Origin of the sequence: Mycolicibacillus koreensis (assembly GCF_002104795.1) — a bacterium.
GTDB lineage: Bacteria > Actinomycetota > Actinomycetes > Mycobacteriales > Mycobacteriaceae > Mycobacterium > Mycobacterium koreense.
Map to the genome: position 1 here is coordinate 1 of NZ_NCXO01000022.1, position 55,730 is coordinate 55,730.

Annotated in this window: 56 protein-coding genes (1 of these 56 running past the window's edge); 26 read left to right on the forward strand and 30 right to left on the reverse strand. The window is 69.7% G+C overall.

The features are described from left to right. Positions 1-269: 269 nt before the first annotated feature. Genes B8W67_RS10905 through B8W67_RS10915 form a run of 3 tightly spaced genes read right to left on the reverse strand, consistent with a single transcriptional unit; the run spans position 270 to position 2,508 of the window. Entirely contained in the window at positions 270-1,517 is a 1,248-nt protein-coding gene (locus tag B8W67_RS10905) for an MFS transporter (RefSeq protein WP_085303975.1), read from the reverse strand. A 51-nt stretch (positions 1,518-1,568) separates the two neighbouring features. Next, positions 1,569-1,868, reverse strand: a complete 300-nt coding sequence (locus B8W67_RS10910; RefSeq protein WP_069393619.1) for a metal-sensitive transcriptional regulator — start codon at positions 1,866-1,868, stop codon at positions 1,569-1,571. Between the two features lies 1 nt (position 1,869). Further along, complete coding sequence (locus tag B8W67_RS10915) at positions 1,870-2,508, reverse strand: DUF305 domain-containing protein (RefSeq protein WP_085304037.1); 639 nt, start codon at positions 2,506-2,508, stop codon at positions 1,870-1,872. 79 nt (positions 2,509-2,587) lie between these two features. Between B8W67_RS10915 and ilvD the strand changes: the two genes are divergently transcribed. Continuing rightward, positions 2,588-4,294 (forward strand): dihydroxy-acid dehydratase, encoded by a 1,707-nt coding sequence (gene ilvD, locus B8W67_RS10920; protein WP_085303977.1) that lies wholly within the window; start codon positions 2,588-2,590, stop codon positions 4,292-4,294. 30 nt (positions 4,295-4,324) lie between these two features. Next, complete coding sequence (locus B8W67_RS10925) at positions 4,325-5,329, forward strand: NAD(P)H-dependent flavin oxidoreductase (protein ID WP_085303979.1); 1,005 nt, start codon at positions 4,325-4,327, stop codon at positions 5,327-5,329. Here B8W67_RS10925 and B8W67_RS10930 read toward each other — a convergent pair. After that, on the reverse strand, positions 5,316-6,008 hold the full coding sequence (locus B8W67_RS10930) for an O-methyltransferase (protein ID WP_069393616.1): 693 nt from the start codon (positions 6,006-6,008) through the stop codon (positions 5,316-5,318). The two genes, B8W67_RS10925 and B8W67_RS10930, sit on opposite strands and share 14 nt — an antisense overlap. Positions 6,009-6,131: 123 nt before the next feature. On the opposite strand from B8W67_RS10930, the gene mymT reads away from it, so the two are divergent. Beyond that, positions 6,132-6,281: a copper-binding metallothionein MymT gene (gene mymT / locus B8W67_RS10935; protein WP_069393642.1), complete on the forward strand. Its 150-nt coding sequence runs from the start codon at positions 6,132-6,134 to the stop codon at positions 6,279-6,281. Positions 6,282-6,318: 37 nt separating this feature from the next. On the opposite strand, the gene B8W67_RS10940 is transcribed toward mymT, so the two are convergent. From B8W67_RS10940 to B8W67_RS10950, 3 genes are read right to left on the reverse strand one after another with little or no spacing between them, the layout of a single operon-like run. Continuing rightward, on the reverse strand, positions 6,319-6,846 hold the full coding sequence (locus B8W67_RS10940; protein WP_069393615.1) for a TIGR04338 family metallohydrolase: 528 nt from the start codon (positions 6,844-6,846) through the stop codon (positions 6,319-6,321). Next, positions 6,843-7,604, reverse strand: a complete 762-nt coding sequence (locus tag B8W67_RS10945) for a DUF2786 domain-containing protein (RefSeq protein WP_069393614.1) — start codon at positions 7,602-7,604, stop codon at positions 6,843-6,845. Before B8W67_RS10945 ends, B8W67_RS10940 begins: the two co-directional genes overlap by 4 nt. 32 nt (positions 7,605-7,636) lie before the next feature. After that, a complete protein-coding gene (locus tag B8W67_RS10950) occupies positions 7,637-8,476 on the reverse strand; it encodes an alpha/beta hydrolase (protein WP_085303981.1) in 840 nt (279 codons plus the stop codon). An 82-nt stretch (positions 8,477-8,558) separates the two neighbouring features. On the opposite strand from B8W67_RS10950, the gene B8W67_RS10955 reads away from it, so the two are divergent. From B8W67_RS10955 to B8W67_RS10980, 6 genes are all read left to right on the forward strand, one after another. Further along, on the forward strand, positions 8,559-9,344 hold the full coding sequence (locus B8W67_RS10955; RefSeq protein WP_069393612.1) for a glucose 1-dehydrogenase: 786 nt from the start codon (positions 8,559-8,561) through the stop codon (positions 9,342-9,344). Between the two features lie 80 nt (positions 9,345-9,424). Then, complete coding sequence (locus B8W67_RS10960; RefSeq protein WP_085303983.1) at positions 9,425-10,549, forward strand: NDMA-dependent alcohol dehydrogenase; 1,125 nt, start codon at positions 9,425-9,427, stop codon at positions 10,547-10,549. Positions 10,550-10,587: 38 nt separating this feature from the next. After that, positions 10,588-11,313, forward strand: coding sequence for a pirin family protein (locus tag B8W67_RS10965; protein ID WP_085303984.1), 726 nt, complete (start codon positions 10,588-10,590; stop codon positions 11,311-11,313). Between the two features lie 14 nt (positions 11,314-11,327). Further along, positions 11,328-12,062, forward strand: coding sequence for an ATP-binding cassette domain-containing protein (locus tag B8W67_RS10970; protein ID WP_085303986.1), 735 nt, complete (start codon positions 11,328-11,330; stop codon positions 12,060-12,062). A gap of 4 nt (positions 12,063-12,066) precedes the next feature. After that, a complete protein-coding gene (locus tag B8W67_RS10975; protein WP_085303988.1) occupies positions 12,067-14,073 on the forward strand; it encodes a YhgE/Pip domain-containing protein in 2,007 nt (668 codons plus the stop codon). Between the two features lie 108 nt (positions 14,074-14,181). Then, positions 14,182-15,315, forward strand: a complete 1,134-nt coding sequence (locus B8W67_RS10980) for a phosphodiester glycosidase family protein (protein ID WP_085303990.1) — start codon at positions 14,182-14,184, stop codon at positions 15,313-15,315. Here the strand turns inward: B8W67_RS10980 and B8W67_RS10985 are convergent. The 3 genes from B8W67_RS10985 to B8W67_RS10995 all read right to left on the reverse strand — a co-directional run bounded on the left by B8W67_RS10985 (position 15,308) and on the right by B8W67_RS10995 (position 17,438). Further along, positions 15,308-16,003: a YoaK family protein gene (locus B8W67_RS10985; protein ID WP_085303992.1), complete on the reverse strand. Its 696-nt coding sequence runs from the start codon at positions 16,001-16,003 to the stop codon at positions 15,308-15,310. The two genes, B8W67_RS10980 and B8W67_RS10985, sit on opposite strands and share 8 nt — an antisense overlap. A 26-nt stretch (positions 16,004-16,029) precedes the next feature. Then, positions 16,030-16,698: an Rv1363c family protein gene (locus B8W67_RS10990; RefSeq protein WP_109561769.1), complete on the reverse strand. Its 669-nt coding sequence runs from the start codon at positions 16,696-16,698 to the stop codon at positions 16,030-16,032. 125 nt (positions 16,699-16,823) lie between these two features. Further along, on the reverse strand, positions 16,824-17,438 hold the full coding sequence (locus tag B8W67_RS10995) for a hypothetical protein (RefSeq protein WP_234806723.1): 615 nt from the start codon (positions 17,436-17,438) through the stop codon (positions 16,824-16,826). 358 nt (positions 17,439-17,796) lie between these two features. Here B8W67_RS10995 and B8W67_RS11000 point away from each other — a divergent pair, with 358 nt between their 5' ends. The 10 genes from B8W67_RS11000 to B8W67_RS11045 all read left to right on the forward strand — a co-directional run bounded on the left by B8W67_RS11000 (position 17,797) and on the right by B8W67_RS11045 (position 28,526). After that, positions 17,797-18,654 (forward strand): MlaE family ABC transporter permease, encoded by an 858-nt coding sequence (locus B8W67_RS11000; protein WP_085303994.1) that lies wholly within the window; start codon positions 17,797-17,799, stop codon positions 18,652-18,654. A gap of 100 nt (positions 18,655-18,754) precedes the next feature. Further along, positions 18,755-19,522 (forward strand): ABC transporter permease, encoded by a 768-nt coding sequence (locus B8W67_RS11005; protein WP_372507467.1) that lies wholly within the window; start codon positions 18,755-18,757, stop codon positions 19,520-19,522. 1 nt (position 19,523) lies between these two features. Continuing rightward, complete coding sequence (locus tag B8W67_RS11010; RefSeq protein WP_109561770.1) at positions 19,524-21,173, forward strand: MlaD family protein; 1,650 nt, start codon at positions 19,524-19,526, stop codon at positions 21,171-21,173. Continuing rightward, positions 21,170-22,249, forward strand: a complete 1,080-nt coding sequence (locus B8W67_RS11015; RefSeq protein ID WP_069393238.1) for an MlaD family protein — start codon at positions 21,170-21,172, stop codon at positions 22,247-22,249. The genes B8W67_RS11010 and B8W67_RS11015 overlap by 4 nt, the downstream gene beginning before the upstream one ends. Positions 22,250-22,367: 118 nt before the next feature. Next, positions 22,368-23,351, forward strand: a complete 984-nt coding sequence (locus B8W67_RS11020; RefSeq protein ID WP_234806724.1) for an MCE family protein — start codon at positions 22,368-22,370, stop codon at positions 23,349-23,351. After that, positions 23,348-24,463 (forward strand): MCE family protein, encoded by a 1,116-nt coding sequence (locus tag B8W67_RS11025; protein ID WP_085304000.1) that lies wholly within the window; start codon positions 23,348-23,350, stop codon positions 24,461-24,463. The genes B8W67_RS11020 and B8W67_RS11025 overlap by 4 nt, the downstream gene beginning before the upstream one ends. 73 nt (positions 24,464-24,536) lie before the next feature. Beyond that, positions 24,537-25,730 (forward strand): MlaD family protein, encoded by a 1,194-nt coding sequence (locus tag B8W67_RS11030; RefSeq protein ID WP_234806725.1) that lies wholly within the window; start codon positions 24,537-24,539, stop codon positions 25,728-25,730. Next, entirely contained in the window at positions 25,727-26,977 is a 1,251-nt protein-coding gene (locus B8W67_RS11035; RefSeq protein WP_085304002.1) for an MlaD family protein, read from the forward strand. Before B8W67_RS11030 ends, B8W67_RS11035 begins: the two co-directional genes overlap by 4 nt. A 33-nt stretch (positions 26,978-27,010) precedes the next feature. Next, positions 27,011-27,700 (forward strand): Rv1363c family protein, encoded by a 690-nt coding sequence (locus tag B8W67_RS11040; protein ID WP_084228989.1) that lies wholly within the window; start codon positions 27,011-27,013, stop codon positions 27,698-27,700. 40 nt (positions 27,701-27,740) lie between these two features. Next, a complete protein-coding gene (locus B8W67_RS11045) occupies positions 27,741-28,526 on the forward strand; it encodes a mannan-binding protein (RefSeq protein ID WP_069393241.1) in 786 nt (261 codons plus the stop codon). 43 nt (positions 28,527-28,569) lie between these two features. Here B8W67_RS11045 and B8W67_RS11050 read toward each other — a convergent pair whose 3' ends face one another. The 15 genes from B8W67_RS11050 to B8W67_RS11120 form a co-directional block, all read right to left on the reverse strand. Next, positions 28,570-29,250: a mammalian cell entry protein gene (locus B8W67_RS11050; protein WP_234793975.1), complete on the reverse strand. Its 681-nt coding sequence runs from the start codon at positions 29,248-29,250 to the stop codon at positions 28,570-28,572. After that, positions 29,247-29,837 (reverse strand): hypothetical protein, encoded by a 591-nt coding sequence (locus B8W67_RS11055; RefSeq protein WP_085304003.1) that lies wholly within the window; start codon positions 29,835-29,837, stop codon positions 29,247-29,249. Before B8W67_RS11055 ends, B8W67_RS11050 begins: the two co-directional genes overlap by 4 nt. After that, positions 29,834-30,847, reverse strand: a complete 1,014-nt coding sequence (locus B8W67_RS11060) for an RDD family protein (RefSeq protein ID WP_085304005.1) — start codon at positions 30,845-30,847, stop codon at positions 29,834-29,836. The genes B8W67_RS11055 and B8W67_RS11060 overlap by 4 nt, the downstream gene beginning before the upstream one ends. Continuing rightward, positions 30,844-31,518 carry a hypothetical protein gene (locus B8W67_RS11065; protein WP_085304006.1) on the reverse strand — a complete coding sequence of 225 codons (675 nt, stop codon included), beginning with the start codon at positions 31,516-31,518 and terminating at the stop codon, positions 30,844-30,846. The genes B8W67_RS11060 and B8W67_RS11065 overlap by 4 nt, the downstream gene beginning before the upstream one ends. Next, entirely contained in the window at positions 31,488-33,065 is a 1,578-nt protein-coding gene (locus B8W67_RS11070; RefSeq protein WP_085304047.1) for an MCE family protein, read from the reverse strand. The genes B8W67_RS11065 and B8W67_RS11070 overlap by 31 nt, the downstream gene beginning before the upstream one ends. A gap of 7 nt (positions 33,066-33,072) precedes the next feature. Beyond that, entirely contained in the window at positions 33,073-34,239 is a 1,167-nt protein-coding gene (locus tag B8W67_RS11075) for an MCE family protein (protein ID WP_085304007.1), read from the reverse strand. Beyond that, entirely contained in the window at positions 34,236-35,843 is a 1,608-nt protein-coding gene (locus tag B8W67_RS11080) for a virulence factor Mce family protein (protein WP_085304008.1), read from the reverse strand. Before B8W67_RS11080 ends, B8W67_RS11075 begins: the two co-directional genes overlap by 4 nt. Then, a complete protein-coding gene (locus B8W67_RS11085) occupies positions 35,840-37,384 on the reverse strand; it encodes a virulence factor Mce family protein (RefSeq protein ID WP_085304009.1) in 1,545 nt (514 codons plus the stop codon). The genes B8W67_RS11080 and B8W67_RS11085 overlap by 4 nt, the downstream gene beginning before the upstream one ends. Beyond that, a complete protein-coding gene (locus B8W67_RS11090; RefSeq protein WP_085304010.1) occupies positions 37,381-38,421 on the reverse strand; it encodes a virulence factor Mce family protein in 1,041 nt (346 codons plus the stop codon). The genes B8W67_RS11085 and B8W67_RS11090 overlap by 4 nt, the downstream gene beginning before the upstream one ends. After that, the gene (locus B8W67_RS11095; protein WP_085304011.1) at positions 38,418-39,662 is read right to left on the reverse strand and encodes an MCE family protein; all 1,245 of its coding nucleotides are present in this window, start codon (positions 39,660-39,662) and stop codon (positions 38,418-38,420) included. The genes B8W67_RS11090 and B8W67_RS11095 overlap by 4 nt, the downstream gene beginning before the upstream one ends. A 4-nt stretch (positions 39,663-39,666) precedes the next feature. Beyond that, a complete protein-coding gene (locus tag B8W67_RS11100) occupies positions 39,667-40,536 on the reverse strand; it encodes an ABC transporter permease (RefSeq protein ID WP_085304012.1) in 870 nt (289 codons plus the stop codon). Between the two features lie 3 nt (positions 40,537-40,539). After that, complete coding sequence (locus tag B8W67_RS11105) at positions 40,540-41,349, reverse strand: MlaE family ABC transporter permease (protein ID WP_085304013.1); 810 nt, start codon at positions 41,347-41,349, stop codon at positions 40,540-40,542. 165 nt (positions 41,350-41,514) lie between these two features. Then, positions 41,515-43,143, reverse strand: a complete 1,629-nt coding sequence (fadD5, locus tag B8W67_RS11110) for a fatty-acid--CoA ligase FadD5 (protein WP_275080465.1) — start codon at positions 43,141-43,143, stop codon at positions 41,515-41,517. A 75-nt stretch (positions 43,144-43,218) separates the two neighbouring features. Continuing rightward, complete coding sequence (locus B8W67_RS11115) at positions 43,219-43,656, reverse strand: SRPBCC family protein (protein WP_085304014.1); 438 nt, start codon at positions 43,654-43,656, stop codon at positions 43,219-43,221. A 55-nt stretch (positions 43,657-43,711) separates the two neighbouring features. After that, positions 43,712-44,185: an acyl-CoA thioesterase gene (locus B8W67_RS11120; RefSeq protein ID WP_069393253.1), complete on the reverse strand. Its 474-nt coding sequence runs from the start codon at positions 44,183-44,185 to the stop codon at positions 43,712-43,714. A 14-nt stretch (positions 44,186-44,199) separates the two neighbouring features. Here B8W67_RS11120 and B8W67_RS11125 point away from each other — a divergent pair, with 14 nt between their 5' ends. Together B8W67_RS11125 and B8W67_RS11130 are read left to right on the forward strand one after the other, a co-directional pair. After that, positions 44,200-45,306, forward strand: a complete 1,107-nt coding sequence (locus tag B8W67_RS11125) for an alcohol dehydrogenase catalytic domain-containing protein (RefSeq protein WP_085304050.1) — start codon at positions 44,200-44,202, stop codon at positions 45,304-45,306. Between the two features lie 68 nt (positions 45,307-45,374). After that, complete coding sequence (locus B8W67_RS11130; RefSeq protein WP_085304015.1) at positions 45,375-46,319, forward strand: alpha/beta hydrolase; 945 nt, start codon at positions 45,375-45,377, stop codon at positions 46,317-46,319. Positions 46,320-46,349: 30 nt separating this feature from the next. On the opposite strand, the gene B8W67_RS11135 is transcribed toward B8W67_RS11130, so the two are convergent. Both B8W67_RS11135 and B8W67_RS11140 read right to left on the reverse strand, forming a co-directional pair. Next, entirely contained in the window at positions 46,350-47,132 is a 783-nt protein-coding gene (locus B8W67_RS11135) for an SDR family oxidoreductase (protein ID WP_085304016.1), read from the reverse strand. Between the two features lie 4 nt (positions 47,133-47,136). Further along, on the reverse strand, positions 47,137-47,787 hold the full coding sequence (locus B8W67_RS11140) for a TetR/AcrR family transcriptional regulator (RefSeq protein WP_085304017.1): 651 nt from the start codon (positions 47,785-47,787) through the stop codon (positions 47,137-47,139). A gap of 182 nt (positions 47,788-47,969) precedes the next feature. Here B8W67_RS11140 and B8W67_RS21295 point away from each other — a divergent pair, with 182 nt between their 5' ends. Next, on the forward strand, positions 47,970-48,092 hold the full coding sequence (locus tag B8W67_RS21295) for a hypothetical protein (protein WP_109470183.1): 123 nt from the start codon (positions 47,970-47,972) through the stop codon (positions 48,090-48,092). 108 nt (positions 48,093-48,200) lie between these two features. Here the strand turns inward: B8W67_RS21295 and B8W67_RS11145 are convergent, their stop codons facing one another. Genes B8W67_RS11145 through B8W67_RS11155 form a run of 3 tightly spaced genes read right to left on the reverse strand, consistent with a single transcriptional unit; the run spans position 48,201 to position 51,049 of the window. After that, a complete protein-coding gene (locus B8W67_RS11145) occupies positions 48,201-49,613 on the reverse strand; it encodes an NAD(P)(+) transhydrogenase (Re/Si-specific) subunit beta (protein ID WP_069393257.1) in 1,413 nt (470 codons plus the stop codon). Continuing rightward, positions 49,610-49,936, reverse strand: a complete 327-nt coding sequence (locus tag B8W67_RS11150; RefSeq protein ID WP_069393258.1) for an NAD(P) transhydrogenase subunit alpha part 2 — start codon at positions 49,934-49,936, stop codon at positions 49,610-49,612. The genes B8W67_RS11145 and B8W67_RS11150 overlap by 4 nt, the downstream gene beginning before the upstream one ends. Continuing rightward, complete coding sequence (locus tag B8W67_RS11155; RefSeq protein ID WP_085304018.1) at positions 49,937-51,049, reverse strand: Re/Si-specific NAD(P)(+) transhydrogenase subunit alpha; 1,113 nt, start codon at positions 51,047-51,049, stop codon at positions 49,937-49,939. Between the two features lie 147 nt (positions 51,050-51,196). Between B8W67_RS11155 and B8W67_RS11160 the strand changes: the two genes are divergently transcribed. The 4 genes from B8W67_RS11160 to B8W67_RS11175 form a co-directional block, all read left to right on the forward strand. Then, a complete protein-coding gene (locus tag B8W67_RS11160) occupies positions 51,197-52,339 on the forward strand; it encodes an acyl-CoA dehydrogenase family protein (RefSeq protein ID WP_085304020.1) in 1,143 nt (380 codons plus the stop codon). Positions 52,340-52,376: 37 nt separating this feature from the next. After that, positions 52,377-53,600 (forward strand): acyl-CoA dehydrogenase family protein, encoded by a 1,224-nt coding sequence (locus tag B8W67_RS11165; RefSeq protein ID WP_085304022.1) that lies wholly within the window; start codon positions 52,377-52,379, stop codon positions 53,598-53,600. Beyond that, positions 53,601-54,428, forward strand: a complete 828-nt coding sequence (locus tag B8W67_RS11170; RefSeq protein ID WP_085304024.1) for a tyrosine-protein phosphatase — start codon at positions 53,601-53,603, stop codon at positions 54,426-54,428. 248 nt (positions 54,429-54,676) lie between these two features. Continuing rightward, positions 54,677-55,730: the 5' portion of a PE-PPE domain-containing protein gene (locus tag B8W67_RS11175; protein ID WP_085304026.1), read on the forward strand. The gene runs 473 nt beyond the window's last position; the window shows 1,054 of its 1,527 coding nt (coding positions 1-1,054); its start codon is at positions 54,677-54,679; the stop codon falls past the right edge of the window.

Consider the following 55,730-nt stretch of genomic DNA (forward strand, 5'->3'; position numbering starts at 1 on the left):
GAGGGATACGCATGCCGCGATGGACGACAGGCCGCCCCGGCACCCAGGGTCAGTGTCGCGACCATCCCGGCAGCGCTGACCATCGCGGTCAGGCGGCCTGTCGTCCATCGCGGCATGCGTATCCCTCCATTGCACAGGTTGTCACCAGTCTCGCACAGCGAGCGGACCAGCTAACTGGGCAAACGGTGGCACACATCCGCCCGTTCGCCAACTCCACAGCGCTGACCTGCAGGGCTTATCGGAAAAACGTGGCCGGCGTTACAGCCGGGCTAGACCGAACTGACCACCGAGGAAACATCGAAGACCCGGCGGGCGACGACGATGCCGACCAGCACCGCCGCGAACAGCCCCGTCGAGGTCGCCATCATGACCCCCAGCCCGGCATGGCTGGACAGCACCCCGCCGGCCAGCGATCCGGCCGCGATGCCGATCTGAAAGGCCGCCACATACAGCCCCGAGGCCCCGTCGGGATCGGTGGGTGCGGTACGCATCGCCGCCGACTGCAGCATCGGCGAGACGGTCGCCGCCGTCGCGCCCCACAGCAGGATCATCGCGATCCCCACCGGGATCGTCACCCGGGTGGGCAGGTCGGTGAACGCCAGCGCGGTCAACACCACGAATGCCACGCACAGCACGCTCATGCACAGCGTGGCCACCGCGGCGGGCCGGCGGTCCAGCGGACGGGCCACCGCGCTCATCGCCGCCACCCCGATGATTCCGTAGCCCACCAGCAGCCAGGACACCGCGTGGGCGCGGTCGACGACGTCGATGCCGAGCACCTCGCGGATGATCGCCAGGATGAACGTGTAGGAGATGAAGTGCCCGATCACCACCACCAGGGTCAGCACGGCCACGGTGATCAGCCGGCCGTTGCGGTGGTGGCGGGCGGCGGCCCCGACGACGGCGTGCTGGTCGGCGGCCAGGTCCATCGGCGGGAGCACCGCCCGGGCTGCCAGCAGCACCCCGATCCCGGCGGCGGCGACCAGTGCCACCGCCGGGCGCCATCCCAGCGCGAGGCTGATCCAGGTGATGGTCGGGATACCGACGACCAGGCCCAGGCTCGAGCCGACGTAGATCGCCGTGGTTGCCCGCCCGAAGTGGGTGGCCGGCACCAGCCGGGTCGCGATCGGCGCGATCACCGCCCACAGCAACCCGTGGGTGACCGCGCACAGCGTGCGCCCGATCACCAGCACCGCGAACGTCGGCGCCAACGCGGAGACGATCTGGGAGACCGCCAGGCACGCCAGCGCCAGCAGCAGGGTGCGCCGGCGCGGCCAGTGCGCGGTCCAGCGCACCAGCGGCACCGTCGAGACCGCCGCCACCACCGCGTACCAGGCCAGCAGGCTGCCGACCACGGCCTCGCTGATGTCGAGGTCGGTGGCGATCGCCGAGAGCGCCCCCACCGGCAGGATCTCGGCGGTGACGTAGGTCAGTGCGGCCGCGGCGAGTACCGCCAATTGAACGACGACCCGCGGTGTCCACGGGCCGGCCGAGTTGCTGACGCGCTGAATTGTCATGGTGGTCGCGACGTCAGGGTCGACCCCGACGCTGGCGCCACCGTATCGGGTTCAGGAGCGAACCAGTCGGGCAATCGCCGCAGACGCCTCCGCCAATTTGGCGTCGGCCTCGGGACCGCCGTGGGCGGCCGCCCCGCTGACGCAGTGCCGCATGTGCTCGTCGAGCAGACCCAGCGCCACCGACCGCAGGGCGCTGTTGACCGCACTGATCTGGGTGAGGATGTCGATGCAGTACTTGTCCTCGTCGATCATCCGCGCGATGCCGCGCACCTGGCCTTCGATGCGGCGCAAACGCTTGGCATAGGCGTCTTTGACCTCATCATCGGCGGAATAGCCATGTGTGCCAGGCATCTTAGCCGCCCATCATCTCGTTCATCTTATCGATCTCGGCCTGCTGGTCGGCAATGATGTTGGTGGCCAACTCTTTCGCGGCCGAGTTCTCCCCGTCGGCGATCTCGGTCTCGGCCATCTGCACCGCGCCTTCGTGGTGGCCGATCATGGACTGCAACCACAACGTGTCGAATTCGCCGCCACGCAACGTTTCCAGCCGATCCAGGGTGGCCTGGTCGACCATTCCGGCCATATCCGCATGGTGGTCGGAGTGCCCGTCGGGCAGCGGTGCGCCCCACTGATTCAGCATCGCCTCGAGTTGGTCGATCTCGGGTTGCTGAGCGGCGGTGATCTCCTCGGCGAGCGCGATCACGTCGGGGTTGTCGGTACGGTCGGGCACCAGTTCGGCCAGCGTCAACGCCTGACGGTGATGCGGGATCATGTCGGTGGCGAAGGTCACGTCCGCCGCATTGTGGTTGTCCGGCACCGCCGTGCCGGGGACGGAGGTGACCGACGTGGTCGTCTCGGCGGCCGGCGAGGTGGCATCGGTGGAGTCGTCACCCGAACCGGAACACCCGGCGAGCACGACGGCGGATGCGGTCAAGACCGCGGCGAACGACCTGGGACCAAGGGATGCGGGGCCAACGGCGACAACCTTCATGAACGCCATGCTACCTCATACCCCAGCGGGGTATATAAACGATTTTGGCGCACCTCCCCGCGCGGGCATACTGGACGTCATGGCCGCAGACCGCAAGTCCGTCGACATCAAACCGCGCAGCCGCGACGTCACCGACGGCCTGGAGCGCACCGCCGCCCGCGGGATGCTGCGGGCGGTCGGCATGGGCGACGACGATTTCGCCAAATCCCAGATCGGGGTGGCGTCGTCGTGGAACGAGATCACCCCGTGCAACCTGTCGCTGGACCGGCTGGCCACAGCGGTCAAGGAGGGCGTGTTCGCCGCCGGCGGCTATCCCCTGGAGTTCGGCACGATCTCGGTCTCCGACGGCATCTCCATGGGCCACGAGGGCATGCACTTCTCGCTGGTGAGCCGGGAAGTGATCGCCGACAGCGTCGAGACCGTGATGTCCGCCGAGCGGCTCGACGGCTCGGTGCTGCTCGCCGGCTGCGACAAGAGCCTGCCCGGCATGCTGATGGCCGCCGCCCGCCTGGACCTCGCGGCGGTGTTCCTCTACGCCGGATCCACCATGCCCGGCTACGCCCAACTCTCCGACGGCACCGAACGCGAGGTGACGATCATCGACGCCTTCGAGGCCGTCGGGGCGTGCTCACGGGGGCTGATGTCCCGCGAGGACGTCGACATCATCGAACGGTCGATCTGCCCCGGGGAGGGCGCGTGTGGCGGCATGTACACCGCCAACACCATGGCCAGCGCCGCAGAGGCGCTCGGGATGTCGCTGCCGGGCAGCGCGTCGCCCCCGTCGGCCGACCGTCGCCGTGACGGATTCGCCCGGCGCAGCGGTCAAGCCGTGGTGGAGTTGCTGCGGCGCGGGATCACCGCTCGCGACATCTTGACCAAGGAGGCCTTCGAGAACGCGATCGCTGTGGTCATGGCCTTCGGCGGTTCGACCAACGCGGTGCTGCACCTCCTGGCGATCGCCCACGAGGCCGAGGTGGACCTGACCCTGGCCGACTTCTCCCGCATCGGCGCCAAGGTGCCGCACCTGGCCGACGTGAAACCGTTTGGCGCGCATGTCATGTTCGACATCGACAAGATCGGCGGCGTGCCGGTGATGATGAAGACCCTGCTGGAGGCCGGCCTGTTGCACGGCGACGCGCTGACCGTCACCGGCAAGACGATGGCGCAGAACATCGCCGAACTCGACCCCCCGGTGGTCGACGGCAAGGTTCTGCACGCGCTGACCAATCCGATCCACCCCACCGGAGGCATCACCATTTTGCACGGCTCGCTGGCCCCCGAAGGCGCGGTGGTCAAGTCGGCCGGCTTCGACGCCGACGTGTTCGACGGCACTGCAAGGGTTTTCGACGGCGAGCGCGCCGCTCTCGATGCTTTGGAGAACGGCACGATCCAGGCCGGCGACGCCGTCGTGATCCGCTACGAGGGCCCCAAGGGCGGGCCGGGGATGCGCGAGATGCTGGCGATCACCGGAGCCATCAAGGGCGCCGGGCTCGGCAAGGATGTGCTGCTGCTCACCGACGGCCGGTTCTCCGGCGGCACCACCGGGCTGTGTGTCGGCCACATCGCGCCGGAAGCCGTCGACGCCGGGCCGATCGCGTTTTTGCGCGACGGCGACACGATTCGCCTCGACGTCGCGCGCGGCACCCTCGACGTGCTCGTCGACGCCGACGAATTCGCGGCTCGCGCCGACGGCTTCACCCCGCCGGCCTCACCGTACTCAACCGGGGTGCTCGCCAAGTACCGCAAACTGGTGCACTCGGCGGCAACCGGCGCGATCTGCGGCTGAGCCACACCCGCGCGGCCTACCCTGGGGACCATGCCCACAGGTGGTTTCGGCGATCTGGCCGATCGACTGCGTATCGATGTCCCCGTACTGCAGGCCGGGATGGGCGGCGGCATCGCCGGTCCGCGCCTGGCGGCGGCGGTGGCCTCGGCCGGGGCACTGGGAACGCTGGGGTTGGCCCCGCCGGCGGCCCTGCGTGAGGCGATCGGCGGGGTGCGCGACGCGGCCCCCGGGCGTGCGGTGGCGGTGAACCTGCTGATGCCGTTCGTCACGCGCGATCAGGTGCGCACCTGCATCGACGCCGGCATCGACATCGCGGTGCTGGCATTCGGCGCCCCGACGCCGGCGTTGGTCGCCGAGTTGCGCGACGCCGGGATCGTCGTGATGCGGATGGTCGGCACCATCGCGCAGACCCGCGCGGCGGTCGGCGCCGGGGTCGACGCGGTGATCGCGCAGGGCCGGGAAGCCGGTGGGCACCTGGTGGGCACCCGCGCCGCACTGCAGTTCCTGCCCGACGCGCTGGCCGCCGCGCAGGGACGCCCGGTGTTCCTCGCCGGGGGGATCGCCACCGCCGCCGACACCGCGGCGGCACTCGACGGCGGTGCCGCCGGCGTGGTCGCCGGCACCCGGTTCGTCCTCACCGACGAGTCCGGGGCGCACCCGGGCTATCGCAGCCGGATCCTGGCGGCGTCGGCCACGGTGGAGACCACGCTGTTCGGGCTTTCTTGGCCGGAGCGCCACCGGGTCATCCCCAACGCCGCCACCCGCCGGTGGTGCCGGGCCGACGGCGCGACGCGGGCCCTGCCGGCGGCGCTGAACGCCTGGAGCGCACCGCTGGCCCGCCTCGCCGACCGGATCAGCGGGGTCGCACCGCGGCTGCAGCACCCGGCGCTGCCGCTGTTCAGCCCGGTTCCCCCGCTGGCCGGGATGGCCGAGTCCGCCCTGGACCGCACCGCGCTCTACGCCGGGCAGAGTGCGCTGCGCATCGACCGTGTCGTGCCCGCGGCGCAGGCGGTCCGCGAGCTCACTCCTCGGTGACCAGCGCCATCGCGAAGCCGTCCCAGCCCTTGGCCCCGACCGTCTGCAGGGCGGTGACCTGCAGACGCGGCTCGGCCCCCATCTGCTCGAGCACCGCGCGCGCACCCCGGCTGGCGTCGTCGGCCTCGGCATCGACGACCCGGCCGTCGCGGATGACGTTGTCGACGATGATCACCGTGCCCGGACGGCTCAGCTGGAGCGCCCAGCGCAGGTAGGCGGCGTTGTTCTCCTTGTCGGCGTCGATGAACACCAGATCGAACGGCGCCTCGTCGGCCAGGCTCGGCAACGTCTCCAGCGCGGGCCCGACCAGCACGCTCACCCGCTCGCCGACCCCGGCGCGCTCCAGGTTGGCCCGGGCGACCTCCGCATGGTGCGCGGCGTACTCCAGGCTGACCACCGCACCGTCGGCGCCGACCGCGCGGGCCATCCAGATGGTGCTGTAGCCGCCCAGTGTGCCGAACTCCAGGATGCGCCGGGCGCCGATGGCGCGGGCGATCAGCTGCAGAAAGGCGCCCTGCTGGGCGGAGACCGCGATCGCGGGCAGCCCCGCCGCGGCGCTGTCCTCCAGGGCCGCGGTGAGCACCGGGTCCTCGGGGAGCAACAGCTCATCGAGCAGGCCGTCGACCTCGGAAGGATCGGCCTCGGTAACGGTTTCGGTCTCGGCGGAGTGCTGTCCCATGCGCACCAGCGTAGCGAAACACCCCCGCGCATCCGCACGACGAACCCCCTTTACCCAATACCCCTATGGGGTATATGGTGGGGCCCAGGTGTTCATCCCGAACACCGGCAAAAGGAGGAGATCATGACCAACGACGCGACGGGAACACTGTTGACCTGCAGCCACGCCGGATGCGGGTGCCGCATGCGGATCGAGGTGCCGTGCCACTGCCCCGGCGCCGGACAGTCCTACCGGTGCACCTGCGGCGCCGACATGGTCGAGGTGCAGGGCTGAGCCCCGGCAGACGCGCCAGAAGGCGCCCCTGCCGGATCTAGCCGCCGAGGCGGACGCCCTCCTTGGCGTAGACGACCCGCAGCACGTGCCCGGCCTCCGGCCCCATCACCACCTCGGCCAGCCGGCACATCGTCGCGGCGAAGCGGGGGCCGTGCGGCGGCGGGTCCGGGCACAGGTGGTGGGCGATCTCGTGGAGCACCACCAGTTCCCGCAACGCCCACCCCTGCTCGCCGGGCGCCTCATCGGCCCCGGCGTGCTCGGGAACCGCGATGACCCCGGTGCCGGCGCGGTGCTCGTAGTGCGCGGCACTCAGGCCGCGACGGGCCCGCACCGTCACCGGGGTCGTCTGCGGCCAGGCGGTTCGCACCGCCGGAAGCGTCAACACCTGATCGACGTAGCGCTGCACCGCGCCCACGGAGGCGAACCGCGCCTCCGGCGGCAGGGTCAGCGAGGTCCCGAAGAAATCCAGCACCCCGCCACCGCGGTCCCCCGCCCGGGCGAACAGTGTGCGCACGAAGTCCTCGGCGGCATACACCTTGGCGCGCTGGGTGTCACGGGTGGTCACCGGCCCAGCGCGGTCCGCGCCGAGGAGAGTTCGGGCTCGCCGCCGAGGCGGGCCCGCCGCCCGGCCCGGTCCCCGGCGCGCCGGGCCGCCGAGGAGTAGCCCGCCGAGGCCCGGGTCGCCCGCCAGGTACCGCGGGCCTGCGACGCGCTGCGGTAGTGGTCCCGCAATTCGAGGTCCTTGTCGCGCAGCGCCAGCGCGGTCCCCGGCGCGGCGTCGGGCCGCTCGGAGGCCTCTCGGCGCGCCTCGTCGCGCGCCTCGGCGAGACGCTGGCCGATGCGCGCACCGAACGCCAACTGGAAGTTGAGCCGGGCGGTGATGGTCGGGGTGGGCCGGTGCGCCCCGCTGGCGATGTAGGCATCGGAGGCCCGCACCATCTGCACCACCAGGCTGGCGTAGAGGGCGTGGCTGGCGTCGATGTCCTCGCCGAACCCGTAGGCGTAGACGAAGGTGGAGTTGGCCGCCACATCGCAGCGCACGTCGTTGGCCGCGGCGATCACCACGAACAGCTGCACATAGGTGCGCAGCCCCTTGGTGCCGGCGGCGCCGATGGTGATGGTGCGCTGGGTCGGGGCCTGCGCGGGCGAGCGGGTGCTCGCGTGGGCGCGGGCCACCGCGAGATCGATCGAGGTGGTGGTGGCCAACCGCTGCGCCGCCGCCATGAAGGCCTCGGCTTCGTGCGGGTTGTCGGTGCCCTCGGCCTGGCGCAGCAGCGCCGCGATCCGCGCCAGCATCTTGTCGTCGTTTCGGTCGCCGTTCATGCGATCAACCTAGGCGCGCACTCCGACACCGTTCACAGCCGCGCGGAGATCCAGGCCACCACGTCGTCGAGGACGCGGTCACGTTCGGGTTCGTTGAACACCTCGTGGTAGAGCCCGGGGTAGACCTCCAGGCGGACGTCGGTGCAGCCCACCCGGGCCACCAGTTCGTGACTGCCCGAGACCGGCACCAGACGGTCCTCACCGCCGTGGACCACCAGCAGCGGGGTGTGCAGCGCCGAGGCCCAGCGCGGCATGTTCTCCCCCACCACCAACAGGGCACGGGCCACCCCGGCGGGCACCTTGCCGTGGTGTACCAGCGGATCGGCCAGATAGGCGGCGACCACGTCGGGATCCCGCGAGACCGCGGTGGCGTCGAGGGCCTGCACCGGCAGCCCCGGCGCGATCGACCCGAGGACCTTGCCGACGGCGGCCAGCACCGGCCCGCCCATCTCCTGGGCGGCGATCGCCGGACCGGAGAGCACCATGAGCTGATAGTCGTCGGGGTGGTCGGCGCCGTAGCTGAACACGATCGCCCCACCCATGCTGTGGCCGAGCACCACCCGCGGCAGCCCGGGATGCTCGGCGGCCGCGATGCCGACCAGGGTGGCGAAGTCCCCGGTGTACTCGCTGCGATCCTTGACGTAGACCCGCCGGCCCCCGGAGCGGCCGTGGCCGCGGTGGTCGAGCGCATAGGTCGCCAGCCCGGCCTCGCCGAACCGCTGCGCCACGTGGTCGTAGCGGCGGGCGTGCTCGCCGAACCCGTGGGAAAGGATCACCACCGCGCGGGGCGTGCCGGACGGGGTCCAGGTGTCGTAGACGATCCGCACGCCGCCGACACCGGTGAAGGTCCGCTCGGTGTGGCTGATACTCATCACGCAGGAGCGTAGCCGCTCGCCGCGCCCTTCCCGCCGCCCCACCCGCGATCGGCCACGTCGCCGACGTACCCTGGCCGCCATGGGGCGCGTGGCGGGCCGAGTGGCAGGCAAAGTGGCATTGATCAGCGGCGGCGGTCGCGGCATGGGCGCGGCCCATGCGCGGGCACTGATCGCCGAGGGCGCCAAGGTGGTCATCGGCGACGTCGTCGACGACGAAGGCGCCAAACTCATCGACCTCCTCGGCGAGCAGTTCGGCGAACAGTTCGGCGAGGTCGCCGACTTCGCCCGCTTCACCCACCTCGACGTCACCGACCCCGACGGGTGGCAGGCGGCGGTCGCGCTGGCCGTGGAGGCGTTCGGCAAACTCGACGTGCTGGTCAACAACGCCGGGATCGCCAACATCAACGCGCTGGCGCAGTTCGAGTTGGCTGCGTGGCGGGCGATCATCGACGTCAACCTCACCGGGACGTTTCTGGGCATGCAGGCCGCGGTGGAGCCGATGATCGCCGCCGGCGGCGGGTCGATCATCAACATCTCCTCGGTCGAGGGCATGCGCGGCAGCCCCGGGCTCTACGGCTACGTGGCGTCGAAGTTCGGGGTGCGCGGGCTGGCCAAGGCCGCAGCGGTCGAGTTGGCGCCGCACAACATCCGGGTCAACACCGTGCTGCCCGGCCTGGTGCGCACCCGGATGGCCATGGCGATCCCGGACGACTCGCTGCAGATCCCGCTGGGCCGGGCGGCGAAATCCCCGGAGGTCGCGGCCTGCGTGCTCTATCTGGCCTCCGACGAGTCGTCGTACTCCACCGGGGCGGACTTCGTCGTCGACGGAGGATTGACCGCGGGCATCCCCCACAACAACCCGTAGCGCACCATCGTCGCAGGTCACAATTGTGATCGGGGCCACGATTGAAACACGTTCAGTATCCCTGGTTATGATCGCCAGTCATGAAGACCAAGGGCGCACTGCTATGGGAACTCAACCAGGGCTTCCGAGTCGACGAGATCGAGCTGGGCGACCCGGTCGCCGATGAGGTCCAGATCCGGGTGCATGCCGCCGGCATGTGCCACTCCGACTACCACCTGACCACCGGGGCCACCCCGATCGGGCTGCCCGCCCTCGGCGGGCACGAGGGCGCCGGGGTCATCACCAAGGTCGGCAAGGGCGTGACCGGACTCGAGGAGGGCGACCACGTCATCCTGGCGTTCATCCCGGCCTGCGGTGCCTGCCCGCCGTGTCTGAAGGGTTTCCGTTCGCTGTGCGACCGGGGCGCGGTGCTGCTGGGCGGCAAGGCGATCGCCGATGACACCAACCGCATCCACGCCGGCTCCCACGCGGTCTCGCCGATGAACCTGTTGGGAACGTTCGCGCCGTACATGACCGTGCACAAGGATTCGGTCGTCAAGATCGACCCGGACATCCCGTTCGAATCGGCGGCGATCATGGGCTGCGCGGTGCCCACCGGGTTCGGCTCGGCCACCAACGTCGCCCAGGTCGAGCCCGGCGAGACCGTGATCATCGTCGGTGTCGGCGGGATCGGGATGAGCGCGCTGCAGGGGGCGGTGCTCTCCGGGGCCCGCCACGTCATCGCCATCGACCCGGTCGCCTCCAAACGCGACGCGGCGGTGAAGTTCGGCGCCACCCACGTCTACCCGACGATGGCCGAGGCGATCGCCCCGGTGATGGAGTTGACCTGGGGCATCATGGCGCAGAAGACGATCATCGCCGTCGGCGAGATGCGCGGGGAGATGCTGGAGGAGGCGATGATCCTGACCGCCAAGACCGGCACCTGCGTGGTCACCGGGATGGGGTCGATGGTCGACGCCGACGTCAAGCTCAACCTGTTCCTGTTCACGATGCTGCAGAAGACCCTCAAGGGGAACATCTTCGGCGGCGGCAACTCCCACGTCGAGACCCCGCGCCTGGCGGCGCTGTACAAGTCCGGGCTGCTAAAGGTCGACGAGATGGTGACCAACACCTACAAGCTCGAGGACATCAACGACGGCTACCAGGACATGATCGACGGCACGAACATCCGCGGTGTGATCACCTTCGACGAATCCGACTGGTAGGCACCGACTGCGCGGTCCGGCCCCGATACCCTGGGCCGATGACCGCCTCGGTCGAGCTGCGGCGCGGCGCTGACCGCCACCGGACCACCACCGGCTGGCTGCGGTCGTGGCAGTCGTTCTCCTACGGCGACTACTACGACCCGGCCAACACCCACCACGGGGTGCTCATGGTGTGCAACGAGGAGACCCTGGTCGCCGGGTCCGGCTACGACACCCACCCGCACAGCAACCTCGAGATCGTCACCTGGGTGCTCGACGGCGGGTTGCGGCACGCCGATTCGCTGGGCAACACCGCGGTGGTCCGCGCCGGCCAACTCGGTTGCCTGTCGGCCGGCGCCGGCGTCACCCACGCCGAGCACGCCGACCCGGCCACCGGCGGGGTGCACTTCCTCCAGATGGGCGTGGCGCCCGACCACCCCGGCGGGCCGCCGCGGTACCAGCAGGCCGACGTCACCGCGGCCCTGGAGACCGGGACGCTGGTCACCGTCGCGTCCGGGATCGCCGGGCTGCCGGGTGCGATCACGCTGGGCAACCGCCACACCGCGCTGCACGCCGCTCGGCTACCGGCGGGCGCGGCTGTGACACTGCCGACAGCACCGTATCTGTACCTGCAGGTCACCCGCGGTACGGTGCGAGTCGACAACCGCACCGAGATGCGCGCCGGGGACGCCCTCCGGTTCAGTGACAGCGACGGGCCCTCCGTGCGCGCGACGGGTGCGGCCGAGGTGCTGGCCTGGCAGATGCACGCCGCGCTGGGCGACTGAGAGGACTGAGACAGATGGGAGACCCGGTGGCCGACCCCCCCGCTACCCCCCAGGATCCGCCGCCGGCGGTGGTGACCCGGGCGATCACGATGCGCGGGCCGTGGGGCCCGGTGTACGGCCCGATCGACCTGGAGATCCCCACCGGCGGGGTGACCGCCCTGATCGGCACGGCCGGGCCGGGACGCACCGCGCTGCTGATGACCGTGGCGGGGCGGATGAAACCGTCCAGCGGCACGCTGACGGTACTCGGATCCACCGCGCCCACCGAGATCTTCGCCCACAGCGCGCTGGCCGGCATCGAAGAACTCGACACCGTCGCCGAGTCAGTGCGGGTGCGCGACCTCATCACCGAACAGCTGCGCTGGGACGCGCCGTGGTACCGGCTGGTCGGCCGGGCCGGGCACGCGGACCTCGAGGCGGTGTGCCGACCGGTCTTCGGGTCGCTGCCGCTGCCGCATCCCGACGAGTACGTCGAGCAGCTCACCGAGCTCGACGGGTTGCTTTTGCGGATCGCGTTGGCCAACACCGCCCGCCCGCCGCTGCTGGTGGTCGGCAACCTCGACCAGGTCACCAGCCACCGCAACCATGACGCGTTGGTGCGCCGGCTGGTGGAGCTCGGCACCGAGCAGACCGTGATCACCTCCTCGGCCAACGACCTGCCCGACGAGCTGGGCGTGCGCACCCAGCTGCGGGTTGCCAATCTCTCCCACGCCGAACTCGTCGCGCGCACACAGGAAGGGCAGGACTGAACCCATGCTCGCCGGGATGTCTTTGGGCACCGACATCAAACGCTACGCCCGCGGCACGATGCCCCGGGTGGCTCTGATCACGATCATCGTGTTGCCGCTGTTGTACGGCGCGATGTATCTCTGGGCGTTTTGGAACCCGTTCTCCGCGGTCGACAAGGTGCCGGTCGCGTTGGTCAACGAGGACCGCGGCGCCACCGTGCAGGGCCGCGAGCTCCGCGCCGGCGACGAGGTGGCCGACCAGCTGCTGAGCTCCGGCGAACTCGATCTGCGGGAGGTCTCCGCCGCCGAGGCCGCCGACGGCGTCGCCCGCGGCGACTACTACTTCTCGATCACGCTGCCGGCCGACTTCAGTGCGGCGATCGCCTCACCGACCACCGACGATCCGCACAAGGCGCAGATCGACTTTCGGTTCAACGACGCCAACGGCTACCTCGCCTCGATCATGGGTCAAAACGCCGCCCGCGAGGTGCTCAACCAGGTCAGCGCCGGTGTCGGCAGCCAGGTGATCGGCACCGCGCTCGGTGAGCTCACCGATTCGGGCTCGGGCATCAAAAAGGCCGCCGACGGCGCCGAGCAGCTGTCGGACGGACTGGTGACCGCCAACGACGGGGCCCATGAGCTCGCCGACGGCGCCCACACCCTGGCCGCCAACCTGGTGGTCGCCCGGGATGGCTCGGCGACGCTCGCCAGTGGGATGAGCGAGCTGGCCGACGGTATCGACACCGCCACCGACCCGCTGCTCAAGGTGCTCACCAGCGTCGAGGGGCTCGGCCTGGACCCGGTCGAGGTCGGCGACACCGCCGCGCATCTGGGACGCTCGGTCAAGAGCGCCGCCGACCGGGTGGCCGGTCTGGGCATCGACTACGTGCAAGCCGCCTCGATCGTCGACCAGGTGGCAGCGACCCTGAGCGCCAACCCCGACCCCACCATCCACCATCTGGGTGAAACCCTCACGGGCGCACAGAATCTGATGCGGCAACGCGGCGTCGACCCGGCGACCCCGGAGGGCCTCAACCGGTTGCGCGCCGACGCCGCCGACCTCGAATCCGAACTGACGGATCCGAACAGCAAATTCCGCCAGTTTCTGACCAGCGCGATCAACGGCGATTTGAAAAATGACGTCCTGAAATTGCGTAGTGGCGCAGCACAATTGGACTCCGGCGCCCAACAGCTCAGTGACGGGCTGGTGCAATTGACCGACGGCAGCATGCAACTGGCGACCGGTGCCGCCACCCTGGCCGACGGCACCCAGCAGCTCTCCGACGGCGCCGACGAATTGGCCACCGGGCTGCGCGACGGCGCCGACCAGGTGCCTACGTGGACCCCCGATCAGCGCACCCAGGTCGCCCAGACGCTGGCCAACCCGGTCGGGGTGGACCTGGACTTCACCAACCGGGCCGCGACGTTCGGGACCGGTTTCGCCCCGTTCTTCTTGCCGCTGGCGCTGTTCATCGGTGCGCTGATCATCTGGATGCTGCTCACCCCGTTGCAGACCCGTGCGATCATGTCCGGGCTGGGATCGCTGCGGGTGGTGCTGGCTTCCTACTGGCCGGCAACGCTGCTGGCGTTGTGCCAGGTGGTTCTGATGTACGCGGTGGTGCATTTCGGTGTCGGACTGCAGGCGAAGTACACCCTGGGCACCGTCGCGTTTCTGATGCTGATCGCGGCCACGTTCTTGGCGCTGATCCAGGCGTTCAACGCCGTGTTCGGGGTGGCCGTCGGCCGGGTTCTGACCCTGGCGTTTTTGATGTTCCAGCTGGTCTCCTCCGGCGGGGTCTATCCGGTGGAGACGACCGCACGGCCGTTCCAGATCCTGCATCCGTACGACCCGATGACCTACGCCGTGGACGGGTTGCGCGAATTGACCGTCGGCGGTGTGGACTCCCGACTGTGGTTGTCGGTGGCGGTGTTGTCGGCCATTCTGCTGACCTCGCTGGCGGCCAGCGCGCTGTCAGCGCGCCGCGATCGGCAATTGAGCATGGAGAAACTGCACCCGCCGATCGAGGTGTAACGAAAAAGGTTGACGCCGTGGGTGATTAGCCTGCAACCAGAACGAGATACGGCTGTTATTTAAGTTGACAGCGTTACCAATGTGACTATCGTGGCATTAGTTGTTCGCATGTCGCTGGTTGCTCACCGCAGCGACCGTCCCGCGGAAAGGGCAGCCGTGCCGACTCCAGCCACCCTGCTCCGGCGCGCGAGCGCCGGGTTCGCACTCGCGCTGTGCGCGCTGCTCGTCGGCGGCGTCACCGCGCCGGTGGCACGCGCCGACGGCCGCGACCTGCTGGGTGCGGCGATCGCGAACACCCGCGGGTCCTACCTGGTGTACAACTTCGGCAGCGGGCACCCCGCGCCGATGCTCAACGCCGCCGGCACCTGGTATGAGTCCACCAACGGCGGGCACCTGATGACGATCAAGGGGGCCTCCCAACGTCTCAAGCCGCATCTGCTGGTCGACACCCACACCGGCCAGCAGGCCCGCTGCGAACGGGATCCGCGGGCGCGCACCGGTGACGGGCTGTGGCAGGCCTCGGAGGTCTATTCCCCGCTGCAGGCGTGGCAGGCGTTGGGCCGGCCCACGATCGCGATCAACGCGAACTTCTTCGACGTGCGCGGCCAGAAGGGCGGCTCGTGGCGCTCCACCGGCTGCAGCTCACCGCTGGGGGTCTACGTCGACAACACCCGCGGGCAGGGCAAGGCGAACATGGCGGTGACCGGCACCATCCCCTACGCCGGCAAGCAGGGCCTCTCCGGCGGCGGTGAGCACTGGTCGACCCTGGCGACGATGATCCTGCCCGCCGGCGGGGCGCCGCAGGTGATCTGGCCCAAGGGCGGCCGTGACGGCGGCGACTACGACGCCGCCGGACCGACGGTCTCCGACCTGGTGACCAAGGGTGTGCGGTTCGTCGCGGTCAGCGGGCTGGGGCTGCTCGCACCCGGGCACACCGGCCAGCTGGGCGACGGCGGTCCGAGCGCGGCACGCACCGCCTTGGCCTATTCGCGGGCCAAAGACGAGATGTATGTGTTCCAGGGCGGCAGCTACACCCCGGACAACATCCAGGACCTGTTCCGCGGGCTGGGCAGCGACACCGCGATCCTGCTCGACGGCGGCGGCTCCTCGGCGATCGTGTTGCGCCGCGACACCGGGGGGATGTGGGCCGGTGCCGGGGTGCCGAAAGGCTCGTGTGACACCCGCGAGGTGCTCTGCGACTCCAAGGAACGCGCGCTGCCCAGCTGGCTGGCGTTCAACTGAGCTGCTCGGGCGCGGACGGGCGCGGGCCGAACCAGAACAACGCCAGTACCGCGGCAACGACGGCGGCGGCCAGCCCCAGCACCGGGGCGACCACCAGTTTCGACAGCGTCGCGCCGACCGCCGCCCCGGCGATCATCGTCGCGACCACGCTGTAGCGCAGCTTCTCCCGCTCCCCCCCACCCCCGGCCAGCCGGCTGTCCATCCCCAATCCGACGATGGTCGAGGTGAGCACCGTGGTGTAGAGCTCCTGGATGCCGAACTGGCGGGCGGTGCAGTTCTGCAGCCCGAAGGCCAATGCCAGCCCGGCCACCAGGATCAGTTTGGTGTTGTCGTGGTAGCGCAGCACCCCGGCCCCGGACAGGGCGGCCATCACGGCCAGCACGGCGATCTCGGCCCCAAGGGCTGTGGTCAGCCAGACGCGCAGCCGGTGCCCCAGCCACCGCACCAGCCGGCCTCCGGCCACCGCGCCGAGTAAAAACCCGGCGACCGCGACCACCGCGCCGGTCAGCGAGATGCCGGCGTTGGGCACGAACAGAAATCCCAAGAAGATGGCGTTGCCGGTCATGTTGGCCACGAACACATGCCCGAGCACCAGCACACTGATCGCATCGACCAGCCCGGTCGCGAACGTCAAACCCAGCAGGGCCACCACCGTGGCGCGTCGGCTGACCGGGGAGCTGATCGCCATGGGTCCGGACGGTTACCGACGCCCGCTCACGGATGTTCGATGTCGCTGGCCAGCCACCGCCCGTCGATCTTCTCCATCACCAGCACGATGCGGCTGCGGTCCATCTGCGGCTGGGGCAGTTCCTTGTTGCGCACCGACTGGTCGACGAAGAGCATGACCTCCACCTTGTGGGCGCTCGCCGATTTCACCGCGGCCTCCACGACCCGGCCGTGCGCGGCCGCCTCGTTCTCCACGAGGACCGTGCGCAGATCCTCCATGGTCTCCGAATACATGTCCCGGAACCGTCCGGTGGAGCCGTCGAGCACGTCGGCTTGGTTCTGGTCGACGGCGTCGGGGTCGATGGTCGCCAGCTTCATCGTGAAATCCTTTGCCGCCGCGACGGCGTCGGTCTTGGCCACCTCGACGCGGTGATGCTGGTAGAGGAACCCGCCCTCGACGGCGGACACGATCAGCAGCACCGCCAACAACGCGGCGCCGCCCAGGCGCAGCCACCGTTTGGGTCCACCGCCCGACGACGCGGCCCAGGCGGACGGGTCGACTTCACTGGTCTCGGCGGACCCTGTGGACCCTGTGGACTCGGTGGACTCGGTGGCCCCGGAAGTCTCAGTGGCCGAGGTTTCGGTCACCTCGACGCCGGCGACGGTGTCCTCGCTGGCCTCGGTCGCCTTCTCGGCACGCGGCTCTGCGGTACTCAAACCTACTGATCCCTTCGTGTCGCGGCCAGGCTACACCCCACCGGCCGGCCCGGCGCCGCTCGATCACCCGGCCCCCGGCCGCCGCGATCGCGCCCGGCCCCACCGGGCGCCGTGCCCGGTCGGGCTCAGGCGTTGTTGCAGGCCCCCGAGCCCTTCAGCGCGTCGCCCCACCCGGTGGCGTGCACAATGTTGGCGTGGACCACCCCGGCGGGTTCCCTCTTCTTGATCTTGTCGCTGATCTGGGTCAGCTGGAACATCGCCTTGGTGATGTACTCGCCACCATAGATCGGTGAATACGGACCGAAGTTGTCCGGGTTGTTGCGGATGGTCAACGGCTGCAGGCGTGGGCCCAGGAACGCCGTCGACTGGTCGATGTTGGCGGTCACCGCATCGGCCTGGGCCGCCACCCCACCGGCGGAGTAGTCGCTGGCTTTGCTGTTCAGGTTGCCGTGGAAGTCGTTGATCTGGCCCATCAGCGGATCGAACTGGGCGTTGAACCACTGGCAGGAATCCGACATGCCGGCGATCATCTGCGGGGTCACCTGGTAGGTGAACGTGCTGTACGGCCAGATGTCGAAGTTGGGTTTCCAGGCGGTCGGCCCGGGGGTGAACACCGGCAGCGGCGGCGGGGGCTGATCGGAGTCGGCGGCGGCCGCCCCCGCGGGCACCAGCGCGGCGGCCACCATCACCGCCAACACCCCGAGCGCGCCCCGTGCGCGCCAGCTCCTGCTCGGGCCCATCTGTGTCCTCCCGGCGTCCCGCGTTGTTCGTCGCTTGCTGTGTCGCTCGTGTCGAGTATCACGGAGATCGCCGCCGCGGTCGGCGGAATCGACTTTCTTCGTTACCGCTCCCGCCCGTCGCGCCGTCGGTCATGCTGTCGACCATGGCGGACTCGGGCGACAGCGGCACCAGACTCAGTCCGGCCCTCATCGAGCAAACCCGGCACCATACCCCACGGTGGGGTGAATTCGCTGAACCCACTCCGGTATTGGCCGAAAACTACCTTTTCGCCCGTGAGCTAGCTAACATACCCGCCGTGCAACACCTCTCCCTCACGCCGACTGCGGCGTCCTCCCGTGCGCCGCTGGTGGTGGCCCGATGACGACGCAGGAGCACGCGAGCCGTTCCGGTGACGGTGTCGCCGCCATCGAGCAGTGGAGCTCCGGCTACGTCAAGCGCCACCCGGTGGCGTCGCTGCAGACGGTCGGCGAACAGTACGTTCTCGGTGTTCGCACCATCCAGTACTTCTTCATCGACCTGTTCACCGGCAAATTCCAGTGGGGAGAGTTCGTCCGTCAGGGCGCGTTCATGGCCGGCACCGCGGTGCTGCCGACGGTGCTGGTGGCGCTGCCGATCGGGGTGACGCTGTCGATCCAGTTCGCGTTGCTGGCCAACCAGGTCGGCGCCACCTCGCTGGCCGGCGCGGCCAGCGGGCTGGCGGTCATCCGGCAGGCCGCCTCCCTGGTCGCGGCGGTGTTGATGGCCTCGGCGGTCGGCTCGGCGATCGCCGCGGACCTCGGCTCGCGCACCATCCGCGACGAGATCGACGCGATGGCGGTGATGGGCGTCTCGGTGGTGCGCCGACTGGTGGTGCCCCGCTTCGCCGCCTCGATCATGGTCGGTGTGGCGCTGACCGGCATCACCTGTTTCGTCGGCTTCCTGGCCAGCTACCTGTTCAACGTGTATTTCCAGCATGGCGCGCCGGGCAGCTTCGTGGCCACCTTCTCCTCGTTCGCCACGCCCGAGGACATGATCGTGGCGCTGCTCAAGGCGGTGATCTACGGTGCCATCGTGGCGGTGGTCGCCTGCCAGAAGGGGCTGTCCACCCGCGGCGGCCCGACCGGGGTCGCCGACTCGGTGAACGCGGCGGTGGTGGAGGCCATTCTGGTGTTGATGCTGGTCAACGTCGGTATCAGCCAGCTCTACGAGATGCTGTTCCCGCGGACGGGGCTGTAAACCCATGGCCGCCACACCGTCAACTTTTGCGCCGGGTTTCACTCGGCCGTTCATCAACAGCTACCAGCGACTCAGCGGCTCGGTCATCAAGTTGGGCCACATGCTGTTGTTCTTCATCCGCGCCGTGGGTGGCATCCCGACCGCATTCCGCCAGTACCGCAAGGAGTTCCTGCGGCTGCTGTCGGACATCGCGTGGGGCAACGGCTCGATCGTGGTCGGCGGTGGAACCGCCGGGGTTGCGGTGGTGCTGGGTTTCACCGCCGGCGCGCTGGTCGCCATCGAGGGCTACAACTTTCTGAACCTGCTCGGGCTGGGCCCGGCCACCGGGATCATCTCCTCGCTGGTGAACACCCGTGAGCTCGCGCCGATCATGGCGTCGCTGGCATTCGCGATGCAGGCCGGCTGCCGGTTCACCGCCCAACTGGGGTCGATGCGCATCGCCGAAGAGATCGACGCGCTGGACTCGATCGCGATCCGCCCGATCCCCTACCTGGTCACCACCCGGCTGATGGCCTCGATCATCGCGGTGATCCCGCTCTACGTGGCCTGCCTGGCGGTCACCTACCTGACAGCCCAGGTGATGTCCGGGGCGATCAGCGGCGGCTCGATCGGGCCGTACCTGCACTACTTCACGATGATGCTGTCCGGGCAGGACATCATCTACTCGGTGATCAAGTGCGTCATCTTCGTCTGGATCGCCTCGACGGTGCAGTGCTACTACGGCTTCTACGCCGCCGGTGGCCCGGAGGGCGTCGGCGTGGCCGCCGGCCACGCCATGCGGGCCTCGATCACCGTGGTGATCATGGCCAACATGCTGCTCACCATGGCCCTGTGGAGCATCGACTCCGGCGCAAGGTTCGGTGGTTGACGTGGGTGCTGGGAACTCTCTGGACACCGACGGCCGCGGGCCGTCGAATACTCAGCTGCTCGGCTCCGGGATCGGGGTGCTGCTGCTGATCGCGGTGATCACCGGGAGTCTGCTGCTCAAGGCGACCGGCAAGCTCGACGCCTACGTGCGGGTGGTGGCCGACCTGATCAACGTCGGCGACGGCCTGCCGAGTCAGTCCGACGTCAAATACCACGGGCTGCTGGTCGGCACCGTCAACAACGTCATCCCCGCCACCCACGGCCAGCCCAACTTCGTCCACATCGACTTGAAACCGCGGTACGCCAAGGACATCCCGAACAACGTCACCGCCCGGGTGGTGCCGTCCAACGTGTTCGCGGTCTCCTCGGTGCAGCTCGTCGACCCGGGTGAGCAGGGCGGCACCGGTGAGGCCCCCGCGATCAGCGCCGGGTCGCACATTCCCGAGGACACCGAGCTGTCCACGGTGATCTTCCAGACCACGATCAGCAAGCTGCGCGACGTGCTCGCCGCGACCGGGCGCGGCCGTGACGACCACACCCTGGGCATCCTGGCCGCCGTCGGTGCGGCCACCGACCACCGTCGGGTCAAGCTGCTGCACGCCGGTGCGCACCTCAACCGGATCCTCGACGAGCTCAACGCGACCGTGGCCACCGAGCCCGGCCCGTCGACGATCACCGCGCTGCTCAACGCCACCGAGGGCCTCAAGGCGACCGCCCCCGACCTCGTCGACACCCTGCACCAGGCGGTGCGCCCAATGCAGACGTTCGTCGAGAAACGTGCGGCGTTCACCTCGTTCATCTCCGGGTCGCAGTACACCTTCGGCACCACCCGCGAGGCGTTCGAGAACCACGCCGACCAGATGGTCGACATGACCCAGGGGCTCACCCCGCCGATCGGGGTGTTCGCGATGAACGCCCACCAGTTCGTGCCGATCTTCCGGCGTCTGAACACCCTGAGCCAGAAGTTCTTCGACGAGGTGTGGATCCCCGAGGCCGACGTGGGCAACATACGCGCCAACCTCTCGGTGACCCCGTTTTTCACCTACACCCGGGCCGACTGCCCCCGCTACGGCGAGATGAAGGGCCCGAGCTGTTTCACCGCCCCGGAGATCCCGGTGCGCCCGGAACTGCCCGAGGTGCTGCTGCCGCAGAACTACCACCCGCCGGCCGGGCTGGAGCCGCCGCCGGGCACCGAGATCGGTCCCGACGGCAACCTCATCGCGGTCGGCCCGCCGTATGTGGACCCGACCCCGAAGAACCTCGACGACCCGATGTGGAACCCGCCGCTGCCGTGGTGGACGGGCCCGTCGCCGCGGGTGCCCGGCACCGCCGACCCGGATGCCGCCGGCCCCCCGCCGCCGCCGTCGCCGCCGATCCCGACCGCGCCGGTCGGCCCGCCGCTGCCGGGCTCACCGGCCATCCCCGGGCTGCCGCCGCCGGGCGCCCCGCCACCCGGACCGGCCCCGGCCGCCCCGGCCGCCTGGGGCGGCAACGTCGGTCCGGTCGGCAGCGAGCAGGAACGTAACCAGCTCGGCACGCTCATCGGCGACACCGGGCCGGCCACGGTGGCCACCCAGCTGCTGCTCGGCCCGTCGGCGCGTGGCAGCGTGGTCTCGGCCGTCAACAGCTCGACCTCGGAGGCACCGAAATGAGATTTCGCGGGCCGATGATCGGTCTCACCTTGTTCATGATCGTCTCGCTGGTGTTGACCTGGCTGGTCTATGCGACGCTGCGGCGCGAGGTCTCCGGGCCCACCAACGCCTATGCGGCGATGTTCAGCGACGTCTACGGGCTGCGCGAAGGCGACGACGTCCGGATGGCCGGTGTGCGCGTCGGCCGGGTGGAGTCCATCGAGCTGGTCGGCAAGGAGGCCAAGGTCGACTTCATCGTCCAGAAGGAGCAGAAGCTCTACGGCAACACGATCGCCGCGGTCACCTACCAGAACATCATCGGTCAGCGCTATGTCGGTCTGTCGCTGGGCAAAAACGGCGATCCGGGTGAGCTGGCCCCGGGCAGTGTGATCCCGATCGAGCGGACCGACCCGTCCTTCGACGTCGGCTACCTGCTCAACGGGTTCGAGCCGCTGATGTCGCTGCTGGATCCGAAGAAGGCCGACGACCTGACCCAGGGGGTGATCCAGTCGCTGCAGGGGGACCGGGCGTCGATCACCGAGTTCGTCGACCAGACCTCGGTCATCACCGAGTCGGTGGCCGGTCAGGACGAGGCGCTGGGCAACCTGATCACCAGCCTGAGCAAGGTCACCGAGAACATCGCCAACCAGAACGACAGCCTCGACCACACCTTGACCCAGGCCCAGACCATCATCGGCGCCTTCGACGCCCGGCGTCCGGAGTTGCAGGCCTCGGTCGGGTCGATCGCGCGGGTGACCACCCGGCTGTCGGCGATCATGGACGACGTCTACCCGTCGCTGCAGGAGCTCATCGACCGCGAGCCCGGGTTCTCCAAGCACATGATCGGCATCGAGCCGCAGCTGGCGTTCACCGGCGCGAACCTGCCGCTGCTGCTCAAGGGGCTGGCCCGGATCTTCTCCGAGGGTGCCTACATCAACGGCTACGCCTGCGACCTCAACGCGACCGGGTTCTTCCCCGGGCTCAACGACATGACCCAGTACATCGTCAACGCGGCCACCCCGGGCAACGCGACCCCGCTGACCCGGGAGAACCTGGGCTGGCACACCCCCCGATGCAGGAACATGGCCAATGGCTGACGACACCACCGACCCGACCGCACCCGAGCCGCAGGACCAGCCGGATTTCCGGCCGGATCCGCCGGCCGAGGCGGCCCCACCGAAGCGCAAGAAGCCGCTGGAGGAGTACAACACCACGATGCTCGGCGTGATCGCCCTGGCGGTGGTGGTGGTGCTGGTGGCCGCGCTGCTCTTCGTCAAGCTGCTCGGGTTCGGCTACACCCACTACACCGCCGAGTTCGCCCAGGCCGCCTCGCTGCGCCCGGGCAACCCGATCACGATCGCCGGGATCGAGGTGGGCACCGTGTCGAGCATGAAGCTGGCCGGCGACCACGTCGAGGCCGGGCTGACGGTGCGCGACGACGTGGCGCTGGGCCGCGACACCAAGGCGGTCATCAAGGTGATGACGATCCTGGGGTCGCGGTATCTGGAGCTGGTGCCCGCCGGCGACGGCACGGTGCCGCACCAGACCCTCGACCTCGAGCACACCGAGGTGCCCTACGACCTGCAGTCGCTGCTCGAGGACGCCACCACCACCTTCGAGAAGGTCGACTCCGACCAGTTCGCCGACTCCCTGGGGGTGCTGGCCCACCAGCTCGACGGGCTGCCCGCGGTGCTGCCCCAGGCGATGGAGAACCTGCACACGCTGTCGAAGATCACCGGGGACCGCCGTGACCAGCTCGGCGTGCTGCTCAAGAGCACCCAGCGGGTCGCCAACACGCTGCGCTCCCAACAGTTCGCGATGGGCAAGCTGCTCGACCAGGGCCAGGACCTCATCGGCGAGTTCGTGGTGCGCCAGGCCACCTTCCATTCGATGATGAACGCGCTGACCAACCTGGTGGCCACCCTCGACGACCTGGTGGTCAACAACCGGCCGATGCTCGACGAGACGATCCAGAACCTGCGGGAGCTCTCCGGGATGCTCGCCGACCACGACGATCTGTTCCGCAACATCCTGCAGGTCGCGCCGGCCCCGATCCGGGGGCTGGCCAACGCCACCGGCAACGGCCCGTCGGTGGACTTCTTCGTGCCCAACGGCCTGCTGGTCGACTCGTGGATGTGCGCCATCAGCGGCCGCGCCAAGCAATTCCAGATGATCGAGTACTACAAGGACTGCAAATGAACCGCGGCAGGGCACGGGTCGTCGCGCTGATCACCGGCATCGCGGTGGTGGCGGCGGTGGCGCTGTTCGCGGTGGGCTCCTACATCTACAAGAAGCTCGACACGATCACCGTCACCGCCTACTTCGACAGCGCCGCCGGGCTCTACGAGGACAACGTGGTCGCGGTGGTGGGCATGCCGGTCGGCAAGGTGACCAAGATCGTGCCGCACGGCGACACCGTCGAGGTGCAGTTCACCATCGACAAGAAGGTGAAGGTGCCCGCCGACGTCAGCGCGGTGACCATCACCACCTCGATCCTCACCGACCGGCAGATCGAGCTGACCCCGCCGTACCGGGGCGGTCCGACGTTGAAGAACCACGACAACATTCCGCAGTTCCGCACCCACACCCCGGTCGCCTTCGACCGGGTGCTCGACATGCTCAACAAGATCTCCGAGTCGCTCTCCGGCGACGGAAAGGGCGGCGGCCCGGTCGGCGATCTGATCAACGCGGCCAACGACACCCTCGACGGCAACGGCGAGAGCATCAAGGCCGCGCTCGGGGAGCTGTCGCGCACCCTGAAGCTGTCCTCCGAAGGCGGGGTGCAGACCCGCGATCAGCTGACCACGATCATCACCGATCTGAGCTCGCTGATGGAGGCGACGTCACGCAACGACGGCAAGCTGCGCGAGTTCGGATCGACCATCCGCCAGCTCTCCGCGATGCTCAACGACGAGGCCCTGGGCACCGGCGACACCGGGCGCAAGATCAACCAGATCGTCGAGCAGGCCACCCTGCTCATCGACGCCAACCGCGACAACATCCGCAACGCCGTGCAGAACGGCGACACCGCGGTCGGATCGCTCGTCGACCACCAGCGCGAGGTCGCCGAGCTGCTCGACGTGCTGCCGATGACGATGGAGAACATGTACAACATCGTCGACCGGGACAACGGCGCGATCCGCATCCACGCGCTGGTCGACAAGATCCTCGCCGACTCCCAGTCGGCCAAGGAGATCTGCAACCTGATGCATCTGCGTCAGCTGGGCTGCAGCACCGGCACGCTGCAGGACTACGGGCCCGACTTCGGTCTGACCTACATTCTCGACGGACTCTCGATGATGGGGCAATGACGTGAGCGCGCATCCTCTCCCCCGCCGCAGTGACCACGCCGGCCGCTGGCGCCGTGGCGTCGGCGCGGCGGCCATCGCCGCCGCCACGCTGCTCAGCTCCGGCTGCGGGGTCGGCCTCGGCAGCCTGCCGCTGCCCGCGCCCGGGATGGCCGGCGGCGGCTACGAGCTGACCGCGGTGTTCGAGAACGCCTTGAACCTGCCGGCGCGGGCGAAGGTGAAGCTCGGCGGCGCCGACGTCGGCGAGTTGGAGTCGATGGTCGCCCGCAACTACACCGCGGTGACCACGCTGCGCATCATGGACGGCGTCGAGGTCCCGGTGGGCAGCACCGCCGAGCTGCGCTCGGCCACCCCGCTGGGCGACGTGTTCGTCGCGATCAACCAGCCCACCCCGCCCGACCCGGACGCCCCGCTGCTGCGCGACGGCGACACCATCGAGAACACCGCCGCGGCGGCCACGGTGGAATCGGTGCTGGCCTCGGCGGCGCTGATGGTCAACGGCGGCACCATCCGCAACTTCACCAATATCGTCAACGGCGCGGGTGAGGCCACCGGCGACCAGGGTCAGGCGCTGGGCAGCCTGATCAACAAGTCCAATGAGCTGTTGGCCAAACTCAACGCCCGCTCCGGCGACATCGACGCCGCGTTGACCTCCACCGCCGAGTTGGCTGACCGCCTCGACGAGAAGAACGAGAAGCTCACCGAGGTCCTCGACGCGGCCGGCCCCGCCACCGACGTGCTCGCCGACAACACCGAGCAGCTGACCAACGTGGTGCTCGAGGTCGGTGCGGTCACCGACCAGTTGAACAAGTTCCCGTCGATCAACGGCACCGACGAGTCCGGCCGCAGCGTCATCAAGGACGCCAACACCGTGGCCGCCGCCTGGAACGATGTCGCCCTGGACCCCGACACCCGCCTGGCCGCGCTCAACCGGCTGGTGCCCCCGCTGGTGAAGTCCACCGCGGGCACGGCGATCTCGTTGCGGGTCAGCATCGACCGGCTGATCTTCGGTTCGATGCCCGACGCCGGGTTCAAAGGCGACGTGGCCGCGCACGGCCCGAAGCGCTACGACTGGGCGAAGATGGTCGGGGCGATCAAATACGTGCTGTGGCGGCTGCAGGAACGGGTCGTCGGCAAGGGGCCGCAGGCCGCGATGGGCCAGGAGCAGCTGGTGCCGGTCGGCCCGCCGGCGCCGCCGCAGCCGGCCGAGCAGTCCCCCACCCCGCCGGGCCCGCCGCCCGGGCCGCCGGCCGGGGAGGAGCCACGATGATCGACACCCTCAGCCGCGGCGTCGTCTCGGTCGTGCGCGCCGGGCACCGCAAGAAGACCTGGCTGTCGGGGCTCGCACTCGGGTTGACGTTCGTGGTGGCGGTCGCCTACCTGCTGGTGGGGGCGCTGCGGGTCAACCCGTTCAAGTCCACCTATCACGTCACCGTCGAACTGGCCGACTCCGGTGGCCTGCTCGACAACCAGGACGTGGCCGTGCGCGGGGTGCCGGTCGGGCGGGTGGAATCGATCGCTCTGACCCCCGTCGGGGTCAACGCCCTGGTCAACATCGAATCGGGGGTGAAGATCCCGCTGAACTCCCCGGTGCGGGTCTCGGGGCTGTCCCCGGCCGGCGAGCAGTACATCGATTTCATCCCCGACACCACCGAGGGGCCGTTCCTCAAAAACGGCGACGTGGTAGGCAAGGAGCAGACCGAGACACCCGAACCGCTCTACGCGATGCTCACCCACGCCGACGGGCTGCTCGCCCAGGTCGACCCGGCGAAACTGGAGGTCATCAAGGCCGAGCTGAGCCTGACCAAGGAGGGCCCGCAGAAACTCACCGACATCATCGACGGCGGCAGCTTCCTGCTCTCCACCCTCAACGGGGTGCTGCCGGAGACGGTGAGCCTGCTCAAATCCAGCCGGGTCACCCTGGAGTTGCTGGCCGACAAGAACGCGGGTCTGGCGGCGACCAGCGCCAACCTGAGCAACGTGCTCGACGGCGTCAACAAGATGGACGGCGGCTACCGCACCCTGGTCGACCGCGGCCCCGCGCTGCTGTCGGCGGTGGACGGCCTGTTCGACGACAACTCCGACACGATGGTGGGGTTGTTGGCGAACCTGACCACCACGTCGCGCCTGCTGTATGTGCGGACCCCCGCGATCAACGCCCTGTTCCCCGACTACCGCGGCTCCACCCTGGAGGCGCTGGGCTCCGCGATGCACGACAAGGGGCTGTGGGCGACCGCTGATATCTACCCGCGCTATGCCTGCGATTACGGCACCCCGCGGCGGCCCGGCACGGCGGCGGACTACCCGGAGCCGTTCCTCTACGGCTACTGCGCCGACACCGACCCGGAGCTGCTGATCCGCGGCGCCAAGAACGCGCCCCGTCCGGCCGGCGACGACACCGCCGGCGCGCCGCCGGGAGCCGACCTGACGAAGACGGCCGATCCGACACCGCGGGGCCGGTTCTCCATCCCGACCCCGTACGGTGGACCGACCCTGCCGATCGAACCGCCGAGCTGATCGGCGTGCCGCAGCAGCGAAGGAGACCGCAGCGTGGCTGAGCAGCCCGACCCGACCGCCCCCGAGGACACCCCCGAGGACACCGCCGAGAACACCGAGGTGGCTGAGACCGCTGAGGACGCTGAGCCCGCCGAGGACGCTGAGCCCGCCGAGGACGCTGAGGCCATCTCGGCGGCGCGCACCACCGCGGCCGGCGCCCCGGCGACGGTGTTCTCCAGGGCCGCGGCGGCGGCGCGCTCCCGCCCGGCGCAGTCGTGGCTTCGGGTCGCGGTGGCCGCCGCGGTGTTCGTCGGGGCGTTCGCCCTCGCCGGGGGGCTGGGCTACCAGCTGTGGCGCCAGCACGTGGTGACCCGTGCCGGTGAACAGGCCGAGCAGACCGCGGTCGACTACGCCGCGGTATTGACCAGCATCAGCTCCGAGCACGTCGACGAGAACTTCACCACGATCCTCAACGGCGCCACCGGGGAGTTCAAGGACATGTACGCCGAGGCCTCGATGGATCTGCGTGACGTGCTGTTGGAGACCGATTCCGGCGCCGAGAGCGCGGTGATCGATTCGGCCATCCAGTCCGCGTCCGCCGATCAGGTGGTGCTGCTGTTGATGGTCGACCAGAAGGTGACCAACAGCCAGATGGAGGAGCCCCGCACCGACAGCCTGCGGATGAAGATGACCATGGACAACATCGACGGCCGGTGGCTGGCCAGCAAGGTCGAACTGCCATGAGCCGAGCCAACCCGGGTAGACGACGGTAGGAGACCGTGACATGTGGATGACCCGATTTGTGGTGAGTGCGGCGCTGGCGGTGGGCACCCTGGTGGCCGCCCCGTCGGCCGCGGCGTCGGCGCCGTCGTTCTGCGAGGATCTCGGCGGCTCGTTCGACGGGCACTTCTGCAACACCGAAGTGCACTCGGAACGCAACGCCACCCGCTACATCCACATGGCGGTGCCCGGCGACCTCATCGAGCACCCGACCGCCGGCCCGCCGATCCGCGACTATCTGACCAAACTGTTCACCAACTGGCGCTCCAAGGGCGCCTCGATGGTGCAGGACAGCTTCGGCAACGAGAACTACGAGATCTTCCAGCACGGTAACGCGTTGAGCGCAGTGTTCCACGAGGACTACCACGCCGATGGACCGTGGATCAACAACGCCTACAAGACGTTCACCTTCGACATGGCCCAAGGCCGGCAGTTGCAGCTGCCCGATGTGTTCAAGGACGGGGTCGACCCGTATGCGGAGATCCCGGTGCTGGGCAACCAGTACATCGTCGAGGCGCTGGACCGGGCGTTTTGGGAGCACTCCCCCGGCAGCTATCCCTTCACCCCGGACCGGTGGACACCGGACAAGGCGTTCTCCGGCGGCTACCGGTCGTGGGCGTTGACCCCCACCGAGCTGATCCTGTACATGCCCGACTACCCGGTCGGCCACGATTCGCCGGTCCAGTACGACCAGCTGCAGCAGTGGTCGATGGACGGCGGCAACGTGCAGGCCCACATCCCGCTGTCGGCGTTGGCCGCGATCCTGCGCCCGGAGTACGGCGGCGCCTGAGTCCCGCCGCCCGCAACTGCTTCAGAATCGCTTCAGAACTGCTTCAGAACTGCGGGGTGAGGCTGAAGTTGGTGATCGGCTCCAGCCGGGCCACCCGCCAGCGGTTGGCGTCGCGACGCAACGTCACCACATAGGAGCGGTACTGCAACCCGGGGATGTCCTTGGTCTGCGGGCTCGACCAGGTGGTGTTGGTGTAGACCAGGGCGCGGGCGTCGTCACCGTTGACGGTGTCGACCGCCACCCCCACCACCTCGCTGTCCAGGCTGATCTCGGCCTGCCGGTAGCGCACGGCGATCGCCTCGATGTCCTTGCGGTACTGGGCGGCCAGGTCACCGGTGAGGTAGTCGGCCACCCGGTCGGGCAGGGTGCCGATGTCCTCGGGGGTGTAGGTCCACAGGGTGGTGATCGCGGTGGTCGCCGCGCGCGCCACCTGCAGTCGGGTGGTCACCGCCGCCCGGTCGGCGAGATACGGCTGCACCGCCGCCCCGGCCCAGGCGCCGGCACCGATGACGGCCGCGACCGCCAGCCCCAACGCCGCGGCGCTCACCCGCGCGCGACGCCGCCCGGCCGGCCGGTCCGGTTCGGTGGGCTCGGCGTCGGTCGGCTCGCTGTCGGCAGAATCGGTGTCGGTCGGCTCGGCCTGCCCCTCGGTCTCACCCTCGCTCTGAGCCTCGCTCTGATCCTCGGTCTCGGCGGCGGGCGCGGTGGACTCGTCGTCGCTCACGCCACCGGGCTCAGGTTGCTGATCTTCCACCGGTCCCCCTCCTGTCGCAGTGTCTCCAGGACCCGTTCCGTCGGTTCGGCCACCGTGTTGCCGTCCTCATCCTTGATCGCCCGGCGCACCACCACCAGCACATCGGCGCTGCCGTCGTCGTTCCACCGTTCCAGCCCGGCGGCCAGCACCGTCGCCTCGATCTGCGGGCCCTTGGCGACCTGGATCAAGATGGCATTCTGCTCCTGCTCCCACCACTGGCCGAACTCACCGGTGACCTGCGCGGTCATCCGGTCCACGTAGCGGTTGGCGCCGAACTCGCCGGTCGGGTCCGGGGACATGAACTCCACGGTGAACGAGCGCGCCACATCGAGCACCGCGGCTTCCTGGGTGGTGGTGCGGTGATGCCGTTCGTGCGGGATCACGATCGCCACCCCGGCGGCCAGCGCCGCCACCATGAGCAGGGCGGCGGCCACCCCGGCGGCCACCAGCCCGCGGTCGCGGGGCCGGCGTGCCGCCGCTGCCGACGCATCGGCGGCTTCGCCGGCGTCGAACGCCGGCACCGGGTGCGCCCCGGTGACCCGGCGCCGGGGGCTCACGGGCCGTCCTTGTCGGGCGGTGGCGGCGCCTCCGGGCGGCTGTTGGGGAAGATCGTGGCCCCGTCGATGAGCCACCGTCCGGCGTCACGCACGAACTGCACCTGCGCGGTCGCGGTGCTGATCCACACCGCGGGCGGCTCGCCGATCTCCCCCCGCAGATAGATCAGCATGCTGGCCTTCTGCGGCGAGGCCGACAGCACCGCGCTGTTGGGCACGATATAGGTGTGCCGGGCCGGGTTCTCCCGGGCCTGCTGCTGCGCGGCGTCGAGTTCGTCGCGATAGGCCGGTGTGGTCAAGCCGGCGGCCCGGGCGAAATCCTCATCGAGGGTGTCGGGGCTGTAGCTGAGCAGATCCACCATGAGCTGCGGGCCCGCCCGGCTGATCTCGGCGCGCGCCTGCTCGACGGCGTTCTCCTGGCGGTACACCAGCAGATAGCTGGTGGCCGCGGTGGCCACGCACAGCCCGGAGGCCACCGCCAGCACGATCAGCACCGCCCGCCGCGGCGCGGGTGGGCGCGGCACCACCGGGTGCACCCGGGTGGCGGTGAGCAGGTCGGCGACGGTGCGCCCGTCACCGTCCCACAGTGGCCAGAACCACCCCACCGGCAGCGGCAGGGTGTCGAGCAGATGGGCGAGTTCGCGCGCCAGCAGCCGGCCCGGCCCGACCGGGGCGCCGCCGGGGCCGGTCACCCGCACCCCGACCAGCCGGCGGCCCAGGGTCCAGCCGGTGACCGCCGCGACGAGCACCCGCTGACCGGACACCGCGAGCACACTCACCCCGAGCACGCCCAGCCAGATCCACCACCACGGCCCGGGCCCCGGCGTGGTGAGCCACGCCAGCGCCGCGCAGCCGGCGACCCCCAGCCCGACGAGCGCGTCGACGGCGAACGCGGTGGCCCGGGCCGACCAGGGGGCCACCGCCGCGATCGGGGTGCCGGTCGGCTCCGGGGCGCCGGAATCGAGGTCGACCGCCGCGGTGGTCGTGATCTCCGCGGTCCCGGTGGTGCTCACTGGGAGACCTGGGCGACGTCGGCGACCTTGTACTGACCGTTGTCGGGGGCCATGTTGACCCGCAGCCGGTAGTTCACCTGCTGATTGGTCGAGGACACGAACACCTTGAACGCGGCGAGCACATCGATCGACCCGTTGTCGTGGTGGCGCTCGACCGCGGTGTGCATGTCGCGCATCTCCACGTGCACGTTGCCGGTGGCGTACGCCTCGGCGGCCACGCTGATCCACAGCGGCGCCTGCGCCAGGAACGCGCCGGTGGCGCATTCGAGGACCTTGCGCTGATTGGCGTCCATGGTGGCCGGGTCCGGGGCGTGGATGGCCAGCAGACAATCCTCGGCGGCCGACATCGCGGCGAGGTCGGCGGCGGTGGCGGCCTCATTCTGCTGATGGGCCCGGTACGCCAGATAGCCGCCGGCACCCACCGCGGCGGCGACCAGCACCAGCACCACGCCGATACCGGCCAGCCAGCGCCCACGCAGGCGCGACGGCGGTGCCGCGCTCACCGCGGCGGATTCGGCGTCCTCGGTCTCCGCGGACGTGCCGGTCTCCGCGGGCGTGTCGTTCTCCGCGGGCGTGCCGGTGTCCTCGGCGAGACCAGCGTCCTCGGGGGCACCGGAGTCGGCGGCGGCATCGGTGGGGGTCAACTGACCGGGGCCAGCATCTCCTTCCATCCGTCGTCTCCTGTGTCGGTCGAGTTGTCGATGTGATATCTCACCCCGTCGGGTCCGACCAGCTCACCGCTGGACGGGGTGTAGACCGCGGCGGCCGGCGCGGCACTGGGGGTGTACACACACGGGTTGGGCTGCTGCCCGTTGCACTGCACGGTACCCGATCCGGGCCGGGTCACCGGGTCGTTGATGACGCTGCTCTTGCCGCCCGGCGACGCCGGCGGGGGCAGCTTGTCGGCCGGCGCCGGGTTCATCCCGTTGTTCACCGACGGCGCCGGGATCACCCGGCCCGGGTCGACGGGCTGGTCGCAGCGGGCGCCGGGGGCCGGGCAGTTGCGGTACTGCTCGGGGTCGCCGTACCACGGGTTGGTGCCCAGCGGCTCGTACGGCTCGTCGCTGCGGCACTCCTTAGGGGTGGCGGCACGCTTCTCGGGCACGTCGGCGCACGGGATGTTGCGCGCCCCGCGCACCACGTTGGCGGGGGTGTCCTTGGGGATCTTGCAGTACAGCCCCGACGGCGCCGGTTCGGAACTGGTGTCCGCCGGGGGGCGCCACTCGGAGGCCGGCAGGAAACCGGTCATGCACGGCGGCGGCTGGTTGATCGTCAGTCCCAGGTCCAGCAGTGCGCGGGCCTCGTTCTCATAGGGTGCGGTCACCGCCTGCGCCGAGGCCGCCTCCTGCGGGAACGCCACCAGCATCGCCTCCACATAGGGCCGGTACCGCTTGAGGATGTCCAGCACGATCGCGGTGTTGGCCAGGGTCTGCGGCAACGTGTCGCGCATCCCGCCCATCACCTCGTTGAGCTGGTCGGCCGACGTCGCCGCCTGCGGCAGCAGCCGGCGCAGTGCGGCATCCTTCTGCGCCGACTGGGTGGCGAGCACATTGAGGTTCGTCGCCCAGCGCTCGATGGCGTCACCGGAGTCGACCTGGCTGTCGAGGATCGGCCCGACGTTGTCGACGATGTCGTTGATGTCGGCGATGTTGGTCTGGAAATCCCCGGCGATCGCCTGGGTGGAGTCGACGAGCCGTTGCAGCGCCGGGCCGAGCCCGCCGACCGCCACCGCGGTCTCGTCGAGCAACTCGCCGACCTTCTCCTTGGGCAGCGCGGCCAGCATCCGGTTGGCCTCGTCGAGGATCGGCCCGATCGGCGCGGGCACCGTCGTATCGGTGATGACCGCGTTCTCGGCGAGCAGTTTGTCGGTGGTGCCGGCCGAGACCAGGTCCAGGTACTGCTCGCCGACCGCGGACACCGAATGCACGTGGGCGGAGGCGTCGGCCGGGATCTTGTATTTGCTGTCGAGGCGCAGGGTGGCCACCGCGCCCTCCTCGGTGGGTTCCACCGAGGTGACCTTGCCGACCGTGATGCCCTGGTAGGTGACGTTGGAGGTGGCGTACAGCCCGCCCGAGGAGGGCAGCTCGGCGGTCAGCGTGTACTGGCCGATCCCCATCAGGCTGGGGATCCGCAGGTAGTACCAGCCCAGCGCCAGGAACGCCGCCAGCGTGATCACCGCGAACAGCACCAGTTGGCGTTTGATGAACGGGGTCAACAGCATCGCTTTAGTCCTCCGCCCGCTCGATCAGGGGTCCGCCCTCGGCGCTGAGCGGGTTCGGCGTGAACCGCACGTCCGGGCGCATCGTCGCCGGGTCGCGGCCCCAGGACTGTTCCAGCGCGCGCAGCATCCCGGAGAGCCCGGTGCCGGAGAGGATCGCGTTGTCGACGGTGCTCAACGTCATGTCCACCATCAGCGACACGTTGATGTAGTCACCGCGGATCGCGATCGGCACCCCGTTGATCTCGAACGGCAGGGTCACCATCAGATCCAGCGCCCCGGAGAGATACGGCGATCCGCGGCCCAGTTGTTTGAGCGGACGCTGCAGCAACTCCAGGTCCTTGCCGAGCGGTCCGCGCGCGGCACTCAACGTCTCGTCGGCCGCCCCGGAGAACCGGCCCACCGCGTCGATCGCGTTGGTGAACAGTTCCCGCTGATCGGCGTAGTGGTTGATCAACGGCGGCACCTCCACCAGCAACCGGTCGAGGGTGTCGTTGCGCCCGGCGACGTAGCTGAACAGCCGGTTGGTCGCGTCGATGGCGTGGGTGATGTCGTCGCGCTGATCGTTGAGTTCGCGGGTGAACGTGTCGAGTTTGCCCAAGAAGTCGTGGATCGCCTCGGCGCGCCCGTCGAGCAGGTAGGTCAGCTCGTTGGAGAGCACCTCGAGGTTGGGCACCCCGCCGCCGCGCAGAATCAACGCGAGGCTCGCCAGGGTGCGTTCCATGTTCGGGTAGGCCGACGCCCGCTCCAGCGGAATCAGGTCGCCGTCACCGAGTCGCTCCGGGGACGGGTCGGCCGGCACGGCCAACTCCACGTGCTGGGAGCCCAGCAGGCTGGTCTGACCGATCTTGGCGGTGACGTTACGCGGCAGCACCACATCCTTGTCCAGGCCCAACGTGAGCGTGGCGACCCAGTTCTTCAGCTCGATCTTGCGGACCGTGCCCACGTGCACGTCGGCGACCAGCACCCGGCTGTTGCCGTTGAGCGCCAACGTGTTGGGCACCTGCACCTCCACGGTGTAGGAGCCGGGTCCGCTGCCGGGCCCGCCCGGCAGGCTGACGTTGGCGATGCCGCGCCAGCCGCAGGAGCTGAGCATCAGCGCCGCGGCCAGCAGCGCGACCAGTTGGACCACCCGGCGGGCCGGACGGCGGCGGCGGTCGACGGTGGCGATCACGGTGCGGCTCCTGGGATCTCTCCGCGCGGGACCCCGCCGGGACCGGGCCCGGTCATCGGGGACGGCACCTGCGCCGCCGGCGGCGGCATTCCGGGGCTGACCTCCGGGGGACCGGCCGGGATCGGGCCGGGCTGCGGGTACCACGGCGGCGGCAGCGGGCTGTGCTGATCGTAGGCGTCCGGCGGGCCGGCCATGTTCTGCCCGCCGGTGGGCGGGATGATGTTGGGCCCGCCCATCAACTCGGCCAGCGACTCCGGGGTGAGCAGGTTCGCGGTGGCCGGTTGCACCTGCACGCCCTGCATGCCCGGCGCGACGACCCAGCCGGGCTCGCTGTTGCGGTGCGACCACATGGTGTCCGGGGAGAAGATGCCCGGCACTGTGGTGTCCTTGTAGCCCGGCGGCGGGCGCAGCCGCTCCTCGGAGTAGGCGACCATCTTCGGCAGCGTCGCCGCCGAGGAGAACAGGTTCATCCCGAACGGCGGGAAGTTGAACTTGATCGCGTCGAGGATCGGCGCCAGGTACTGCGCGCACAGCTCGGCGGACTCCTGGTAGCCCAGCCGGCTGCCGGCCTGGATCGAGCTGCAGATGAACGCCATCGGGTTGGCGAAGTTGGTGATCACCGGCACCTGCACGATCGCACCGTTGACCGGGTGGTAGATGCCGTTGAGGTTGCCCTGCAGCGACGGGTAGACCATCAGGCTGGTCTCGAACCCGTCCAGCGGTTCGGGCTGCACCAATTCGGTGGTGACGTTGTAGAGGTTCTGCACGTCGTGGGTGAGCACTTCGCTGTTCTCGTCGAGGAACCCGCGCAGCGTCGGCAGCAGCTCATCGACCTGCTCGATGGCGTTGGCCAGTTCCTGATCGGAGTTGCTCAGGTTGGTGGTGAACTGGGCGAGGTTGTTGTTCAACGCCACGAACTGCTGGTCGCTGTGGTGCAGGGCGTTGACGAACAGCGCCAGGCTGCGCACCACCGCGAAGAAGTCGCCGCGGCCCTCGTTGAGTGCGGTCAGCGCCGTCGACAGGCTGTTGAGACTGCGGTTGATCTGTTCGCCCTTGCCGGCCAGTCCGTCGGCCAGCGATTCGATGACGTCGCCGATCGGCCCCTTGTCGTCGGGGTCGTCGGGGTCGGGACCGAATCCGGTGTCGCGATCGAGGATCTTCGACAGCTCGCCGCGCAGCGCGTCCCACTCCACCGGCACCTCGGTGCGCTCGATCGGGATGACCGCCTTGTCGGCCAGGGTGGGACCGCCGGTGTAGGCGGGGGTCAGCTGGATCTCGCGGGAGGCGACCAGGGTCGGGTTGAGGATGACCGCGGAGACCTCGGCGGGCACCTTGAATTTGGTCTTGTAGTGGAACGTCACCTTCATCTGGTCCCCGGCGGGTTCGATCTTGTCGATCGAGCCGACCGGCACCCCCATGATCTGCACGGTGTCACCCGGGTACAGCGCGTTGGTCTGGGTGAAGTAGGCGACCACGGTGTGCGAGGTGAGTTTGCGGTACAGCTGCAGACCGGCCAGCGCGGCCACCAACGCCACTACCAGCACCACCACCGCGATCACCAGCGACCGGCGGGGGTTGTCACGCAAGTTGGTCAGGGTGCTCACTGGTCGCTACCCCCCATCCCGTGCGGAGTGATGAACGGCGCCGGCAGTTGCGGGCCCGGTCCCGGCGGGGCGGGCGGGGCGTTCACCGGCGGTGGCGGCGGCGCCGGCGGCGGGTACGGCCCGGCGGCCGGCCCGACCGGTTCGGTGCGCGCCCCCGGCGGGGCCTCCGGCAGCGGCACCGGGGTGCCCGGCACGTTCGGTGGGGTCTCCCCGGGCAGCCCGGCGATCGGCATGCCCGGGCCCGGCGGCGGGCCGGTGGGGTCCATCGGCAGGTTCACCACGTCGGGACCCGGGTAGCCGCCGGGCACCGGGCCGTAGGGGCCCTGGTTGAGCCCGGCGCACGGCAGCGGGTTGTTGGGGCGGGGCAGCGCGTCGGCGGTCGGGGTGTAGGAGCACGGCGAGCCGGGCACCACCGCCGGACCCGGGTGGTCCGGGGTGCCCTCCAACAGTTCCGGCGCCGGCGGCGGGGCGCCGTTGGGGAACCGGGTGCCGTTGGGGTCGGGCCACTGGAATTCGGGTAGCCCCGCACCGCGCCAGAAGTTCTCCGGGTCGATGCCGCGTTTCTTAAACGCCGCGTCGACGAACGGTTGCAGCACCTGGTAGGGCAGCAGGTTGACGATCATCACCTTGAAGTAGGGCCCGGACGCGATCGCCTCGTTGAGCGCGCCGAGGAACTTCGCCGCGTTGATGAACGACTGCGCCAGGTCGCCGCGGCGCTCGTTGAGCAGGTCGGTGAGCACGCGCAACTGTTCGAGCAGGTGGTTGAAGTTGGGGTTGTCGTCGATGAACCCCTGCACCTGCTGGGAGACGGCGGTGACGTTGACCAGCAGCGTGTCGATCGCCCGGCCGCGCTGGTTGAACGCCGCCAGCAGGGTCTGGGCGTTGACCAGCAGGTCGTTGATCTGTTCGCTGCGGTTGCCCAGCACCCCGGCGATCTTGTTGGCCTGGGCCAGCAGGTGGGTGATCTGGTCGTCGCGTTTGCCGATGGTGTCGGAGAAGTCGGCGACCCCGTCGAGTGCGGCGCTCAGGTGCGGGTGGGTCTCGTCGATGGTGTCGGCGAGCACCCGCAGCGACTCCCGTACGGCGTTGATGTCCCAGTTGGCGGCGTTTCTGGTGATGTCGGAGTAGGCGTCGTAGATCTGATACGGGGTGGTGCTCTGCGCCAGCGGCAGGGTGGCGCCGGGGCGCAGCGTGGTGGCCCCGCGCGGCTCCACCTCGAGCACCTTTCTCCCCAGGATGGTGTCGGTGCGGATCCGCAGCCGACTCTCGGTGCCGATCGTGTTGCTGCCCAGGGAGAACTTCATCACCACGTGGTCGCCGTCGATCTCGATGCCCTGCACCTTGCCGACGTCGAACCCGGCGATGCGCACCTTGTCGCCGGTGTTGATCCCGCCGGTGTCGGTGAACTGGCCGTAGTAGCTGGGCCGGGCCAACAGCATCGGCACGCTGGTCATGCTCTGCCCGAACAGCACCACCAGCACGGTGACGATGATGCCCAGCAGGCCGAGGCGGGACCGGTTGGGCGGTTCGAGGGTTCTCATTTCGGCGTGCACCTCCCCGACGGCTGCTGGGTGAGCCGGACGGTGCGCACCGGACCGCCGGGCTGCAGGCCGTTGAGCTTCAACGAGATGTCACAGAGATAGAAGTTGAAGAAGTCCCCGTAGATCCCGCCGGAGCGCCCGATCAGGTTGAGGTTCTCCGGGAAGTCGTGCATCTGCTTGTCCAGCCGGTCACGCTGCTCCACCAGCGGGCCGGTCACGGTCTCCAGGTGGCCCAGGTCGGTCTGCAGGGCGGGACGGTTGTCGGCGAGCAGCCCGGCCAGGGTGCCCGCGGCGTTGCTGATGTTGACGGTGCCCTCGGCCAGCGGATCGGCCTGGTCGTTGAGCCCGGTGATCAGCTCCTCGAAGTCGTTGACGGTCTGGTCGAACTCCTTCTGGTGGCGCACCGTGGTGTCGAGCACCGTGTTGAGGTTGGTGATCACCTCGCCGATCGCGCGGTCCCGCTCGGCGAGATGCGCGGTGAGCTGCGCGGTCTGGTCGAGGATGTCGTTGATGGTGCCCCCCTGCCCCTGGAACACGGTGACGATCGAGGTGGCGATGGTGTTCACCTTCTCCGGGTCCAGCGACTTCAGCAGCGGCTTGAACCCGCCGATCAGCGCGTCGAGGTCCAGCGCGGGGGTGGTGCGCGAGGCGGGGATGAACCCGCCGGGCGCCAGGATCCGCTCGGAGCCCTCCCCGTCGCCGCGCTCCAACTCCAGGTAGCGGTTCCCGATCAGGTCCAGATAGCGGATGCTGGCGGTCGTCGACTGGTACAGCGGCACCGACCGGTCGACGTCGAAGTCGACGACGGCGCGTTTCCCGCCGTCGACGAGCCGGATGTCCTTCACCTTGCCGATCTCCACGCCGGAGGCCCGGACGAACTGGCCGTTGCGCAGCCCGGAGACGTTGTCGAACTCCGCGGAGTAGCGCTGGGTGCGGTCGAAGCGCACCTGCCCGAACACCACGACGATCATCGCGCTGAACACCAGCAGCACCACCGCGACGATGCCGAGTTTGACCGCAGTACCAGTGATTCTCATGGGTTGATCGTGTTCTCCCCGTACTGGCGTCCCCACACGTACTCGGTGAACATCGGCTGGCCGAGCTCGAAGTGGTTGTAGGGCGCGAGGCTGGCCCCGGAGTCGACCACCAGCGTCGGCGCCGGCCACAGATCCTTGGTGATCGGCTGCCAGCAGCCCGGCGCCCCGCCCGGCCCGCCGCGGGCGTTCAGCCGCGGCAGGTTGTCCGGATAGATGTAGGGGTTGGGCGCCCCGATGATCGTGGTGGAAGTCCGCAGCGAATACCCGTTGTGCCCACCGAAGGTGGCGTTGACCTTCGGGGCCACATCGTGGAAGTTGCGCAGCATGCAGAAGAACTCGGGGCTGTAGGTGTCCAACAGCCGCGCGGTGATGCCCAGGTCCTCGGCCCCGCGCACCAGGTACGGCCCGCCGCGGTTGACGATGTCCTCACCGGTGTTGCCGAACCCGACCGCCGAGAGCAGCGCGGCGTCGACGTCGCTCTCGTGTTCGCGCAGGGTCGCCACCGTGGTCAACGCGTTGGTCAGCGCGTCCCACAGTTCCGGGGAGGCGTCGGCGTAGACGTCGGCGGTGGTGGCCAGCGCCTGCAGGTCGTGGCGGAACTGCGGCATCCGCGGGTTGACGTCGTCGAAGATGTCGTTGGCGTTGACCAGCGCGGCACCGAACTTGTCGCCGAGGCCGGTCAGCGCCTCCGCGGCCGCGCTCAGCGTCAGGTTCAGCTTCACCGGGTCGATCTTCTCCGACAGGTCCATGATCGTCTCGAAGACCGTGTTGATCTCGGTGGTGACCGAGCGCGCGTCGATCACATGCGCCGGGGTGATCCGCTCCGGGCTGGGATCCTCGGCTTTCGGCACCGTCAGCGACACGTATTTGTTGCCGAACACCGTGGTGGCCAGGATGTTGCCCTCGACGTTCGCCGGGATCACCCGCAGGTATTTCGGCCGCACGTCCAGCACGAACCGGGCCGCCGACGTCCCGTCCTCCTGCACCTCGGAGATGCTGGCCACCTTGCCGATCTGCACTCCGTTGTAGGTGACCGGGGCGCCGGGGTCCATCACCAGTCCGGCGCGCGCGGACAGCATCGTCAGCGAGGTGGTGGGGGTGAACCCGCCGCGGAACTGCACGTAGACCAGCCCGGTGATCACCGCGATCGTGGTCAGGAACACCACCGCGGCCACCTTGTAGGGCGGAACCCGGGGTTCGTTGAGCGGTTTGAGCGCCTTCGACGCGACAGGATGGTTCATGGCGCTACATCGTCAGGTTGAAGTTGGGGTTGGTGCCATACAGCGCCAACGCGAACAACAGGACCACCACCTGCACCGACACCAGCGAGAACCGCATCGACCGGCCGACGGCCTCGCCGACGCCGACCGGGCCGCCGTGGGCGGTGTAGCCGTAGTAGCAGTGGGTGAGCATCACCACCGCCGCGACGATGATGATCTGGGCGAACGACCAGAACACGTCCTCGGGGCGCAGGAACGTGCGGAAGTAGTGGTCGTAGGTCCCCGAGGTCTGCCCGTACATGACGGTGGTGACCAGCTGCGGGGAGACGAACGACATCAGCATCGCCGCGGTGTACAGCGGCACGATCACCACCAGCCCGGCCACGACCCGGGTGGAGGTCAGATAGGCGATCGACTTGATGCCCATCACCTCCAGGGCGTCGATCTCCTCGCTGATGCGCATCGCGCCGAGCTCGGCGGTCGCCCCGGCGCCGACGGTGGCGGCCAGCGCGATCCCGGTGACCACCGGCGCGGCCAGCCGCACGTTGATCAGCGCGGCGAAGAACCCGGTGAACACGTCGATCCCGATGTAGCCCAGCGAGGCGAAGCCCTGGATGGCGACCAGCGAGCTGCCGGCCAGGGTGACGAAGGCGACGATCGCGACGGTGCCGCCGACGACGGCCATCGCGCCGGCGCCCATCCCGATCTCGGCGACCAGCCGCAGCGTCTCGCGTCGGTAGCGGCGCAGCGCCCAGCCGATCTGGCCGAGGCTGACCACCATGAACCAGGCCAGCGCGCCGATCCGGTCCAGGCCGCGCCCGATCGCCCCCGGGTAGCGGCGGATGTTCGCCGCGGCCCGCGGGAAACGGGTGCGCAGCACGGCGGCGGTACTCATCGGCTACGTCCCCGTTCCGAACCGCACACCGATGGTCGTCAACACCACGTTGACGGCGTACAGCGCGATCACGCACAACACCACCGTCTCGTTGACCGCGGTGCCCAGGCCCTTGGATCCACCGCGCACCGTCAGTCCCCGGTAGCAGCCGACCAGCCCGGCGATCAGGCCGAAGATCGCCGCCTTGACGGTGGCGATGACCACCTCGGGCAGCCCGGTGATCAGCGTCAGCGACGCCAGATAGCCGCCGCCGGAGACGTTTTGCATGTAGACGCCGAAGATGAACCCGCCGACCAGACCGACCACGATCACCAGACCGTTGAGCAGGGTGGCGACGAAGGTCGCGGCGATCACCCGGGGCACCACCAGCCGGTGGATCGGGTCGATGCCGAGCACCTCCATCGCGTCGATCTCCTCGCGGATGGTGCGCGCGCCGAGGTCGGCGCAGATCGCGGTGGACGCCGCCCCGGCGACCACGAGCACCGTGGTCAGCGGACCCAACTGGGTGACCGCACCGATCGCGGCCCCGGCGCCGGAGATGTCGGAGGCGCCGACCTGGCCGAGCAGGATGTTCAGCGTGAAGATCAGCAGCACGGTCAGCGGGATCGACACCGCGATCGTCGGCAGGATCGCCACCCGCATCACGAACCAGCACATCAGGATCAGCTCGCGCCACTGGAACGGCGGGACGAACAGCGCTTTGCCGGTGAGCACGCACATCCGGAAGAAGCCGCCGACGAGGGTGAGCGGGGCGTCGAGGCGGTCGCGCACCGCACTGACCACGCCGGGACGGTGGTCGACGGTGGCGGTCATGGCCGGGCTCCGGTGCCGCCGCGCGGGCCGTCGGGTCGCAGTGCGTCGGTCACGGCGCCCCCTTCCCTCGCGATCTGCCCGCTGACCACATATTCATCGGCTGTAACCGAGCTCATAGGACTGTACCCGATCGGATTCGCGGCCCACATTGGATCGGCCCGATTCTCAGCGCGCGTCGGGGGTTTGCTGTGCGGGGTGGCCATAGCGGGCCCGCAGCTCGGTTTTGAGCACCTTGCCCGACGGGTTGCGCGGCAGCGACTCGACGACCTCCAGGGCCTTCGGATGCTTGTAGCGGGCCAGCCGCTCGGCGAGGAAACCCTCCAGGTCGGCCAGCGCGATCTGCTTGCCCACCGCCGCCACCGCGACCGGGATCTCGCCCCACTTGTCGTGGGGCCGCCCGATCACGGCGACCTCGACGATGTCGGGGTGGGCGGCCAGCGCGTTCTCCACCTCCGCGCAGTAGATGTTCTCCCCACCGGAAATGATCATGTCCTTTTTGCGGTCCACCACCCACACGTAGCCGTCGGCGTCCAACCGCACCAGGTCCCCGGAGTGGAACCAGCCCCCGGCGAACGCCTCCGCCGTGGCCTTCGCGTTGTTCCAGTAGCCGCTCATCAGGGTGGGGGCGCGGTAGACGATCTCGCCGACCTCCCCGAGCGGGACGTCGTTCATCTCGTCGTCGACGACGCGGGCCGCCACCGTCGGGATCACCCGGCCCACCGAGCCGAGCTTGGTCAGCGCGTCCTCGCCGAGCAGCATGCACGTCACCGGCGACATCTCGGTCTGGCCGAAGGCGGCCAGGATCGCGGTGCCGGGGAACGTCTCGGCCATCTGCCGCAGCAGCGTGTCGGAGGCCGGGGCGGCTCCCCACGACATGGTCCGCAACCGCACGTCGCGGGGGTTGGCCTGCTGTTCGGCGCAGACCGCCTGCCACTGGGCGGGCACCAGGAAGATGCCGGTGACCCCTTCGGCGGCGAGCACGTCGAGCAGCGCCCCGGGGTCGAACGCCCCCAGCGGGTGGATGACGGTCGGGGTGCCCAGCAGCATCCCGGGCAGCAGGTTGCCGACCCCGGCGATGTGGAAGAACGGCACCCCGATGAACCCGACGTCGTTCATGCTGGCGCCGGCGGTGTAGATCGCGGTCATGGTCTGACCGGTGAGGTTGGTGTGGGTCAGCACCGCGCCCTTGGGGTGCCCGGTGGTGCCGGAGGTGTACATGATCAGCGCCGGGGCGTCGGCGGGGACGTCGACGCGCGGATGCGGCGCACCGGTTTCGGCGATCAGATCCTCATAGCCGAGGCAGCCGACCATGCCCTCGCCGCTGTCGGCACCGGCCACCACGATCGTCTCGAGCACCGGCGCGATCTCGCGGGTGGCGGTGGCCGCCGCCACCAGCGCCGGTTCGGTGACCAGCACCCGCGCCGTGCAGTCCTCGACCAGAAACGCCAGCTCCGGTGGGGCTAGCCGGAAGTTCACCGGAACCGCGATCGCCCCGAGCATGTTCGCGGCGAGCACCGCCTCGACGAACTCGGGACGGTTGAGCATCAACACCATCACCCGGTCGCCGTAGCCGACGCCGCGCCGGTGCAGCGCGTCGGCCAGCGCGGTGACCCGGGTGTGCAGCTGCGCCCAGGTGATCGTCGCACCGACGTAGCGCAGCGCCGGGGCGTCGGGCTGCATCAGCGCGTGGCGCTGCAACTGGGTGATCCAGTGCTGCCGACGCGACAGGTAGGGCTGTTCGTCGAGGCTCGGCGGAACCCCCGGGATCGGGGCTGCGGTCTGTGATGCGGTCAACGGGGTACATCCCTTCTCGTGCGGCTCTCGTGCGGCTCTCACGCGACAATGTGGGTCGATGCGGCGCTCACGCGGTCAGGAGGCCAATTCTTCGGCGCGTCTTTTCAGGGCGTCGGCCAGATGATCCAAGGCGTTGTTCACCAGTTTTTTGACCATCGGTTTGGGGACACTCATCTCGGTCTCGACGTCCATGTCGACGGTGAGCAGCGCGGTGGCACCCAAACTCACCACCGAGAACAGCTGCTCCTGTTTGCTGAACAGCTCGCCCTGCTGCATGACGGTCTGGATCTGGTTGGGTGCGGGGTAGTACACCGCCTGGATGTAGGTGCCCGCGAACCCGGAGACCTCGGCGTCCAGGCGCACCTGACTGGGCCGTCCGTCGTCGTAACGGGCCAGCACCCACAGTCCTTTGACTTCGTCGTTCCACTGCGGATATGCCTCGAAGTCGGCGACGATCGCCATGATCGCGGCGGCGTCGGCGGCGACCTCCACGGTCTTGCTCACGATCGGCATGCGCAGAGCATATCGACGCGGTCGTCGCGGTGGGTTAGCGCGGTCACACCTGCGCTCACACCACGGCGGTGGCCATCAGCTCCCGCAGCGGGTCGGGAATCGGCACCGGACGCCGGCCGACCCGGTCGATGTAGACGTGCACCCAGTGACCCAACGCGGTGATCGGTTGCGCCGCCACCGATTCCGGTTCGGCGGCGCAGAACACCCCCAGCCGGTAGGTGACGCTCGAGCGGCCCAGCCGGGTCACCGCCAACCCGACGAGCAGCTGCTGCGGGAACGCCAGATCCGCCAGATAGCGGCAGCCCGATTCCGCGACCACGCCCAGCGCCGGGGCGGCGAGCGGATCCCAGTCCACCCGGGTGCCGATCCAGCCGTTGATCGCGGTGTCGAACAACTGGTAGTACACGGCGTTGTTGAGATGGCCGAACATGTCGTTGTCGGCCCAGCGGGTGCCGACCGGCCAGTGCACCGGAAAGTCACCACCGGTAAGCGAATCGGGCGCGGCCGGCACCGCGGGACTGTCGGTCATGGTTGTATTCCACCATGGTTGCCATCACCGGCGCGGTGCTCGAGCGGATCGGGCTGCCGCGTCCGTACGCCCGGTCGCGGCCGCTGACGGTGACCGGCCTCGAGTTGGCGCCGCCGGGGCCGGGGGAACTGCTGGTGCGCATCGAGGCGGCGGGGCTGTGCCATTCGGATCTGTCGGTGATCGACGGGACCCGGCCACGCCCGGTTCCGATGCTGCTCGGCCATGAGGCTGCCGGCATCGTCGAACGCGTCGGCGCCGGGGCGAGCGACCTCGGTGTGGGCCAGCGGGTGGTGATGACGTTCCTGCCGCGCTGCGGGCAGTGCGCCGCGTGCGCCACCGACGGGGTGATCCCGTGTGAGCCGGGCACCGCCGCCAACACCGCCGGCACGCTGCTCGGCTCCGCAACGCGGCTGGCGCGCGACGGCGCGCCGGTGCACCACCACCTCGGGGTCTCCGGTTTCGCCACCCATGCGGTCGTCAACCGCGCTAGCGTGGTGCCCCTCGACACCGATGTTCCCGCACCGGTGGCGGCGCTGTTGGGGTGCGCGGTGCTCACCGGCGGCGGCGCGGTGCTCAATGTCGCACGCCCACGGCCCGGCCAGACGGTGGTCATCGTCGGGCTCGGCGGGGTGGGGATGGCCGCGATGCTGACCGCCCTGGCCCACACCGACGTCCACGTGGTCGCCGTCGATGCGCTGCCGGCGAAACTCGGCGCCGCAACCGCACTCGGCGCCCACGCCGTCTACACCCCGCAGCAGGCGCTCGACGCCGGGGTGCGGGCGGCCGCTGTGGTCGAGGCGGCCGGGCGGGCCGAGGCTCTGGAGACCGCGATCGCGTTGACCGCACCGGGCGGGGCGACGATCACCATCGGACTGCCGGCCCCGCAGGAACGGATCAGCGTGGCGCCGTTGGGGTTTGTCGCCGAAGGGCGTTCCCTGATCGGCAGCTATCTGGGTTCGGCGGTGCCGGCGCGCGACATCCCGCGATTCGTGCAGCTGTGGCGCAGCGGGCGCCTGCCGGTGGAGTCGCTGGTGTCGGCGACGATCGACCTCAGCGAGATCAACGCCGCCCTCGACTCACTCGCCGACGGCGCCGCGGTACGCCAGCTGATCCGGTTCTGAGCGGCCCGAGGCCGACCGGGCCACCGACCGTAGACTGAGGCGACGATCCCGCCGCCGAGGAGCCGCGCATGCCAACCGACCGCCAGCCCGAGCGCGCCGCCGGCGCCGACCGGGCCGCCACCGACCGCGAAGACGTCCAGTTTCCCAGCGGGGCCGAGCTGATCAGCGCCTGGCTGTACCGGCCCGCCGCCGATCGCGGCGGGCCCACCCCGCTGCTGGTGATGGCGCACGGGCTCGGCGCGGTGCGCACCATGCGCCTGGACGCCTACGCCGAACGGTTCGCCGCCGCCGGCTACGCCTGCCTGGTCTTCGACTACCGCCACTTCGGCGACAGCGAGGGCGAGCCGCGCCAGCTGCTCGACGTCGGTAAGCAGCTGGCGGACTGGGCCGCGGCGGTCGGCTACGCGCGCACCCTGGCCGGCATCGACCCGCAGCGCATCGGGCTGTGGGGCACGTCGTTCGCCGGGGGCCACGTGATCGCCACCGCCGCCACCGTTCCCGGGATCGCCGCGGTGGTCGCCCAGTGCCCGTTCACCGACGGCGTCGCCTCCACCCGGGTGGCCAACCCGCTGACCGCCGCACGGGTCACCGCCCTGGCGGTGCGTGACACCCTCGGCGCGTTGCGCGGCAAGCCACCGGTGCTGGTGCCCACCGCGGGGCGCCCCGGCGAGGTGGCGCTGATGAACGCCCCCGACGCCTACGACGGGTATCTGGGTCTGGTGCCCGACGGTGCCGCGCTGCGCAACGAGGTGGCGGCCCGGCTCGCGTTGAGGCTGCCGCTGTACCGACCCGGCCGGTTGGCGCGCAAGGTGGGCTGCCCGATCCTGTTCTGTGTCTGCACCCACGACTCGGTGGCCCCGGCCGGCCCGACCCGCCGGTATGCGGCGCAGGCGCCGCGCGGGGAGATCGCGCTGTACCCGCAGGGGCATTTCGACATCTATGTCGGGGAGGCGTTCGAGCGGGTCGTCGCCGACCAGATCGCGTTCCTCGATCACCGGCTGGCGCGGGTCTGACCCCCTGATCGGTGGTGTGCGGCCGGCCTCTTAGCGTGTCGTGGCGACCCCGCCGTCGACCGGCAGGACCGCCCCGGTGACGTAGGCGCCGGCCCGGCTGGCCAAAAACACTGCCGCCCCGGCGATGTCGTCGGGGCGGCCGATGCGGCCCAGCGGCACCCCGGCGGCCACCGCGTCACCGCCGTCGGTGAGCAGATGTTTGGTCATCTTCGACGGGAAGAACCCCGGGGCGATCGCGTTCACCAGGATCTGCGGAGCCAACTCGGCGGCCAGGTGCCGGGTGAGCTGGTGCACCGCGGCCTTGCTGGCACTGTAGGAGAAGTTGTTCATCCCCGGCGCCGGGGCGCGCAGCCCGTCGATGCTGCCGATGTTGATCACCCGCGCGGGGTCTTCGGCGGTGGCGCCGGCGGCCAGCATCCCCAGCAGCGCCTGGGTGAGTAGCAGCACCCCTTTGACGTTCAGGTCGAGCACTTTGTCGATGCCGGATTCGGGGAACTGCGCCAGCGGCGCACCCCAGGTGGCGCCGGCGTTGTTGACCAGAAGGTGCAGGGCGTCTTCGTGGCGGGCCAGCTCGGCGTGCAGTGCGGCCACCCCGTCGGCGGTGCTCAGGTCGGCGGGGATCGCGGTGACCGGGCCGTCGGCGGCCAACGCCTCGGCGGTCTCGCGCAGTTCGGCCTCCCGCCTGCTGCACACGTACACCCGGGCCCCGGCCTGCAGCAGGCCGCGGGCGATCATCGCCCCGATGCCGCGACTGCCACCGGTGACCACCGCGGTCTTGCCGTCGAGGCGGAACAACGTGTCGCTGCCGGTCATCGCCTCAGCCCTTCTCGTCGGGGTGGCCGAGCGGGCTGCGGTCCCGCACCGTCGCGTCGCGGATCAGGCCGCGCAGCAGGGCGGTGGAGAACTCCGCGGCGATCTCCTCGGCGCTGCTGCGCCCGCCGGGCCGCAGCCACCGGTAGGAGCTCAACGTCATCCCGATGTAGCCCAGCGCCAACACGTGCGAGTCGCACGGGTAGAACTCGCCGCTGGCGATGCCGCGGTCGATCAGCCCGTGCACGTGCTCGTAGACCTTCACCTCCTGCTCGCGGATGGTGCCGACCTGCTCGGCGGTGAACCATTCGGCGATGTAGGGCTGTTCCTGGAAGTAGACCGCCGCGCCCTCGAGGTTCGCCGCGATCTGAATGAGCAGCCGCACCGTGTACTGGTAGAGGGCTTCGCGGGCGGTCCACGACGGGTCGTCGTGGACGGCGGCCAGGGTGCGTTCGGCGGCCTGCTGGTAGATGTCGTAGAGGATCAGCGACTTGCTGGCGTAGTAGTGGTAGACGGTGGCCTTGTTCAGCCCGATCGCGTCGGCGACGTCGTCCATCCGGGTGCCGTGGTAGCCGCGGGCGGCGAACAGTCTGGTGGCCACCGCCAGCAGTTCTTCACGGCGGCTCAGGCCGTTGGCGGTGGGGGTGTCGGAGGGCATGGTTCTCGCTATCGCGGGCCGAAACGATCCGGTGTATCAAACAACCGGTTGGACAGTCTGGGTCAGTGTAGGCAACCGGCGCCCCCCGTCGGGCGGCGCGGGGCAAAATAGCTCTGGACGGGCAGGGCTCTGGACGGCCCGGTTAGACTAAGACCAGAGCACCAGCACAGGAGGTGGGACCGATGGACCCCGACTACGACGGATCCGACGAGATCGAGTACACGCTGGGCTGGTTCGCCTGGGGCCTGCGCGGCATCTCCGGGCCCGGCGGCGGCTACCCGCCCCCGGCCTACCCGCCGGTGTGAGCCGGCCTCCCGCCCTTTCCCCCACGATCGCTGTCCGCACGATCCACTGACGTCAACGGCGCCCTGCCGGCTGCGTGCCGGTCGGGGCGCCGTTGACGGTGTCGGCGGCTAGAGCGCCTTGAGTTCCTCGATCACCTCGGAGACCGACTTCTTGGCGTCGCCGAACAGCAGGCTGGTGCCCTCGGCGTAGAACAGCGGGTTGTCGATCCCGGCGAACCCGGAGTTCATCGACCGCTTGAGCACGATCACGCTCTTGGCCTGGTCCACGTTGAGCACCGGCATCCCGTAGATCGGGCTGGAGGCGTCGTCGCGGGCCGCCGGGTTGGTGACGTCGTTGGCGCCGATGACGATGGCCACATCGGTGCGAGCGAACTCGTCGTTGATGTCGTCCATGTCCTTCATCGCGTCGTAGTCGACCTCGGCCTCGGCCAGCAGCACGTTCATGTGTCCGGGCATCCGGCCGGCCACCGGGTGGATGGCGAACTTCACCGTCACGCCCTTGGCCTCCAGCAGGCTGGCCATGTCCTTCACCGCGTGCTGGGCCTGGGCGACCGCGAGCCCGTAGCCGGGCACCACGATCACCTGGTTGGCGTAGGCCATCTGGATGGCGGCGTCGGCGGCCGAGGTGGACGTGACGTGCTTGTCGCCGTCGTCGCCGCCACCGGCGGCCACGCCGCCGCCGCCGAACCCGCCGGCCACGATCGCCGGGATGGACCGGTTCATCGCCTTGGCCATCAGGTTGGTCAGGATCGATCCGGACGCCCCGACGATCATGCCGGCCGCGATCATCGCGGTGTTGTTCAGTGCCAGCCCCGCCGCGGCGGCCGAGAGCCCGGTCAACGCGTTGAGCAGCGCGATCACCACCGGCATGTCGGCGCCACCGATCGGCAGCACCACCATCAGGCCCAGCACCGCCGAGACGGCCAGCAGCCCGACCATCCACCAGACGCTGAGCCCGCCGTCGGCCGCACCGACGCCGATGTAGACCGCGATCGCCACCGAGCCGGCGGCCAGCAGCAGGTTCAGCGGCTGCTGGGCGCGGCCCACCCCGATCGGTTTGCCGTCGATGAGCTCCTGCAGTTTCGCGAACGCGATCACCGAGCCCCAGAACGAGATCGACCCGATCACCGCGGCCAGCAGTGAGGCCACCATGATGTGCACGGTCGGCCCGGAGTCGTGGCCGAACACGGTGAAGCCGTCGGTCTCGATGAACTCGCTGAGCGCGATCAACGCGACCGTGCCACCGCCGACACCGTTGAAGAACGCCACCAGCTGCGGCATCGCGGTCATCTTGGTGAACTTCGCCGGCGGCACACCGAGGGCGACACCGACGACGAGCCCGGCGACAATCAGCAGCCAGTTGTGGTGCACGTTGAGCAGCGTGGTGCCCACCGCCAGGGCCATACCGACCGCGGCGATCTGGTTGCCGCGCACCGCGGTCTTCGGGCCGGTCAGGCCCATCAAGCCGTAGATGAACAGTGAGAACGAGATGATGTAGAGGATCGTGATCAGGTTGTTCATCGGGCGGCCCCCGCGTCGGCGGCGTCAGTGCCGGGCTTTTTGGTCTTGAACATGCCCAACATCCGGTCGGTGACGATGAACCCGCCGATGACGTTGAGCGTGCCGAACACCACCGCGACGAACAGGATGATCTGCTGGGCCAGGGAGGGGTTCTCCACCCGGCCGAACACCACCAGTGCGCCGAGCACCACGATCCCGTGGATCGCGTTGGTCCCCGACATCAGCGGGGTGTGCAAGGTGTTGGGCACCTTCGAGATGACCGCGAACCCCACGAACCCGGAGAGCACCAGGATCGCGATGTTCGCGAGTAGTTCGTCGTACATCTAGCCGTCCTCTCGGGTCACGCAGGAATCCGCGAGCACCTCGTCGTCGAAGTCGGGGGCCAACGAGACCCCGTCCTCGTCGGAGCGGGTGATCAACAGATCCAGCAGCGCCGTGATGTTTTTGCTGTACAGCTCGCTGGCGTGTTCGGGCATGGTCGCCGGCAGGTTCAGCGGCGAGGCGATCGTCACGTCGTGTTTGACCACGGTCTGGCCCGGTTCGGTGAGCTCGCAGTTGCCGCCGGTCTCCCCGGCCAGGTCGACGACCACGCTGCCGGGGCGCATGCCCTCCACCGCGGCGGCGGTGACCAGCTTCGGGGCCGGCCGCCCCGGCACCAGCGCGGTGGTGATCACCACGTCGAAGCCGGTGATCGCCTCCTCCAGCTTCTGCTGCTGGGTGGCGCGTTCCTCGTCGGTGAGCTCGCGGGCGTAGCCGCCCTCCCCGGCCGCGTCGATCCCCAGGTCCAGCCACTGCGCGCCCACCGAGCGCACCTGGTCGGCGACCTCCGGGCGCACGTCGTAGCCGGTGGTGCGCCCGCCGAGGCGTTTGGCGGTGGCCAGCGCCTGCAGGCCGGCCACCCCGACACCGAGGACCAGCACCGTCGCCGGTTTCACGGTGCCGGCGGCGGTGGTCAGCATCGGGAAGAACCGGGTGGACTCCATCGCGGCGACCAGCACCGCCTTGTAGCCGGAGACGTTGCCCTGCGAGGACAGCGCGTCCATCACCTGGGCGCGGGAGATCCGCGGGATCGCCTCCAGGGCGAACGCCTGCACGCCGGCGCTTTTCAGCGCGGCGATCTGGTTGTCCTGGCTGCGCGGGGCGAGGAACCCGATCAGGGTCTGCCCGGAGTTCAGCTTGGCGACCTCATCGGCGGTCGGCGGGGCGACCTTGACCACGATGTCGGCGGCCCAGGCGTCACCGATGGTGGCGCCGGCCTCGGTGTACAGCGCGTCGGGCAGCAGGGCCCGCTCACCGGCACCGGACTCGACCACCACGCCGACACCCGATTTGACCAGCGGAGCCACCGCCTTGGGCACCAGCGCGACCCGGCGTTCGTCGGCGCCGGATTCGGCGACGACCCCGACCGTCAGGGACGCAGTCTGCGTATCTGTCATGGCGCGTGTGTCTACTTTCCGTTGCGTCGTTCCGCTACGTCGTTCTGCCACATGCGGGCCGCTTCGGGCGACCGCGTGCTCAGACACCCTAACCGGTGCTGGGACAATGCTGGGAATCTGGCGGCCGCGGGGCACTACAGTGCGGATATGACCGTCGACCGGCTCCTGCCCAGCTCGGAGGCCGACGACCTGCTGGCGTTGACCCGCGAGATCGCCGACAAAGTCCTCGCGCCGATCGTCGACTCGCACGAGAAATCCGAGACCTATCCCGACGGGGTGTTCGCCCAGTTGGGGGCCGCCGGGCTGCTCAGCCTGCCGCAGCCGGTCGAGTGGGGCGGCGCCGGCCAGCCCTATCAGGTGTACCTGCAGGTGCTCGAGGAGATCGCCGCACGGTGGGCGGCGGTGGCGGTCGCGGTCAGCGTCAACAGCTTGGCGTGCCACCCACTGCTGGAGTTCGGCACCGACGACCAGCGACGGCGCTGGCTGCCCGACATGCTCTCCGGCACCCTGATCGGCGCCTACAGCCTGTCCGAACCGCAGGCCGGCTCGGATGCCGCGGCGCTGCGCTGTGCGGCGGTGCGCGACGGCGACGGCTACCGGATCACCGGCTCCAAATCCTGGATCACCCACGGCGGGGTGGCCGACTTCTACACGCTGTTCGCCCGCACCGGGGAGGGCTCCCGCGGCATCTCGTGTTTCCTGGTGCCCGGTGACCTCGAGGGCCTCAGCTTCGGCGCCCCGGAGGACAAGATGGGGCTCTCCGCGGTGCCGACCACCTCGGCGTTCTACGACGACGCCCGCATCGACGCCGACCGGCTGATCGGCGACGAGGGCCAGGGCCTGTCGATCGCGTTCTCCGCGCTGGACTCCGGGCGACTCGGTATCGCCGCGGTGGCGGTCGGCATCGCCCAGGCGGCGCTGGAGGAGGCCACCGCCTACGCCAACGAGCGCACCACGTTCGGCCGGGCGATCATCGACCACCAGGGGCTGGGGTTCGTGCTGGCCGACATGGCCGCGGCGGTGGCCAGTGCGCGGGCCACCTATCTCGATGCGGCGCGGCGCCGCGACGCGGGCCGGCCGTACTCCCAGCAGGCCAGTGTGGCAAAACTCATCGCCACCGACGCGGCGATGAAGGTGACCACCGACGCGGTGCAGGTGCTCGGCGGTGTCGGCTACACCCGTGACTACCGGGTGGAGCGCTACATGCGGGAAGCGAAGATCACCCAGATCTTCGAGGGCACCAACCAGATCCAGCGCCTCGTCATCGCCCGCGGACTGACCAACCGGTAGGTGGATTCCGCCACGCGCGGTGTCCTATCGTGGCGGCATGGACTTCGCGATGTCGGCCACGGGCGCCGACTACCACCGGCGGCTCACCGACTTCATGGTCGAGCACGTGATCCCGGCCGAGCCGGCCTATGAGCAGTACCGCCGGGAGGCCGGGCCCGACGACTTCACCGTCCCGCCGGTCATCGAGGAGCTGAAGGCCACCGCCAAGGACCTCGGGCTGTGGAATCTGTTCCTGCCGGCCGAGTCGGGGCTGACCAACCTCGAGTACGCCCCGCTGGCGGAGCTGTCGGGGTGGAGCATGGACATCGGGCCGGAGGTGCTCAACTGCGCCGCCCCCGACACCGGCAACATGGAGACCCTGCACCTGTTCGCCACCGAGGAGCAGCGCGCCGCCTGGCTGCAGCCGCTGCTGGACGGGACGATCCGCAGCGCGTTCTCGATGACCGAGCCGGCGGTGGCCTCCAGCGATGCCCGCAACATCGAGACCACCATCGCCCGCGACGGCGACGAGTACGTCATCAACGGCCGCAAATGGTGGACCTCGGGGGCGGCGGACCCGCGCTGCAAGATCCTCATCGTGATGGGCCGCACCAACCCCGACGCCGCCCCGCACCAGCAGCAGTCGATGATCCTGGTGCCCACCGACACCCCCGGGGTGACGATCGTGCGCTCCACCCCGGTGTTCGGCTGGCAGGACCAGCACGGCCACTGCGAGATCGTCTACGACAACGTGCGGGTGCCGGCGGCGAACCTGCTCGGCGAGGAGGGGTCGGGCTTCGCGATCGCCCAGGCCCGCCTCGGCCCGGGGCGCATCCACCACTGCATGCGCGCGATCGGGGTGGCCGAGCGGGCGTTGGCGCTGATGACCGAACGGGCCCGCACCCGCATCGCATTCGGCAAGCCGCTGGCCGAGCAGGGTGTGGTGCAGCAGCAGATCGCGGTGTCGCGCAACGAGATCGACCAGGCCCGGCTGCTGTGCGAGAAGGCCGCCTGGACGATCGACCAGCACGGAAACAAGGAGGCCCGCGTTCTGGTCGCCCAGATCAAGGCCGTCGCCCCGCAGATGGCGTGCACTGTGCTCGACCGCGCGATCCAGGTGCACGGCGCGGCCGGGGTGTCCGACGACTTCCCGCTGGCACGGCTGTACGGCTGGCACCGGGCGATGCGGCTCTTCGACGGCCCCGACGAGGTGCATTTGCGCTCGATCGCGCGCGCCGAACTCGGTGCGGACAAGAGCGCCCTCGCGGCTGCGGTGACCTAAATGCCCACCGCAGCCCGCAGGCTCGACGGTGCCTGGAACTTCCGCGACGTCGCCGACGTCGTCGCCGACCTGCAGGCGGGCCGGCTGCTGCGCTCCGGGGAGCTGAGCCGGCTGACCGACGGCGGGCGCGCCGAGCTGAGCCGGCTGGCGGTCACCGACGTCGCCGACCTGCGCTCCCCGCGGGAGGTGGCCCGCCGCGGCCCGGGCCGGGTCCCCGACGGGGTGGACATCCACCTGCTGCCGTTTCCGGACCTGGGCGCCGGCGGCGGCGACGGCGATCAGGGCGCCGAGGCCCCCCACGAGCAGGCGTGGCAGCAGATGATGGCCCACAAGCCCGACGACGAACCGGTGGAGGCGGCCGCCGCACGGTACATGACCTCCGAGTACCGGGGGTTCCCGGTGCTCAGCGGCGCGCGGCGCGCGGTGCGGCAGGTGATCACGCTGCTGGGGTCGGGGCAGACCGTGCTGGCGCACTGTTTCGCCGGCAAGGACCGCACCGGGTTCACGGTGGCGGTGACGCTGAGCGCGGTCGGGGTGGACCGCGATGCGGTGCTCGCCGACTACACCGCCAGCAACACCGCGGTGGCGCAGTTGCGCGCGGCGATCCAGGAGATGATCGCCGCCCGAGCCGAGGCGGGACTCACCGAGGAGGTGGCGACGTTCACCGAGGCGCGCCTCACCGACCAGGTGCTCGGGGTGCGCGAGGAGTATCTGGCGGCGGCGTTCGCCACCATCGACAGCGAGTACGGTTCGCTGTCGGGCTTTCTGCGCGCCGCGGAGGTCACCGACGCCGACCTGGAACGTCTGCGCGCCGCGCTGCTGCGCTGAGTGGGTCTTGTGAGTCCTGTGGGGCCGGCGGGGTCGGTGGGGCCGCAATGTTCGACCCTGAGACATTGAGCCGCACGTTTCTGTCGCTTTCGCGGCCAAAACCGCACGCAAACGTGAGTTTCAGCGGGGTCAGCCGTCCAGCGACGCCCGGATCCTCCGCCATCGGCTGTAAATCCTGATATTTAGCTAAGAGTAGGCGTAGATTCTCACATCAAGTCCGCTCCTGCCGCCGCCCCAGGGAGGTCGCCATGATGGGTCATCACATCCGGTCGATGGGCACGACGCTGCTCGCGCTGCTCGGCACCGCCCTGCTCGGCGGGGCGGTCGCGCTCGCCACCCCCGTTGCGGCGGGGCCGCGATCGGTGTGGGCGGAGGTGGTGCTGGCGGGCCTCGGTGACCCGGGGCCCATACTCCATGACGCGGACGTTTCCTACGCCGAGGTGATGGCCGGCAGCGGCACCCCGATCCCCTGGCTGGGCAAAGACGGCCAATACATGCAGATGGTGTTCCACAACTACCTGCAACCGAGCTTTGGCAGTCTCCACGCACCGCAAACCCCCTGCATCGACGGCTGCAACGTCAACGCCCTGGTCACCCCGGAGGGGCTGTATCCGATGACCGGGGTCAAGGATCTGCCGTTGAACACCTCGGTGGAGCGCGGCGTGGAGATCCTGCACAATCAGATCCTCACCGACCTCGCGGCCAACGGACCGGTCGGCGACGACGGCGCGCTCGGCGTGTTGGGGTATTCGCAGAGCTCGGTGATCGCCTCCCTGGAGATGGAGAAGCTGGCGGGCATGACCGACGCTCCGGACGCCGATCAGCTCAACTTCATCCTGCTGGGCAACCCGATGAACCCCAACGGCGGGCTGCTGAGCCGCTTCGCCGGGTTGAACATCCCGAGCATGGGCCTGAACTTCTACGGCGCCACCCCCGCGGACACCATCTATCCCACCGACATCTACACGATCCAATACGACGGCTTCGCCGACTTCCCGAAATACCCGCTCAACGTGCTCGCCGACCTCAACGCGTTCGCCGGGATCTACTACGTGCACGGCACCTACCCGGAGACCGCCGCCAACGCCTTCACCGAGCTGGCGACCTCGGACGGCTACGCCGGGGTCACGAACTACTTCATGATGCCCACCACCGACCTGCCGCTGCTGGAACCGGTGCGCGGGATCCCGCTGATCGGCAACCCGATCGCCGAGTTGCTGCAGCCGGACCTGAAGGTCCTGATCGACCTCGGCTACGACAACCCGTTCGCCGCCACCACCTATGCGGACGTCGCCACCCCGT

Excerpts from the sequence above, each read along its gene's own strand:
- B8W67_RS10950 (WP_085303981.1), bottom strand. The coding sequence starts at position 8,476 with ATGAGTATCAGCCACACCGAGCGGACCTTCACCGGTGTCGGCGGCGTG.
- B8W67_RS11145 (WP_069393257.1), bottom strand. The coding sequence starts at position 49,613 with ATGAACAACCTGATCACGATCCTCTACATCATCTCGTTCTCACTGTTC.
- mymT (WP_069393642.1), top strand. The coding sequence starts at position 6,132 with ATGACCAACGACGCGACGGGAACACTGTTGACCTGCAGCCACGCCGGA.
- B8W67_RS11090 (WP_085304010.1), bottom strand. The coding sequence starts at position 38,421 with ATGAGAATCACTGGTACTGCGGTCAAACTCGGCATCGTCGCGGTGGTG.
- B8W67_RS11025 (WP_085304000.1), top strand. The coding sequence starts at position 23,348 with ATGAACCGCGGCAGGGCACGGGTCGTCGCGCTGATCACCGGCATCGCG.
- B8W67_RS10995 (WP_234806723.1), bottom strand. The coding sequence starts at position 17,438 with ATGGGCCCGAGCAGGAGCTGGCGCGCACGGGGCGCGCTCGGGGTGTTG.
- B8W67_RS11120 (WP_069393253.1), bottom strand. The coding sequence starts at position 44,185 with ATGACCGACAGTCCCGCGGTGCCGGCCGCGCCCGATTCGCTTACCGGT.
- B8W67_RS11105 (WP_085304013.1), bottom strand. The coding sequence starts at position 41,349 with ATGACCGCCACCGTCGACCACCGTCCCGGCGTGGTCAGTGCGGTGCGC.
- B8W67_RS10965 (WP_085303984.1), top strand. The coding sequence starts at position 10,588 with ATGACCGCCTCGGTCGAGCTGCGGCGCGGCGCTGACCGCCACCGGACC.
- B8W67_RS10955 (WP_069393612.1), top strand. The coding sequence starts at position 8,559 with ATGGGGCGCGTGGCGGGCCGAGTGGCAGGCAAAGTGGCATTGATCAGC.
- B8W67_RS10945 (WP_069393614.1), bottom strand. The coding sequence starts at position 7,604 with ATGAACGGCGACCGAAACGACGACAAGATGCTGGCGCGGATCGCGGCG.
- B8W67_RS11150 (WP_069393258.1), bottom strand. The coding sequence starts at position 49,936 with ATGTACGACGAACTACTCGCGAACATCGCGATCCTGGTGCTCTCCGGG.
- B8W67_RS10925 (WP_085303979.1), top strand. The coding sequence starts at position 4,325 with ATGCCCACAGGTGGTTTCGGCGATCTGGCCGATCGACTGCGTATCGAT.
- B8W67_RS11165 (WP_085304022.1), top strand. The coding sequence starts at position 52,377 with ATGGACTTCGCGATGTCGGCCACGGGCGCCGACTACCACCGGCGGCTC.
- B8W67_RS10985 (WP_085303992.1), bottom strand. The coding sequence starts at position 16,003 with ATGGCGATCAGCTCCCCGGTCAGCCGACGCGCCACGGTGGTGGCCCTG.
- B8W67_RS11065 (WP_085304006.1), bottom strand. The coding sequence starts at position 31,518 with ATGGAAGGAGATGCTGGCCCCGGTCAGTTGACCCCCACCGATGCCGCC.
- B8W67_RS10980 (WP_085303990.1), top strand. The coding sequence starts at position 14,182 with ATGTCGCTGGTTGCTCACCGCAGCGACCGTCCCGCGGAAAGGGCAGCC.
- B8W67_RS11140 (WP_085304017.1), bottom strand. The coding sequence starts at position 47,787 with ATGCCCTCCGACACCCCCACCGCCAACGGCCTGAGCCGCCGTGAAGAA.
- B8W67_RS11155 (WP_085304018.1), bottom strand. The coding sequence starts at position 51,049 with ATGACAGATACGCAGACTGCGTCCCTGACGGTCGGGGTCGTCGCCGAA.
- B8W67_RS10915 (WP_085304037.1), bottom strand. The coding sequence starts at position 2,508 with ATGAAGGTTGTCGCCGTTGGCCCCGCATCCCTTGGTCCCAGGTCGTTC.
- B8W67_RS11005 (WP_372507467.1), top strand. The coding sequence starts at position 18,755 with ATGCTGTTGTTCTTCATCCGCGCCGTGGGTGGCATCCCGACCGCATTC.
- B8W67_RS11045 (WP_069393241.1), top strand. The coding sequence starts at position 27,741 with ATGTGGATGACCCGATTTGTGGTGAGTGCGGCGCTGGCGGTGGGCACC.
- B8W67_RS11115 (WP_085304014.1), bottom strand. The coding sequence starts at position 43,656 with ATGCCGATCGTGAGCAAGACCGTGGAGGTCGCCGCCGACGCCGCCGCG.
- B8W67_RS11125 (WP_085304050.1), top strand. The coding sequence starts at position 44,200 with ATGGTTGCCATCACCGGCGCGGTGCTCGAGCGGATCGGGCTGCCGCGT.
- B8W67_RS11100 (WP_085304012.1), bottom strand. The coding sequence starts at position 40,536 with ATGAGTACCGCCGCCGTGCTGCGCACCCGTTTCCCGCGGGCCGCGGCG.
- B8W67_RS11020 (WP_234806724.1), top strand. The coding sequence starts at position 22,368 with ATGCTCGGCGTGATCGCCCTGGCGGTGGTGGTGGTGCTGGTGGCCGCG.
- B8W67_RS10970 (WP_085303986.1), top strand. The coding sequence starts at position 11,328 with ATGGGAGACCCGGTGGCCGACCCCCCCGCTACCCCCCAGGATCCGCCG.
- B8W67_RS11035 (WP_085304002.1), top strand. The coding sequence starts at position 25,727 with ATGATCGACACCCTCAGCCGCGGCGTCGTCTCGGTCGTGCGCGCCGGG.
- B8W67_RS10905 (WP_085303975.1), bottom strand. The coding sequence starts at position 1,517 with ATGACAATTCAGCGCGTCAGCAACTCGGCCGGCCCGTGGACACCGCGG.
- B8W67_RS10975 (WP_085303988.1), top strand. The coding sequence starts at position 12,067 with ATGCTCGCCGGGATGTCTTTGGGCACCGACATCAAACGCTACGCCCGC.
- B8W67_RS10960 (WP_085303983.1), top strand. The coding sequence starts at position 9,425 with ATGAAGACCAAGGGCGCACTGCTATGGGAACTCAACCAGGGCTTCCGA.
- B8W67_RS11000 (WP_085303994.1), top strand. The coding sequence starts at position 17,797 with ATGACGACGCAGGAGCACGCGAGCCGTTCCGGTGACGGTGTCGCCGCC.
- B8W67_RS11135 (WP_085304016.1), bottom strand. The coding sequence starts at position 47,132 with ATGACCGGCAGCGACACGTTGTTCCGCCTCGACGGCAAGACCGCGGTG.
- B8W67_RS11015 (WP_069393238.1), top strand. The coding sequence starts at position 21,170 with ATGAGATTTCGCGGGCCGATGATCGGTCTCACCTTGTTCATGATCGTC.
- B8W67_RS11095 (WP_085304011.1), bottom strand. The coding sequence starts at position 39,662 with ATGAACCATCCTGTCGCGTCGAAGGCGCTCAAACCGCTCAACGAACCC.
- B8W67_RS11085 (WP_085304009.1), bottom strand. The coding sequence starts at position 37,384 with ATGAGAACCCTCGAACCGCCCAACCGGTCCCGCCTCGGCCTGCTGGGC.
- B8W67_RS21295 (WP_109470183.1), top strand. The coding sequence starts at position 47,970 with ATGGACCCCGACTACGACGGATCCGACGAGATCGAGTACACGCTGGGC.
- B8W67_RS11160 (WP_085304020.1), top strand. The coding sequence starts at position 51,197 with ATGACCGTCGACCGGCTCCTGCCCAGCTCGGAGGCCGACGACCTGCTG.
- B8W67_RS10930 (WP_069393616.1), bottom strand. The coding sequence starts at position 6,008 with ATGGGACAGCACTCCGCCGAGACCGAAACCGTTACCGAGGCCGATCCT.
- B8W67_RS11170 (WP_085304024.1), top strand. The coding sequence starts at position 53,601 with ATGCCCACCGCAGCCCGCAGGCTCGACGGTGCCTGGAACTTCCGCGAC.
- B8W67_RS10910 (WP_069393619.1), bottom strand. The coding sequence starts at position 1,868 with ATGCCTGGCACACATGGCTATTCCGCCGATGATGAGGTCAAAGACGCC.
- ilvD (WP_085303977.1), top strand. The coding sequence starts at position 2,588 with ATGGCCGCAGACCGCAAGTCCGTCGACATCAAACCGCGCAGCCGCGAC.
- B8W67_RS11130 (WP_085304015.1), top strand. The coding sequence starts at position 45,375 with ATGCCAACCGACCGCCAGCCCGAGCGCGCCGCCGGCGCCGACCGGGCC.